41 protein-coding genes and 1 pseudogene are annotated in these 46,530 nt (G+C 64.7%); 11 read left to right on the forward strand and 31 right to left on the reverse strand.

The window, feature by feature from the left end; translation table 11 throughout:
- A pseudogene (locus ACOOGG_RS00005) lies at positions 1-555 on the forward strand (hypothetical protein); the annotation flags it as partial.
- A gap of 143 nt (positions 556-698) precedes the next feature.
- On the opposite strand, the gene ACOOGG_RS00010 reads toward ACOOGG_RS00005, so the two are convergent.
- A complete protein-coding gene (locus ACOOGG_RS00010; protein WP_420430997.1) occupies positions 699-1,628 on the reverse strand; it encodes an alpha/beta hydrolase in 930 nt (309 codons plus the stop codon).
- Between the two features lie 35 nt (positions 1,629-1,663).
- Positions 1,664-2,593: an alpha/beta hydrolase gene (locus tag ACOOGG_RS00015; protein ID WP_420430999.1), complete on the reverse strand. Its 930-nt coding sequence runs from the start codon at positions 2,591-2,593 to the stop codon at positions 1,664-1,666.
- Positions 2,594-2,733: 140 nt separating this feature from the next.
- Here ACOOGG_RS00015 and ACOOGG_RS00020 point away from each other — a divergent pair, with 140 nt between their 5' ends.
- Complete coding sequence (locus tag ACOOGG_RS00020) at positions 2,734-5,085, forward strand: CoA transferase (RefSeq protein ID WP_420431001.1); 2,352 nt, start codon at positions 2,734-2,736, stop codon at positions 5,083-5,085.
- 7 nt (positions 5,086-5,092) lie between these two features.
- Here ACOOGG_RS00020 and ACOOGG_RS00025 read toward each other — a convergent pair whose 3' ends face one another.
- The 5 genes from ACOOGG_RS00025 to ilvB form a co-directional block, all read right to left on the reverse strand.
- On the reverse strand, positions 5,093-6,616 hold the full coding sequence (locus tag ACOOGG_RS00025) for a hypothetical protein (RefSeq protein ID WP_420431003.1): 1,524 nt from the start codon (positions 6,614-6,616) through the stop codon (positions 5,093-5,095).
- Positions 6,617-6,659: 43 nt separating this feature from the next.
- The gene (locus ACOOGG_RS00030) at positions 6,660-7,973 is read right to left on the reverse strand and encodes a bifunctional o-acetylhomoserine/o-acetylserine sulfhydrylase (RefSeq protein WP_420431005.1); all 1,314 of its coding nucleotides are present in this window, start codon (positions 7,971-7,973) and stop codon (positions 6,660-6,662) included.
- 74 nt (positions 7,974-8,047) lie between these two features.
- Entirely contained in the window at positions 8,048-9,085 is a 1,038-nt protein-coding gene (gene ilvC / locus ACOOGG_RS00035; RefSeq protein WP_420431007.1) for a ketol-acid reductoisomerase, read from the reverse strand.
- Positions 9,086-9,112: 27 nt separating this feature from the next.
- Entirely contained in the window at positions 9,113-9,646 is a 534-nt protein-coding gene (gene ilvN, locus ACOOGG_RS00040) for an acetolactate synthase small subunit (protein ID WP_420431009.1), read from the reverse strand.
- The gene (ilvB, locus tag ACOOGG_RS00045; RefSeq protein WP_420431011.1) at positions 9,643-11,382 is read right to left on the reverse strand and encodes a biosynthetic-type acetolactate synthase large subunit; all 1,740 of its coding nucleotides are present in this window, start codon (positions 11,380-11,382) and stop codon (positions 9,643-9,645) included. Before ilvB ends, ilvN begins: the two co-directional genes overlap by 4 nt.
- A gap of 179 nt (positions 11,383-11,561) precedes the next feature.
- On the opposite strand from ilvB, the gene ACOOGG_RS00050 reads away from it, so the two are divergent.
- On the forward strand, positions 11,562-12,113 hold the full coding sequence (locus ACOOGG_RS00050; RefSeq protein WP_420431013.1) for a nicotinate-nicotinamide nucleotide adenylyltransferase: 552 nt from the start codon (positions 11,562-11,564) through the stop codon (positions 12,111-12,113).
- Positions 12,114-12,123: 10 nt separating this feature from the next.
- Here ACOOGG_RS00050 and ilvD read toward each other — a convergent pair whose 3' ends face one another.
- Positions 12,124-13,800, reverse strand: coding sequence for a dihydroxy-acid dehydratase (gene ilvD, locus ACOOGG_RS00055; RefSeq protein WP_420431015.1), 1,677 nt, complete (start codon positions 13,798-13,800; stop codon positions 12,124-12,126).
- 21 nt (positions 13,801-13,821) lie between these two features.
- On the opposite strand from ilvD, the gene ACOOGG_RS00060 reads away from it, so the two are divergent.
- A complete protein-coding gene (locus ACOOGG_RS00060; RefSeq protein ID WP_420431017.1) occupies positions 13,822-15,159 on the forward strand; it encodes an MATE family efflux transporter in 1,338 nt (445 codons plus the stop codon).
- Between the two features lie 6 nt (positions 15,160-15,165).
- On the opposite strand, the gene ACOOGG_RS00065 is transcribed toward ACOOGG_RS00060, so the two are convergent.
- From ACOOGG_RS00065 to gatC, 5 genes are read right to left on the reverse strand one after another with little or no spacing between them, the layout of a single operon-like run.
- The gene (locus ACOOGG_RS00065) at positions 15,166-16,323 is read right to left on the reverse strand and encodes a nitroreductase family protein (protein WP_420431019.1); all 1,158 of its coding nucleotides are present in this window, start codon (positions 16,321-16,323) and stop codon (positions 15,166-15,168) included.
- Positions 16,320-17,561, reverse strand: coding sequence for an alkyl sulfatase dimerization domain-containing protein (locus ACOOGG_RS00070; RefSeq protein WP_420431021.1), 1,242 nt, complete (start codon positions 17,559-17,561; stop codon positions 16,320-16,322). Before ACOOGG_RS00070 ends, ACOOGG_RS00065 begins: the two co-directional genes overlap by 4 nt.
- A gap of 35 nt (positions 17,562-17,596) precedes the next feature.
- Positions 17,597-19,048 (reverse strand): Asp-tRNA(Asn)/Glu-tRNA(Gln) amidotransferase subunit GatB, encoded by a 1,452-nt coding sequence (gene gatB / locus ACOOGG_RS00075; RefSeq protein ID WP_420431023.1) that lies wholly within the window; start codon positions 19,046-19,048, stop codon positions 17,597-17,599.
- Positions 19,045-20,463, reverse strand: a complete 1,419-nt coding sequence (gatA, locus tag ACOOGG_RS00080; protein ID WP_420431025.1) for an Asp-tRNA(Asn)/Glu-tRNA(Gln) amidotransferase subunit GatA — start codon at positions 20,461-20,463, stop codon at positions 19,045-19,047. The genes gatB and gatA overlap by 4 nt, the downstream gene beginning before the upstream one ends.
- Positions 20,460-20,765, reverse strand: coding sequence for an Asp-tRNA(Asn)/Glu-tRNA(Gln) amidotransferase subunit GatC (gene gatC / locus ACOOGG_RS00085; protein ID WP_420431027.1), 306 nt, complete (start codon positions 20,763-20,765; stop codon positions 20,460-20,462). The genes gatA and gatC overlap by 4 nt, the downstream gene beginning before the upstream one ends.
- Positions 20,766-20,820: 55 nt before the next feature.
- Between gatC and ACOOGG_RS00090 the strand changes: the two genes are divergently transcribed.
- Entirely contained in the window at positions 20,821-21,270 is a 450-nt protein-coding gene (locus ACOOGG_RS00090; RefSeq protein WP_420431029.1) for a hypothetical protein, read from the forward strand.
- Positions 21,271-21,274: 4 nt separating this feature from the next.
- Here ACOOGG_RS00090 and ACOOGG_RS00095 read toward each other — a convergent pair whose 3' ends face one another.
- Positions 21,275-23,164, reverse strand: a complete 1,890-nt coding sequence (locus ACOOGG_RS00095) for a protein kinase domain-containing protein (protein WP_420431031.1) — start codon at positions 23,162-23,164, stop codon at positions 21,275-21,277.
- Between the two features lie 80 nt (positions 23,165-23,244).
- Here ACOOGG_RS00095 and ACOOGG_RS00100 point away from each other — a divergent pair, with 80 nt between their 5' ends.
- Positions 23,245-23,664 carry a hypothetical protein gene (locus ACOOGG_RS00100; RefSeq protein WP_420431033.1) on the forward strand — a complete coding sequence of 140 codons (420 nt, stop codon included), beginning with the start codon at positions 23,245-23,247 and terminating at the stop codon, positions 23,662-23,664.
- Here the strand turns inward: ACOOGG_RS00100 and ACOOGG_RS00105 are convergent.
- The 17 genes from ACOOGG_RS00105 to ACOOGG_RS00185 all read right to left on the reverse strand — a co-directional run bounded on the left by ACOOGG_RS00105 (position 23,661) and on the right by ACOOGG_RS00185 (position 40,133).
- On the reverse strand, positions 23,661-24,188 hold the full coding sequence (locus ACOOGG_RS00105; protein WP_420431035.1) for a MarR family winged helix-turn-helix transcriptional regulator: 528 nt from the start codon (positions 24,186-24,188) through the stop codon (positions 23,661-23,663). The genes ACOOGG_RS00100 and ACOOGG_RS00105 overlap by 4 nt on opposite strands.
- Complete coding sequence (locus ACOOGG_RS00110; RefSeq protein ID WP_420431037.1) at positions 24,185-25,426, reverse strand: aspartate aminotransferase family protein; 1,242 nt, start codon at positions 25,424-25,426, stop codon at positions 24,185-24,187. Before ACOOGG_RS00110 ends, ACOOGG_RS00105 begins: the two co-directional genes overlap by 4 nt.
- Positions 25,423-26,214, reverse strand: coding sequence for an LLM class F420-dependent oxidoreductase (locus ACOOGG_RS00115; RefSeq protein ID WP_420431039.1), 792 nt, complete (start codon positions 26,212-26,214; stop codon positions 25,423-25,425). The genes ACOOGG_RS00110 and ACOOGG_RS00115 overlap by 4 nt, the downstream gene beginning before the upstream one ends.
- Positions 26,201-27,034 (reverse strand): ATP-binding cassette domain-containing protein, encoded by an 834-nt coding sequence (locus ACOOGG_RS00120; RefSeq protein WP_420431041.1) that lies wholly within the window; start codon positions 27,032-27,034, stop codon positions 26,201-26,203. Before ACOOGG_RS00120 ends, ACOOGG_RS00115 begins: the two co-directional genes overlap by 14 nt.
- Complete coding sequence (locus ACOOGG_RS00125) at positions 27,031-29,352, reverse strand: xanthine dehydrogenase family protein molybdopterin-binding subunit (RefSeq protein WP_420431043.1); 2,322 nt, start codon at positions 29,350-29,352, stop codon at positions 27,031-27,033. Before ACOOGG_RS00125 ends, ACOOGG_RS00120 begins: the two co-directional genes overlap by 4 nt.
- Positions 29,349-30,065, reverse strand: a complete 717-nt coding sequence (locus tag ACOOGG_RS00130; RefSeq protein ID WP_420431045.1) for a class II aldolase/adducin family protein — start codon at positions 30,063-30,065, stop codon at positions 29,349-29,351. Before ACOOGG_RS00130 ends, ACOOGG_RS00125 begins: the two co-directional genes overlap by 4 nt.
- On the reverse strand, positions 30,062-31,534 hold the full coding sequence (locus tag ACOOGG_RS00135) for an aldehyde dehydrogenase family protein (protein ID WP_420431047.1): 1,473 nt from the start codon (positions 31,532-31,534) through the stop codon (positions 30,062-30,064). Before ACOOGG_RS00135 ends, ACOOGG_RS00130 begins: the two co-directional genes overlap by 4 nt.
- On the reverse strand, positions 31,531-32,619 hold the full coding sequence (locus ACOOGG_RS00140; protein WP_420431049.1) for a zinc-binding dehydrogenase: 1,089 nt from the start codon (positions 32,617-32,619) through the stop codon (positions 31,531-31,533). The genes ACOOGG_RS00135 and ACOOGG_RS00140 overlap by 4 nt, the downstream gene beginning before the upstream one ends.
- The gene (locus tag ACOOGG_RS00145; RefSeq protein ID WP_420431051.1) at positions 32,616-33,050 is read right to left on the reverse strand and encodes a hypothetical protein; all 435 of its coding nucleotides are present in this window, start codon (positions 33,048-33,050) and stop codon (positions 32,616-32,618) included. Before ACOOGG_RS00145 ends, ACOOGG_RS00140 begins: the two co-directional genes overlap by 4 nt.
- Positions 33,047-34,666: a GMC family oxidoreductase gene (locus tag ACOOGG_RS00150; protein WP_420431053.1), complete on the reverse strand. Its 1,620-nt coding sequence runs from the start codon at positions 34,664-34,666 to the stop codon at positions 33,047-33,049. Before ACOOGG_RS00150 ends, ACOOGG_RS00145 begins: the two co-directional genes overlap by 4 nt.
- 24 nt (positions 34,667-34,690) lie before the next feature.
- On the reverse strand, positions 34,691-35,686 hold the full coding sequence (locus ACOOGG_RS00155; RefSeq protein WP_420431055.1) for a sugar ABC transporter substrate-binding protein: 996 nt from the start codon (positions 35,684-35,686) through the stop codon (positions 34,691-34,693).
- The gene (locus ACOOGG_RS00160) at positions 35,683-36,849 is read right to left on the reverse strand and encodes an ABC transporter permease (RefSeq protein ID WP_420431057.1); all 1,167 of its coding nucleotides are present in this window, start codon (positions 36,847-36,849) and stop codon (positions 35,683-35,685) included. Before ACOOGG_RS00160 ends, ACOOGG_RS00155 begins: the two co-directional genes overlap by 4 nt.
- Positions 36,846-37,598, reverse strand: coding sequence for a creatininase family protein (locus ACOOGG_RS00165; RefSeq protein ID WP_420431059.1), 753 nt, complete (start codon positions 37,596-37,598; stop codon positions 36,846-36,848). Before ACOOGG_RS00165 ends, ACOOGG_RS00160 begins: the two co-directional genes overlap by 4 nt.
- A 22-nt stretch (positions 37,599-37,620) precedes the next feature.
- Positions 37,621-38,100, reverse strand: a complete 480-nt coding sequence (locus ACOOGG_RS00170) for a dimethylsulfonioproprionate lyase family protein (RefSeq protein WP_420431061.1) — start codon at positions 38,098-38,100, stop codon at positions 37,621-37,623.
- Between the two features lie 92 nt (positions 38,101-38,192).
- Complete coding sequence (locus tag ACOOGG_RS00175; RefSeq protein WP_420431063.1) at positions 38,193-39,047, reverse strand: hypothetical protein; 855 nt, start codon at positions 39,045-39,047, stop codon at positions 38,193-38,195.
- 176 nt (positions 39,048-39,223) lie between these two features.
- A complete protein-coding gene (locus tag ACOOGG_RS00180; protein ID WP_420431065.1) occupies positions 39,224-39,400 on the reverse strand; it encodes a hypothetical protein in 177 nt (58 codons plus the stop codon).
- A gap of 193 nt (positions 39,401-39,593) precedes the next feature.
- Complete coding sequence (locus ACOOGG_RS00185; RefSeq protein ID WP_420431067.1) at positions 39,594-40,133, reverse strand: hypothetical protein; 540 nt, start codon at positions 40,131-40,133, stop codon at positions 39,594-39,596.
- Between the two features lie 512 nt (positions 40,134-40,645).
- Between ACOOGG_RS00185 and ACOOGG_RS00190 the strand changes: the two genes are divergently transcribed.
- From ACOOGG_RS00190 to ACOOGG_RS00210, 5 genes are all read left to right on the forward strand, one after another.
- Positions 40,646-41,980: a DUF222 domain-containing protein gene (locus tag ACOOGG_RS00190; RefSeq protein ID WP_420431069.1), complete on the forward strand. Its 1,335-nt coding sequence runs from the start codon at positions 40,646-40,648 to the stop codon at positions 41,978-41,980.
- 236 nt (positions 41,981-42,216) lie between these two features.
- Positions 42,217-42,501, forward strand: a complete 285-nt coding sequence (locus ACOOGG_RS00195; protein ID WP_420431071.1) for a hypothetical protein — start codon at positions 42,217-42,219, stop codon at positions 42,499-42,501.
- Between the two features lie 83 nt (positions 42,502-42,584).
- On the forward strand, positions 42,585-44,726 hold the full coding sequence (ligA, locus tag ACOOGG_RS00200) for an NAD-dependent DNA ligase LigA (protein ID WP_420431077.1): 2,142 nt from the start codon (positions 42,585-42,587) through the stop codon (positions 44,724-44,726).
- Positions 44,723-45,370, forward strand: a complete 648-nt coding sequence (locus ACOOGG_RS00205; protein ID WP_420431073.1) for an HAD family hydrolase — start codon at positions 44,723-44,725, stop codon at positions 45,368-45,370. The genes ligA and ACOOGG_RS00205 overlap by 4 nt, the downstream gene beginning before the upstream one ends.
- Before the next feature lie 170 nt (positions 45,371-45,540).
- Positions 45,541-46,365: a sugar phosphate isomerase/epimerase family protein gene (locus ACOOGG_RS00210; protein ID WP_420431075.1), complete on the forward strand. Its 825-nt coding sequence runs from the start codon at positions 45,541-45,543 to the stop codon at positions 46,363-46,365.
- Positions 46,366-46,530: the final 165 nt, after the last annotated feature.

A 46,530-nucleotide genomic window follows, 5' to 3' on the forward strand; every position in this document is an offset into this window, starting at 1 on the left:
GACGATTCCGACGAGACCGCCACCGACGATCCCTCCGACACCGGCGGCGGCGAGGGTTCCGGCGGTACTGAAACCGAAGGCGATGGTGAGGACTCCGGCGAGACCGCCACCGACGGCCCCTCCGACACCGGCGATGGTGAGGACTCCGGCGAGGCTGAACCCGAAGACGGTGGTGCGGCGGTGCGGTGTTTCGAGGTGCACCGGTTCGGGGCTGAGCCGGTGGATGTGGCCAAGTCCGCTGACGGCGAGGCTGTGTTGGCTCAGCTCAGCTGGGGCTACCACGACAGCATCGGCTGCTACCTCACCCTCGATGAGGACGCTTTGGGCGTGCTCCAAGCCGCTGCGGCGCCCGAGGCGTTCCCCGCCGGGAACGCGGAGGCGGCCCAGCAGTGCTCCGCAGTCCACAAGTTTGGCGCCCAGCCGGTGGATGTGGCCAAGTCCGCTGACCGCCAAACCGTTTTGGCCCAGGTCAGCTGGGGCTACCACGAGAGCTTCGGCTGCTACCTCGCCCTCGACCCCGCCGCCACCGCCGCACTGCGCGCCGCACACACCTAACCCCCGACAGTCCCCCTCCTGCGCGGCTCAAAGTACACCGGTGAAATCCCATATCAGTACATTGGCGACGCCCGATGGCAACTACCGGCACGCCTGCTACTGGCTGCAAGAGAAGCCCTGCCCAAATTCGACTGGGCGATCAACTACCTGAGCCGCGCCAGCTGCCGCATAAGCCAATCTTCTCGGTGGGCGGCGTAGCGCTTGGCGATTTTGGTTTGGGGGAAGAGGCCTACGCCGTGGGGGGCGCCGGGGTAGACGTGAAGTTCGGTGGGGACGCCGGCGCCGTAGAGGCGCTTGGCGTAGATGATGTCCTCGTCGCGAAATCCGTCGGCGCCGCCGACGCAGACGTAGGCCTCGGGCAGGCCGGACAGGTCCTCGGCCCGGGCGGCGGCCGCGGTATAGGGCACATTGTCGGTTCCGTAGAGATCGCCGAGATAGCACTGCCAGCCAAAGGCGTTGGTCTCTTTAGTCCAGATCACCAGATTCTCGAGCTGGCTGGAAGGGGTGATCTGGCGGTCGTCGATCATTGGGCAGTCCAAGAGCTGGAACTGCAACGGCACCTCGCCCCGATCCCGGGCCAGCAGCGCCAGCGCGGCGCACAGGCCGCCCCCGGCGCTGACCCCGGTGATGCCGATCTTTTTTGGGTCGATGCCGATGTCCGCCGCGTTGTCATAGGTCAACTTCAAACCGGCGTAGCAGTCCTCCAAGGGCCCGGGATACGCGGTTTCCGGGGCCAGGCGGTACTCGACCGATACCCCGACAATGCCGTAGTTCTGACACCACCGGTCGAATTTGGCGTCGTCCATGTCGCAGGTGCCCCGGATGTAGCCCCCGCCGTGGATGGAGTACACACAAGGCACGACCCCCTCCAGTCCCACCGGGCGGTGCACCCGCACCACCACGCCGTTGGCCTCATCCACCACATGGTCCGACCGCTCCACCGCATCGCTCAGCTCGGGAAACTGCACCGGCAGACTGGCACGAATTTCAGCCAAGAAGTCAGCGCTGAGATCCCGGGTCGGAACCAAGTGCTCAAGCCGCTCGATCTCCGGATCCAACCGAACCGTGTCCATTTCAATCGCCTGGTGGATACCGAACTAGCCGGCTCTCAGCTGATCCGCTCTAGCTGGCGGCGGAGCCAATCCTCTTGGTCGGCGGAGTACCGCTGGGCCACTTCGAGGTGGGCGAAGAGGGCCACGCCGTGGGGGGCGCCAGGGTAGACGTGGAGCTCGGTGGGGACACCGGCACCGTAGAGGCGCATGGCGTAGTCGATATCCTCGTCCCGGAAGCCGTCGGCACCGCCGACGCAGACGTAAGCCTCGGGCAGGCCGGACAAGTCCTCGGCCCGGGCGGGGGCCGCGGTGTACGGCACATCGTCGGTGCCGTAGAGATCGCCCAGATAGCACTGCCAGCCGAAAGTGTTCGAGTTCTTGTGCCAGATCAACAGGTCGTCGAGCTGGCTTGACGGGGTGATCTGGCGATCGTCGACCATCGGGCAGTCCAAGAGTTGGAACTGCAATGGCACTTCACCCCGGTCACGAGCCAAAAGCGCGAGCGCCGCGCACAGCCCACCCCCAGCGCTGACCCCGGTGATGCCGATCTTGTCGCGGTCTATGCCGATCTCTTCGGCATTGTCGTACGTCCACTTCAATCCGGCGTAACAGTCTTCCAGTGGACCTGGATACGCCGTCTCGGGCGACAAGCGGTACTCCACCGACACCCCGACGATGCCGTACTCCTGACACCACCGGTCGAACTTGGCGTCATCCATCTCGTAGCTGCCCAGGATGTAGCCCCCGCCGTGGATCGAATACACGCACGGAACTGCACCCTCCTGCCCCACCGCTCGGTGCACCCGCACCACCACGCCATTGGCCTCGTCCACCACATGGTCGGTGCGCTCGACCGCATCGCTGAGTTCGGGAAGCTCCCCCAGCCGTGACTCACGCAGCTCGGGCAAGACCTCGGCATTGACCTCGCCGATGGGCACCATGTCCTTGAGGGGTTCGATTTCCTCGTGCAGCGGCACTGTTGCCATGCCAACTCCTTCCATCAACTCGGTAAGTCCAGCGATAGGTTACGCACAACCCGCCGGGGTCCGACTACTGGCATGGGTACGCCACTATTCCGCCCAGTATTCTGCCGGGCGATGTCCTGCGCCTACAGCCTGAGTCCACGATGATCCTCAAGCACTTGCGGGTCGTCGAGGTGGGCGGTGGCATAGCGGCCTCCTACGCGGGCAAGCTGCTGGCCGACGCCGGCGCCGATGTGATCAAGATCGAGCCCCCTGGGGGCGAGCCGCTACGTCGGTGGTCGGCGTCTGGCGCGGAGTTGGGCGACAGAGACGGACCCCTGTTCCAGTTCCTCAACACTTCCAAGCGCTCAGTGATCGGTGATCCGAGCGACCCGGCAATGGCCGACCTGCTGGCCAGCGCGGACATCCTCATCGACTCCACCGACCAAGGGCTGCCTCCCGCAACCATCGACGCCGCCCGCCAGGCCAATCCATCGCTGGTGCTGGTGTCGACCTCCCCCTGGGGGCGCACCGGCCCCTACGCCCATCGGCCGGCCACAGAGTTCACCTTGCAGGCCGAGTGCGGGGGCATCGGCAAGCGGGGCAACCCCGAGCGACCTCCGGTGCATGCCGGAGGCGTCATCGGCGAATGGACCGCGGCGATCTACGCCGGTGTGGGAGCGCTGGCCGCCGCCCGAGCCGCCGGGCGCAGCGGCAGAGGCGATCACGTAGACGTGTCCGTGTTCGAGACGATGGTCATGACCATGAACACTTACGCGTGGATCAACGGTGAATTTCTCGGCGACACCAACCCGGTACGACCCGGTCGCAATGTGGAGCTGCCCTCCATCGAGCCCACCGCCGACGGCCACGTGGGATTTTGCACGGTGGCCCGCCAGCAGTTCCTTGACTTCTTGTTGATGATCGGCCGTCCCGATTGGCTGGAGGACGAGGAGATGTGCGGCTACGGCGGTCGCTGGAAGCGACGGGACGAGTTCCGGGCTGCCATGCACGCCTGGACAACCCAGCGGACGACCGCCGAGGTGATTGCCGAGGCGTCGGCCCGTCGCATCCCGGTGGCCCCCATCGGCAACGGGGCCACCGTGCCAACCCTGGAGGCGTTCTCCGGCCGGGATGTCTTCACCGAAAACCCGTCAGGCGGTTTCACCCAGCCGGCTGTCCCCTACCAACTGCATGGGGCCGACCCCCGGCCCTTCGAACCGGTCCCCGAGGCGGGACAGCACACCGGCCAGATCGAGGCCCATGTCCCCCAACCCAACCGGGGCGAGCCTGCTGCCCTGCCCCTGGCGGGAGTGCGAGTGATCGACTTCACCGCCTGGTGGGCTGGTCCCATCGCCAGCCATTCGCTGGCTCTGCTGGGCGCCGATGTGGTCAAGGTCGAGTCCATCCAGCGGGCCGACGGAATGCGCTTCGCTTCCGCCCGCCCGCCCAGCGTGGACCATTGGTGGGATTGGGGCATGGTCTTTCACGGGGCCAACACCAACAAGCGGGACGTCACCCTCGACCTCCGCTCTCCTGAGGGGGTAGCGGTGGCCGAGCGGCTGATTGCCGACGCCGATGTGGTGATCGAGAACTTCACTCCCCGGGTGATGGAGGGCTTCGGCCTCACTTGGGAGCGGCTGTCGGAACTCAATCCAAGGCTGATCATGACCCGGATGCCCGCCTTCGGCCTAGACGGCGCCTGGCGGAACAACACTGGATTCGCCCAAACCATGGAACAACTCACTGGGATGGCCGCCATCACCGGCTATCCCGACGAGGATCCCCAGATACCCCGAGGCCCGTGCGACCCACTGGCCGGCATGCACGCGGTATTCGCCACCCTCACGGCCCTCGAAGAGCGGGACCAGACCGGCAAGGGACGGCTAGTTGAAGTGACCATGGTGGCCGCGGCCCTAAATGCCGCCGCCGAACAATTGGTGGAGTACTCCGCCTTCGGCCGCCAACTCCCCCGGGAGGGCAACCGGGGACCGCGGGCCGCGCCCCAAGGCGTGTACTCCGCTGCCGGTTTCGAGCGCTGGGTGGCCGTGGCGGTGGCCGACGACCACCAGTGGGAGGCCCTATGCGGCCTGCTCGAACGCCCCGATTGGTCCGACTACGACTCCGTCGATAAGCGCCGAGCCGCCGCCGATGCCATCGATGAAGTGCTGGGCGAATGGATCGCCCCCCAAGCCGACGCTGACGCGGTGGCGCAACTGAATGCCTCCGGGATCCCGGCCAGCGTGGTGGTGCTCGGAGCCGAGATCGGCAACCACCCCCAGCTGCGGACCCGCTCGTTTATCGAGCCGATAGACCACCCGGTGTGTGGGGAAGTACCAGCCGCCAGCCTGCCATTCCGGTTCGAATCATCACCCGGCCCCTGGACCACGGCTCCGGCCCCCACCCTTGGTCAGCACAACCGCGAAGTGCTGGGCGGCGAGCTGGGCCTGACCGATGAGGAGCTGGCCGATTTGGAGGCCAAAGGCGTCATCGGCACCCGCCCCGCCGGGCTTTGACCTTCTGCTATGACGAGTCGAGGCCCAGGGTGGCTGTTTCGACAAGGTCCACCAAGTTGTCGGAGTCGCAATCCATGGTGCCCGCAGTGGGAGGATGACGGCGGATCCAGCCGCTAGGGGTGGGGCTCACCAGCATGAAGCACGGCGACGGGATTCCCTCGGCGGGGTTGGTGGAACCGTGCAGTCCGCGGCCGTCCCATTCGGTGATGGTGCGAGCCGCGTCGATCACCAGCTCTCGGGTCAGCCCCCCGCCGCTAGTGAACATCGCCCGGTTCACCGCCTCCTCGAACAAAAGCGCCGATGCCCAGCTCGACAGGCCGATCAAATCCACCTCGGCTTCCTCATCCACCTCTTCTCTCAAAAAGAGCACGTATCTCACTAGCTCGACATTTTCACCCGGTTCTTCGAAGGGAAACATTCCGATGCTCACCCAGAGATCCGACCCCAGCTCCGATACCTCAGCAGCCCAGCTTGGGGTATAACAGTCCGCGGAGCAGAGTACGAAGGTCGGGCCGTCCGAAGGCTCTTCTTCACCCGCATCTTCTTGAGGCTGCTCTTGGTCATCGCCAACGGGTACTTCCCGGCCAGCCTCAGCAGAATCACCTTCGGTTGCCGCAGAGGCGCCCTCCTCCGACTGGCCGAAATCAAACGCAGGTAGCTGAGCGAACAGGTCTGCCCGAGCCTCCAGCAGTTCCATGAGCCGACCGCTGTCGGCCGACCAGTTGATACCCAAAACGCCGGCTTCCAGCATGGCTGAGAACAGCGCGTGATAGTCCTCGTCGATCACCTCGGCAGTGGCTTGGAAGACAAAATCGAATCCCCCTTTTTCTGAGGCCTCGATTTCCCGCTGGGCCCGGTAGAAGGCCACCGGCAGGTCCAGAACAACCGTGCCCACAGCCCCCGCGGCATCCGGGAACCGCTCACTCAAGTGCTGGGCCGGGCCGGCCTGCCAAATGGTGTTGGACGTCGGATTTGAGACGAACGTCACCGGTGACGCCCGCCGGTCCGGGCTCAGAGCAGCGGCCGGAAAGTCGGGAAGGAGGCAGGACTCATCGTTCAACAGGTCTACTCCGTCGCCGTCGAACAGGGCATACGAACCCACCAAGGCGAAGATGTCGCTTTCGCAGGCTTGTTGGATGGCGTCCCGGTGGTCGAACACGTTGGCGTCGAAGAGAACCACCTCGACGTCACGGCCTCCAAGGCCCCCAGTGCTGTTCACGGCATGGGCCCAAGCCCGCATTGCCAGCCAGGCGGACTCGCTGCCACCAGATGCCGCATTGCCGGCGCTGGTGTCGGCGATCACCCCGATCCGGATCACCTCATCGCTCACCCCGGTCCGTATCGGTGCGGCGGTGGGCCCCGGTACCGTCGCGTCGAGGGCCGGAGGGGTGGGAGTGGGAGTGGCCAGGTCAGGCGACGACACCACCGGTCCTTGGAGATTGGGGGTCTTGCAGCCCGCGACAACCAAGGCCAGCGCCACCGTCAATACCAGTGGCGCAGTTACAAGCTTGAAGAAGCGGGCGAGCCGCACGCCTTTATCGTCGCACTTAGCTGATGCCGCGAGGGCTGCGGGGTCAGGCCCGGGCAGCGGCGAAGCCCTGCTCCAGGTCGGCGATGATGTCGTCCACCGTCTCGAGGCCAACCGAAAGCCTCACCAGTCCGGGGTACACGCCGGTGCTGATCTGCTCTTCTTCGGTGAGCTGCGAGTGGGTGGTGGACGCCGGGTGGATCACCAGGCTGCGCACATCGCCGATGTTGGCCACATGGCTGTGCAGGGTGAGCGCGTTCACGAACTTCTCGCCGGCGTCGCGTCCGCCCTTGATATGGAAGGCGGGCACCGAGCCGTAGCCCTTGCCGCCGGTGTAGTGGTTCATCCGATCGTGCCACGGGCTGGACGACAATCCGCCAAACTGCACCGATTCCACCTGATCGTGGCCCTCAAGGTACTCAGACACGGTTTGGGCGTTGGAGCAGTGCCGCTCCATGCGGTAGCTGAGCGTTTCCAGGCCTTGCAGGAAGTAGAAGGCGTTCTGCGGGGAAATGGCCGCACCGATGTCCCGAAGCAGCTGCACGCGGGCCTTGATGATGAAGGAGCCGTTGCCCAGCGCCGGCCAGAAAGCCAGACCGTGGTAGCTGGGGTCGGGCTCGGTGAAGTTGGGGAAGCGGCCGCTGGCACCGTAGTCAAAGGTGCCGCCGTCGATGATGACCCCGCCGATGGAATTGCCGTGACCGCCGATGAACTTGGTCATGGAGTGGACCACGATGTCGGCACCGTGTTCCAGCGGGCGGATCAGGTAGGGAGACGGAACTGTGTTGTCCACCATCAATGGGATGCCCTCGGCGTGGCCCACCGCGGCGACGCCCTCGATGTCGAGGCAGTCGTTCTTGGGGTTGCCGATGGTTTCAGCGTAGAGCACCTTGGTGTTCTCCCGGATGGCATTCTTCCAGGCGCCCAAGTCGTCGGGATCCTCGATGAACGACACCTCGATGCCCATCTTGGGCAGGGTGTAGTGCAGCAGGTTGTAGGTGCCGCCGTACAGCGACGCGGAGGACACCACGTGGTCGCCCGACTCGGCCAGGTTCAAGATGGCCAGCGTCTCCGCCGCCTGCCCTGACGCCATGGCCAGCGCTCCGGGAATGCCTATGGCCGTCTCGGTGCCGCCTTCCAGTGCAGACAGGCGGGCCTCCAGCACCATCTGGGTGGGATTCATGATCCGGGTGTAGATGTTGCCCACTTCGGCCAGCCCGAACAGCGCGGCGGCGTGTTCGGTGTCGCGGAACACATAGGAGGTGGTCTGGTAAATGGGCACGGCCCGGGCCCCGGTGGCCGGATCGGGCTCCTGCCCGGCATGGATTTGTTTGGTCTCGAAACCCCAGTTGTCGCTCACGGCTCTTCTCTCTTCCTTTCAGAGTTGCCGGGTAGATACTAACGAAACACTCACAATTGGCAGCTATCGGGGAGCTACCCCTTTCCCTGTCCGCCAGACACGTCGGCCACGCTCTGTCGGCCCTCGGAGATCCACGGCATCATGGCCCTCAGCTCAGCTCCGACCTCCTCGATGGGGTGCTTTTGGCCCTCGGCCTCCAGCCGCAAGAAGTTGGGACGGCCGCTGCGACTCTCGTTCATCCACTCGTCGGCAAACGAGCCGCTCTGGATCTCGCTCAAGATCTTCTGCATCTCAGCCCGGGTGGCATCGTTGACAATGCGGTCGCCCCGGCTCAGGTCGCCGTATTCGGCGGTGTCCGAGATGGAGTAGCGCATACCACCAATCCCCTCCTCGTACATGAGGTCGACGATCAGCTTCAGCTCGTGGAGGCACTCGAAGTAGGCCACCTCGGGCTGGTATCCCGCCCCGCACAAGGTCTCGAACGCAGCCGTGACCAACGAGGTGAGCCCGCCGCACAGCACCACCTGCTCGCCGAACAGATCGGTCTCACACTCCTCGGCGAAGGTGGTCTCGATCACTCCGGCTCGGGCCCCGCCAATGGCGTCGGCATAGGCCAAGGCCAGTTCCCGGGCGCTGCCACTGGCATCCTGCTCCACAGCGATCAAGCACGGCACGCCGCCACCCTCCACATAGGTGCGCCGCACCAGGTGTCCAGGTCCCTTGGGCGCCACCATGGCCACGTCCACCCCATCGGGCGCCGAGATCAAGTCGAACCGCACGTTGAATCCGTGGGCGAAGAACAGGGCGTCGCCCGGCTGGAGATGGGGTTCGATGTGAGCCTGGTATATATCGCCCTGCTCAGTGTCGGGCAGAAGCAGCATGATGATGTCGGCCTCAGCCGATGCTTCAGCAATGGACATCACCCGCAGGCCGGCTTCAGCGGCTTTGGCTGCCGACGAAGAGCCGTCCCGCAGCCCGACCCGCACATCGACGCCTGAGTCCTTCAAGTTCAGGGCGTGGGCATGGCCCTGAGACCCGTATCCCAGTATCGCCACCTTGCGGTCGGCGATGTGTGAGCGGTCGGCATCTTTCTCATACAGCACAGTTGCCATTGTTTGTCCTTGATTGGTTGGGGGCCGTCAGGGGGCCAGGGGGTCGGGGGCGGTCTTCACCAGTTTCGGCAACGCCACTTTGCCGGTGCGCTGCACGTCCACGATGCCATAGGGTCGCAGAAGGTCCTCGAAGTCATCCACTCGGCTGGGTGATCCGGTGAGCGACACCATGATTTCGTCATAACCCACGTTCAGCACCGTGGCCTGGAATATCCGTACCAGATCCAGAATCTGGCCCCGAATGGAGGGATCTGCCCTGACGGTGACCATCATCAACTCCCGCTCAACGCTGGCCGAGGGATTCAGCTCTCGGATGTCCACCACGTTGACCAGCTTGTCGAGTTGCTTGACCACCTGCTCCATGGGCGCCGCGTCCACTCCCACCACGATGGTGAGCCGGCTGAACCGCTCGTCATCGGTGGGCGCCACCGCCAGCGACTCGATGTTGAACCCCCGGCGGGCGAACAGCCCGGCCACACGGGCCAGCACGCCAGCCTTGTTCTCCACCCGTACCACCAGGGTGGTGGTGCCTCCCCCGTCTGCTCCTGGTGGAACGCTCATCGGGGCCGGTCCTGCTGGGAGGGGTCGACCACCACGTCGCTGTTGGACATCCCGGCCGGGACCATGGGAAACACGTTCTCGCCGGCCTCGCAGCGGAACTCGACCACCACCGGCTGGTCGTCGATCTCATTGGCCTGGGCAATGACCGGGCCGACCTCCTCAGGTGACTCCACCCGGAGGCCGACGCATCCCAGGGCCTCGGCCCACAGCTTGTAGTCAGGCACGTCGCGGGTCAGGTACACCTCGGAATAGCGCTCCTCATAGAACATCTCCTGCCATTGGCGGACCATTCCCAAATACGCGTTGTTGATCAGAGCCACCTTGATGGGGAAACCCTCAGTGGCCGCGGTGACCAGTTCTTGGGCGGTCATCTGGAAGCAGCCATCGCCGTCCACCGCCCACACCATGCGGTCGGGCCGGCCGGCCTTGGCCCCGATGGCCGCGGGTATGGCGAATCCCATGGTGCCCAGGCCGCCCGAGTTCACCCAAGTGTAGGGGTGGTTGAATTTCCAGTACTGGCTGGTCCACATCTGATGCTGGCCCACGCCTGAGGCCACGATGGTGTCTTCGGGGGTGGCGTCGCGCAGCTGTTCCAGCACGTACTGGGGCTTGAGCAGCTCATCGTCTTTCGACTGCTCATAGGTCAGCGGGAACCGCTCCTGCCATCCGCTGATGCGGGACCTCCACGGGTTCCGGTCGGGCTGGGCCTCGTTCCCGCCCAGTTCCCCCAGCGCCGTGACCAGATCTTCGATCACCAGCCGGCAGTCGCCCTGAATGGCAACGTCGGGGCGACGTACCTTGCCCAGCTCGGCGCTGTCGATGTCCACGTGGATGATCTTGGCCAGGGGGGCGAACTCGGCCACCTTCCCGGTGACCCGGTCGTCGAAGCGGGCGCCCAGAGCGATGAGCAGGTCGGACTCCTGCATGGCGGTGACCGCGGTGTAGTTGCCATGCATGCCGGGCATGCCTAAACACAGCGGATGGTCGTCGGGGAAACCGCCTCGGTTCATGAGCGTGGTGACCACGGGGATGCCGGTGAGCTCAGCCAACTCCAGCAGCGCCTCGGCGGCCCGAGCCTTCAAGATGCCTCCGCCGCTGTAGATGACCGGACGTTCGGCCTCACAGATGAGCTTGGCCGCCTGGCGGACCAGTTCGGCGTCGCCGGCCCGGTTGGGGCGATAGCCGGGCAGGTCGTGGCTGTCGGGCGTGTACCACTCCATGGCGGAACGAGGGTTGTTGGGATCGACTATGTCCTTGGGGATGTCCACCAGCACCGGGCCGGGACGGCCGGTGGTGGCGATGTGGAAGGCATCGTGGATCACCTGGGGGATGTCGGCTGCCTCGGTCACCAGGTAGTTGTGCTTGGTTACCGACATGGTTATGCCGGTGGTGTCGCACTCTTGGAAAGCGTCGGTGCCGATGGCCGCATAGGGAACCTGGCCGGTGACCACCACCATGGGAATGGAGTCCATGTAGGCATCGCACAGAGGGGTGACAATGTTGGTAGCCGCCGGACCCGAGGTGACCATGGCCACACCGGGCCGTCCAGTGGCATGGGCGAACCCCTCGGCCATGTGGCCGGCGCCCTGCTCGTGGCGCACAAGCACATGGCGGATGGACGAGTCGATCAGCGGGTCGTACACCGGCAGGATGGCCCCGCCGGGCAGCCCGAACAAGATGTCCACACCCTCGTTCTCGAGGGCCTTCATAAGGGCTTGTCCGCCGTTCATATTCATGCTTGGATCAACCTTTCGGGGTGTCACCTGAAATGGAAAGACCTCCCGGTGTGGGAGGTCGGAAGCGCTCGGTCTCCGGGTCGGCCGGGACCGTGCGCTATAGGCGTACTACGAGAATCGCTCCAGAGTGAGGATGGCGCTTCATAGGATGCCACCAGTATGAACGCTAGGGCCTGCTTGTGACAAGACGGTTAGGGGTGTATCCCGGCTCGTTCAACCCGCCCACCATCGGGCATCTGGCCATCGCTCGGGCGGCAATGGTCCAGCGAGGGCTTGACCAGGTCGATTTGGTCGTGTCGCGGGTGGCGCTGGGCAAAGAGCTGGCGGCAGTACCCGCGTTCGAAGATCGCATGTCAGTCTTGGAGGCGTCGGTGGCGGACATCGACGGGTTGGAGGTGGTAGTGACCGAGCTTCAGCTCTTGGTGGACATCGCCCAGGGTTACGACGTGGTGGTCATGGGCGCAGACAAATGGGCCCAAGTACAGGATCCGGCTTTCTATGGGAACTCGGTCGAGGCACGAGACCAGGCGGTGAAAGCCTTGTTGAGGTTGGACCTGGCCATCGCTCCCCGGCCACCATTCCAAGTGCTGTCGGGCGCGGAGCTGGACATCGAGCCCGAGATGGTCGCGGTGTCGTCCAGCGGGGCTCGCCAAGGCCGGCTGGAGTGGATGACGCCCGCAGCCCGGGCCTTCGACGACGCCACCGGTGCCTGGTCTAACCCCGCCCCCTAGGGGCGCACCGCTAGGCCTCGGTAATGGCGCCCTTTTCCGCTCCTTGGGCCAAGCGGGCGTACTTGGCCAGCACGCCTTTGGTGTAGCGGGGCTCGGGCGGCTTCCAGTCAGCCTGGCGCTCGGCGAGGGTGGTCTCGTCCACCAGCAGGTCTATGGAATGGTCCCGCACGTCTATCCGAATCCGGTCGCCCTCGGCCACCAAAGCGATGGGCCCTCCCTCGGTGGCCTCAGGAGCCACATGGCCCACGCAGAACCCATGGGTGCCGCCGGAGAACCGGCCGTCGGTGACCAACGCGGCGTCTCCCCCGCGGCCCGCTCCCTTCATTGCCCCGGTGATGGCCAGCATCTCCCGCATGCCCGGGCCGCCCTTGGGGCCCTCGTAGCGGATGACCACGATGTCGCCAGCCTCGATGCGCCCGTTCAGCACCGCGTCCATCGCCGTATCCTCGCCGTCGAACACCCGGGCCCGGCCCTCGAAATGGTCGAAGTCGATGCCGGCCACCTTCAGCACCGCCCCGTTGGGGGCCAGCGAGCCGGTTAGAACAGCGATGCCGCCGATCTCGTGGAGCGGGTCGCCGAAGCGGTGGATGACCTCACCGTCGGGGCTGGGCGGGTCGAGCAATGCCAGGTTCTCGGCCATGGTCTTGCCGGTCACGGTGATCTCATCGCCGTGCAGCAGGCCTTCGTCGAGCAGCATGTTCAACACCACCGGGACGCCGCCGATGCGGTCGATGTCGGCCATGTGATAGTTCCCGTGGGGCTTGGTGTCGGCCAGATGGGGAACCCGGGCCGCCACCTTGTTGAAGTCGTCGAGCTCCAGCTCCACTTCGGCCTCCCAGGCGATGGCCAGCAGGTGCAGCACCGCGTTGGTCGACCCGCCCAGGGCCATGGTCACCGCGATGGCGTTCTCGAACGCCGCTTTGGTCATGATGGCGCGGGGCCGGATGTTCTCCCGCAACAGGCCGATGACCGCGGTGCCGCTGGCGTAGCTGTAGTCGTCGCGGCGGCGGTCCACCGCGGCAGCCGAGGCGCTGCCCGGCAGCGACATGCCCAGTGCCTCGCCGATCGAGGCCATGGTGTTAGCGGTGAACATCCCGGCGCACGATCCCTCGGTGGGACACGCGTTGCGCTCGATAGCGTCGAGCTCCTCGTCGTCGATGTCACCCACCGCATGGGCGCCCACCGCTTCGAACACGCTCACGATGTCGAGAACCCGGCCGTTGTGCTGGCCGGGAAGTATGGATCCGCCGTATACGAACACCGACGGCAGGTTGAGACGGGCCGCGGCCATCAGCATTCCGGGCAGCGACTTGTCGCAGCCCGCGAAGCTGACGAAGGCGTCCAACCGCTCAGCGTGCATGACCGCCTCCACCGAGTCGGCAATGATCTCCCGGCTGACCAACGAGGCCCGCATTCCCTCGTGGCCCATGGAGATGCCGTCGGACACCGCGATGGTGTTGAACTCGAGGGGGAAGCCGCCCGCATCGCGAACGCCCTGTTTGGCCCGCTTGGCCAGCCGGTCCAGCGGCAGATTGCACGGGGTGACCTCGTTCCACGACGACGCCACCCCCACCTGTGGCTTGTCCCAGTCATCGTCGGTCATGCCCACCGCTCGGAGCATGGCCCTGGCCGGCGCCCGCCCAGCCCCGGAGGTGACCTCATGTGAACGTGGCTTCATATCGCTCATGGCGACAGGCTACTGACTGGCATGACGGAAATTAGAGGGCTACTGGGATTGCAAAAGTCGCCCTACGACCGGGAGATCGCCCGTCTGGCGGTTCCCGCGCTCGGCGCGCTCATCGCCGAGCCCCTCTACACCCTGGCCGACACCGCAGTGGTGGGACACCTGGGAACTCCCCACCTAGGCGGATTGGCGGTGGCGTCGCAGGTGCTGTTGGGGGCCTTGTCGCTGTTCATCTTCTTGGCCTACGGGACCACCGCCGCTGTGGGCAGGCTCATCGGCGCCGGCGACCACCGCCAAGCCGCCCAGCAGGCGGTACAGGGACTGTGGCTGGCCGCGGGGGTCGGCGCGGTGTTGGCGGCAGGTGCCTATGTGTTCGCCGATCCGCTGCTGAGAATCCTCGGGGCAGACGGCGAGGTGTTGGCCCAGGGGCGGATCTACCTGCGAATAAGCGTCTTCGGACTGCCGGGAATGCTCATCACCTTGGCCGGTGTGGGCTACCTGCGGGGCCTCCAAGACACGCTGCGACCGTTGAAGGTGGCGGTGTTCACCGCCGGGCTGAACCTGGGGCTGGAGCTAGTGCTCATCTACGGGCTGGGCTTCGGCATCGGCGCCTCGGCGCTGTCCACCGTCATCGCCCAATGGCTGGCCGCCGGGGCCTATGTGTGGTGGATCCGGCAGGCAGTGACGGTACACGGGGTGACCATGGCCCCTGACCGCTCGCTGATCGCCCGACTGGCGGTGGTGGGACTGGACCTGTTCCTGCGGACTGCGGCGCTGCGAGCCTCGTTCACCATGTCGGTGGCAGTGGCCGCCCGGCTGGGAGATGTCGACCTGGCCGCCCACGAGGTGATCTACCAGATCATGTTCCTTTTGGCTCTGATTCTGGACGCGGTGGCCATTGCCGGCCAGGCCATGATCGGCCGCCTTCTCGGCGCCGATGAGCTGGATCAAGCTCGGGCCGCGGGCCGCCGCATGATCGAATGGGGGCTGGCCTCGGGGCTTGTCGCCACTGTGGTGCTGCTGGCTGCTAGGCCGTGGCTGCCCCTGGTGTTCTCCAGCGATGAGGCGGTGCTGTCGCTGGTTGGATTCTTGATGCTGCACTTGGCCTTCTTGCAGCCGGTGAACGGGGTGGTGTTCGCCCTCGACGGCGTGCTGATCGGCGCGGGGGATATGCGTTTCCTGGCCGTGGCCATGGCCGGTGCCGCGGCAGTGTTCATCCCCCTGGCAATGTGGGTGATGGCTGCCGACGCGGGCATCGGCTGGCTGTGGGGCGCTATGTGGGCACTAATGGTCGCCCGCCTGATAGCCCTGCTCTGGCGCTTCGCCAGCTCCCGCTGGCTAGTACCCGGCGCCGTTCGATGATCCGTATTAGCCCCCAGGCCCTTCTATGTGGGCCTTGACCCCATCCACCACTCGCTGCATGTTGGTTCGGTGGACTTGGAGGCGGTTGGCGATGATGCGGTGCTCTTTTTCGGGGTTTTGGTCGATGAACATGTTGAGGCCGGAGGGGCCGGGGCCGAGGAGGAGGCGGTAGACGAGCCGGGTGCCACCGCCCATCAGGGGTTGGAGTTCGAAGCGCCATCGGGCGCCGGGATTGTCGGGGTCGGAAGTACACCAGCCGAAGGCCACTGGCTCCTCGCACATATCCACAAAACACGGCACCTCCCAGTCGCCCATCACCACGAGATAGTTGCGGCCCGTGAAGGTGGCGCCCAGTGCGGGACCGTCGAAGCCGTCGTCCCAGGTGGCGCCGGTGAATTCATCGGAGAACTGGGCCGGCAGGTCGATGTCGGTAACCGCGGCCCACACTTCGTCGAGTTCGGCAGCGATGTCGGTCTCTACCATCATGCCGGGGCCGTTGGCCATGCTCACCGGTGTTCCCGGACCCGATTCGTAGGTGCGGCCGTAGCCGTCGAAGAAGGTGATGTTTCGGGCGGGGTCGCGGTGAGCGGGGCGGAAATCGGTGCCCTTCGTCCAGGCCACCGGGAACATGGCAATTTCGGTGATCTCGTCGGGAATGCCCAACAGTTCCTTCAGCTCAGGAGCCTTGGCCAACACTGCCGTTGTCCACGCAGTGCCCAGCCCTCGGGCCCGCAGGGCAACGCAGAAACTCCACCCGCTCTGGATAACGGAGTCGAAAAGACCCGGGGCGCCGCTGCCATCGTGGCGGCCCACGATTGTGGGGATGACTATCGCCGGCACCTCGGCCAGGTGTTCCACTAGATAGGCCGACGAGGTCACCGTCTTGGCCCGGGGATGGTCGGTGCCCTCCAGGCGGTCGCGAGCCTCCAGCATGAAGCCGCCCACCACTTCACGGTAGAGACGAGCCAGTTCCTGCTTGATCTCGGGGTCGCGCACCACGATCCACCGGCGGCTGGTCTGATTGCCGCCGGTGGGGGCCTGCTCAGCGATGTCGATGCAGTCGAGGATGATCTGGTCGTCAACGGGGCGCTCCAAGTCCAGCCGCCGTCGCACCGCCCTCGTCGTGGTCAGCGCCGCATCCACCGCCGCTGTGTCAATGTTCATGTCTTGCCGGCCTCTTTGTAGATGCCGCGGGCCATGAGCGACTGCTCTTGGTCTCGGCGCTTTCGGTACACGGCAGATCGCATCTCGGCCACACCGGCCTCGTCGGGCGCGGCTTGGGCGGCCCACTCGGCCAGGTGGCAGGCCAACCGCAAATCCCCAGCCTCACTCAGCTCAACGGCTCGGGCTGCCAACGAAACCGCACCCCCGGCCAAGCGGGCGACCTCAGCAGCCACCGCCCCATCAGGCGCAGGCTTGAGGTGAGCGGGGTTGGCGTCGTACCAGCCTCCGTAGAGCCGCCAGATGTTGCGAACCACAAACTCGGGCTCGTCGTAGTTGGGCCGCAGGTAGGGCTTGGCCAGCAGGTCGTCGGGAACCCGCACTTGGTGGATGATGTCGTCGAGGCGAGCACCGGCGTTCATCATCTCCAGGGTGGCGGCCACCAGCCCCTCTAGCGCGGTAGCCACATCGTCGAGAACCGTGGCGATGCGCCCCTCTCCCTCGATGGGCAGGCCGTGAGCGGGCAGCAGCAATGCGGGACGCAACTCGATCATTCGGCGTAGGGCCGCGGCCCATTCAGCGGGGTAACGCTGCACTTTCTGGGGATTGCCAGCATTGGGGAAGAACCAGATGAATAGGTCGCCGGCGAACAGCGCCCGAGACTGGGGCACCCACACAAGAGTGTGGTCGTCGGTCTCGCCTTGGGCATGGATCAACTGCATCGATGTGCTGCCCACCTCCACATCGAGCGTGGTGGCATAGGTGGTCTGAGGGCGCACCCAGTCGCCATCGAACAGATTGGCGAAGGGGCCATCGCCGAATTGCCGGCGGTTGATCACCTGGTTGTAGCCCGATGTGAGGTCGTAACGGTCGAATCGCTGCGGTACGGCCTCATGGGCCAACACTCGGGGAGCGGGTTGTCCCTGTTCCTCGGCATCCACTACGAAAGCTCTGGCACCGCCGACATGATCCACGTGCCCGTGGGTGTACACGATGGTGTGGACCGACTGGTCCTTCCACCGGCGAAGGTGCTCCAGGGCTATGGGGGCGAACCCTGGAAGTGAGGTGTCGATTGTCACTAGCCCCTCATCGGTAGCTACCGACCAGACGTGGGAAAAAGCGCACACCACCGCAATCTGATCGGCTATTTCGTGGAATGAGCCGTCCATAGGCTGCACCGACTGCTGCCCCTGATAGATGCCCTCGTCAATGAACCGGGCCGACCGTTCCAGAAGTGACATGCCAACCTGCACCATAGTGGTCCGTCTGATTGGTACTACCCGCGGCGGGAATTGAGAAGCTGGGTGACGGCTTTGCCGTCGGCTCGGCCTTGGGTGGCTTTCATTACCTGACCGACGAAAAAGCCGGTGAGCTTGGCGTCGCCATCGCAGAAGCGGGACCACTCATCAGGGTGGTCGGCGATGAGGCCGTCCACCAGAGCATCCAGTTCCCCGGTATCCATAGCCTCGAACCCCAGTTCCTGAGCCGCCTCTTGGGGTGAGCCCCCGCCGTCGACCAACGCGGCGAGCACCTTTTTGGCCTGGGTGGCGGTCAGCTCGCCATCGTCTTCCATGTCCACCAGGTTCGCCAGCGACTCAGGAGTCAATTGTCCGGGGCCGTCGGCCAGGTTGTGGACGATGTGGGTCATCACCCGCTCGGGAGCCCCTCCCCCATCGATGGCGGCTAGAGCCATTTCGTCCATTGAGCGCTCGACAGCCAAGGCAATGTGATCGGCATCCACCGATGGGGCCACCTCGGACAGCCGAAGCCGGCGGTCTCGGGGCAGCGGAGGCAAATCCTGGCGGATCTGCTCCACCCACTCGGGACTGGGGTCAAGCGGCAGTAGATCGGGCTCGGGAAAATAGCGGTAGTCGTAGTCTTCTTCTTTGGAGCGCAGGGCGTGGGTGCGACCGTCATCCTCGTTCCAGTGCCGGGTCTGCTGTTCGATGGGCTGCCCGCTGGTCAGCAGGTCGATCTGGCGGCGGGACTCGTATTCGATGGCCCGGCCCAAGGAGCGCAGCGAGTTCACGTTCTTGATCTCGCAACGGGTGCCCAGCCGGTCGCTGCCCGCCGGCCTCACCGATACGTTGCAATCCACCCGCAGCGACCCCTCCTCCATCTTTCCGTCCGACGCCCCTACCGCCACCAGGATCGCCCGCAGCTCGCTCACGTATTGGCGGGCCTCTTCGGCCGACCGCAACTCTGGATGCCCCACAATCTCGATGAGCGGCACCCCGGCCCGGTTGTAGTCCACCAGCGAGTAGCCGGCCTCGTGGATGCGCCCACCCCCGCCGATATGAACGGTCTTGCCAGTGTCCTCTTCCAGGTGGGCCCGCTCGATGCCGATGCGCTTGCCCGAGGGCAGTTCCAGCCACCCGTCCACGTTGATCGGCTGGTCGTATTGGCTGATCTGAAAGTCCTTGGGCATATCGGGGTAGAAGTAGTTCTTCCGGGCGAACACCGACGGCCGGATTCCGCAGTTGAGGGCCAAGCCCACTCGAATGGCCAGCTCAACAGCCTTCTCGTTGAGCACAGGAAGCGAACCAGGCAGGCCGAGCGACACCGGGTCGATGTGGGTGTTGGGATCGCCTCCGAACCGGTTGGGACTGGCGCTGAACAGCTTGGTCTCGGTGGCCAGCTCGGCATGGACCTCCAACCCCACGACCGTTTCCCACTCGGTGTCAGCCGGTGCCCCCAAACCGGGTACGTCGAGTGTGGGCCCGCTCATCCCATGCTCGCTTCCAGCACCGCGGCGGCCCGGAACATCGTCGGCTCTCCCAGGGCGGGGGCCATGATCTGCACCCCTACTGGCAGGCCGTCGTCGCCCACCCCGTAGGGCACCGACATGGCGGCCTGGCCGGTGAGGTTTACCGGGACGGTGCACACGTCGCTCATGTACATGGCCATGGGGTCGGCGGTGCGCTCACCCAGGGAGAACGCAGTAGTGGGCGATGTGGGACTCAACAGCAGGTCGAACTGCTCCCACGCCGAGGCGAATTCATTGATGATGAGCGTGCGGACCTTCTGGGCCTTGCCGTAGTAAGCGTCGTAATAGCCGGCCGACAAGGCGTAAGTGCCGATCATGATGCGCCGCTTCACCTCGTCGCCAAAGCCGGCCGAACGGGTGGCGGTGTTCATGTCCGGCGTGCTGGAGGCGTCCACCCTGAGCCCATAGCGGACGCCGTCGTAGCGGGCCAGGTTGCTGGACGCCTCGGCCGGGGCGATCAAGTAGTAGGCCGACAGCCCGTAAACCGCCGCTGGCACGCTGGCCTTGGCCACCCGGGCCCCGGCTGATTCCAGGGCGTCGACCGCGGCGCGCAGGCGGGCGGCCACATCAGGGGCGATGCCGTTGCCGCTCAACTCCCCCAGCACGCCTACCCGCAGGCCATCTACTCCCTCGGCGAGCGATTCGGACACCGATGGCTGGGTTTCGCCGATGCTGGTGGAATCTTTAGGATCCGGACCGCTGATCACGTCCAATACCGCAGCCGCGTCGGTCACTGTGGAGGCAAACGGGCCGATCTGGTCCAAAGACGAGGCGAATGCCACCAGCCCGTAGCGGGACACCAATCCATAGGTGGGCTTCACACCGACCACTCCGCAGAGGGCGGCGGGCTGGCGAATCGAACCACCGGTGTCGCTTCCCAGCGCGAATGGGGCAAATCCAGCGGCAACCGCTGCCGCGCTGCCCCCCGAAGAACCCCCCGGCACGCGGCTGGGGTCGCAGGGGTTGCGGGTAGGGCCGAAGGCCGAGTTCTCCGTCGAGCTCCCCATGGCGAACTCGTCCATGTTCGTCTTGCCCACCATTACCGCACCGGCTTCGCGGAGCCGCTCCACCACGGTGGCGCTATACGGCGGCTCCCAGCCTTCCAGAATGCGGGAAGAACAGGTCGTGGCCACTCCACGGGTGCAGAGGTTGTCTTTGAGGGCCACTGGTACTCCCGCCAGCGGACCTGGGTCATTGCCTGCGGCCACTTGGGCATCGATCTCATCGGCCCGAATCCGGGCTTGCTCTGCGGTCACCAGGTTGAAGGCATGAATGTCGGCATCGCCTTGGGCGATCGCCTCCAAGTGCTCTTCTACCGCGGAGCGGGCCGACTTCTGTCCAGACCGCACGGCGGAGGCAATCTCGACAGCAGTCACGGCGTATCGCCCAGAACTGGGGGGACCCGGAACTGGCCGTCTTCGGCAAAAGGCGCCTGTGCTAGAACCTCTTCGCGATCCAACACCTCACCCGGAAAGTCCGGTCGCAGCAGGTTGGCGATGGGAAGGGCATGCATCGTTGGGGCCAGTCCCTCAAGGTCGAGAGCCTCCACCTCGGCCACATGGTCTAAGAGCTCATCCAGCTGGCCTGTGAAGCGGTCCAGTTCTTCGTCGGTCAGCTCCAAACGGGCCAAAGCAGCCACATGGGCACATTCTGCCCGGGTGATGCGTTGCTGCCCCATACCGAAATGACATCGTACCGCCCAACTTGTCGGTTTCCCGCGCTGGAGTCACTCCGTGGCCTACCTTGCCGGGATGGGGGTGCACCGGTTTCTGAGTCCGGGGTGGGTTGATGCAGCCATGGCGCTGCGCGATGAACTGGCATCAACTGCGCCTGATCCCATTCACACCGCCAGAGTCAATCTCGTGGTTACCGGCACCCCCTTCGGTAGCGGTGAGTTCCGGGCATCCATCGACACCGAGGCCGGGGGCCCGCTGCCCGTGCCCGGCGAGTTGGACGACCCCGACGCCACCGTGATCCTCGACTATGAATCGGCCCTGGCCGCATTTGTCACCGACGACCCCGACATTGTCGCTCACGGTTTTCTGACCGGCGCCCTCCGAGTGGACGGCGACTTAGCCCTCGTCCTCATCCTGTTCGGCGAGGGCATGACCGATGCACAAGCCGTATTCGCCCGCCATGCTCAGACCCGGATGCGGGCGATCACCATCCTCGGAGAGAACTGAGCCCTCAGCCGTCTTCTTGTGCTTCTTGTGGCCGGGTGATGAGGCTGACGCACGTCCGATAGTCCACAACAGCTTCGGCAGGCGGATTGCTGGCCAATACCTCGGCGTCGGGGGGACCCACTATCTCGCCCCGGCACAGGCCTGCTACCTCAAGGATGTCAGCAGCCTCCTCCACGTTGAGGGTGGCCAAGAAGGGAACCCTCACTTGCTCAGGGCCGTCGGAGACCACGACCGTGATTACCGAGTTGGCGGCTACCTCTGTTCCTGCCAGAGGCTCCACCCTCACCACGTGGCCTTCTTCAACCTGATTGTCCACCACCCGCCACTCGAGCGCCTCCAACCCGGCTTCTTCCAGCTGCTCAAGGGCTGCGCCCACCGACGTGCCCTTATCGATTTCGGGCACCAGCCGAGGTGCCGGTCCGAGAGACACCACCAAGTCCACACGGCTCCCCTGCTCGAGCTGGGGGAGCATCTCGTCTACTTCGATGACTACCCCCTGAAGCACCTCCTCGTCGAAGCGCTCGGTGATCACACCGGCCGACAGCCCCACCGCAGCTAGAGCATTCTCGGCGTCTTGAACCGCAAGTCCGACCAGGTTGCCGGGAATGGGCACCAAATCAGGGCCCAAGGAAATCCAAACCATGATCGTCTCGCCCCGCTCCAATCCAGTGCCCGGCTGGGGTGCCTGGCGCAGTATTTCGCCCGCCACGGTGCCGTCTTGGCGCAGCTCCATGCGATCTATCACCCAACCGAACTCACTCCCGATGCGAAGCAGGTCGGTGTCGGTGGCGCCGACCAGATTGGGCACCGGTTGGGTCTCGGTACCGAACCAGTTGTCCCACAGCTTGTAGCCCCCGAATCCCACGGCCCCCAGCAGCACGAGCGCTACTACCACGGCCAGCAGACTTCGAGCCGTCGAACGCCCTTCGGCCTTAGGTACAGCCTCCTCCGGTTGCATGACGGGTGCAGTCGCCGCCTCGGATTCGCCGGTATCAGGACTCTCCGGCCCCGGCTTTGTCAGGGGAAGCGGGGCCGGTCGGGACAGTGTCTCAGCCGCCGCTAACAGCCCAAGGCCTAGATCACGAGCCGTGGGACGGTCATCCCGCTCTGGTCGTCCAGCTTGCTCCAACACCCGGCCCAGGCGGTCGAATTGACCGGCGAGATCGAGTTGTCTGCTCATCTTGGCCATCTGGGTGTACTCGGGGTCGTCAGACTCGAATGGCACTCGGCCCGACAGAGCCTCGGTTAGTGCGAGGACGAGGGAATAGATGTCGCTCTTGTGGTCGGCTGTCAGTCCCTGGGCCTGCTCGGGCGAGGCGTAGCGCGCCGCGTCGACCGCTGAGAAGACCGACCTGGCCATCAGCGTTCCCTCGGTCTCGGACGAACTCAAGGCCCAAGATGTGCCTAGATCAGCCAGTCGGGCTCGACCGCGGCGTGAGAACAAGATGTTGGAGGGCCGGATGTCTCCATGGATGATGTCCTGACCGTGGATGTGCTCCAAACCGCGGGTTATGTCCAAGCCGACCATGAGGACCTGCGACGGAGACAGCAGGTGACCGGCATCCATCATCCCCTGCAAACTCCCGCCCTCCATGTAGTCGCTCACTACGTAGAGACCGAGGTCGGAGTCTCCCCAGCTATGAACGGCCACCAAGTGGGGGTGGCTTACCGAGGCCGCTTCCCCCGCAGCCTCCAGGAATCGGCTGGCAAAGCCGGCCCACCCGTCGGGCAGGAGATCCTCGGAAACCAGCTTGACCGCCACCCTCTGTGACGAGGCCAGGTCGTAGGCCATGTAGACGTCGGTGAACCGCCCCGCCCCGATGCGGGTCACGAGCCGGAAGCGCCCACCCAAGACTCGGCCGATCACCCCGGTTTCGCCGCTGCCTTGGGACACGCAACGAGGGTACTTGCTGTTTTGAGTTTTCCGCGCCACTCAGGGTGTCTCCGGCCTCGGCCAGCGGGCACACTGGATGAGTGCTGGAGTCGGTCATTCTGCGGCGGGTATTACTGGGCGCCGCGGCCCTGATGGGCACGGCAGCCATTCTGCTGGCCTTGTTGCTGGCCGACACCGACGACAACGATGTGAGCGTTACCGGCAACGCCGTGGTGGACGAGCTCATCCCCCCTCGCAACGCCGAGGTCCTCGCCCAAGAAACCGTTGGCATCGACCTGGCCATCGGCTACGACGCCCGCCTGGCCGTCAACGGAGTGGCCATCCCTCGGGAGCAGATACGACATCTGCCCAATCTCAACCGCTTCACCTTCCGACCCGATCAGGACAAGGTGATCGAGAGACTCCAAGCTGAGCAGAACTGCGTCCAGGCGACCTATTGGCGCCAAGAGGTCGGCCCCGACGACTCCGACACCATCTCCTGGTGCTTTACGGCCTCCTAGTAGTCCATACCTACTGTCGGGCCCCGTCCATCGAGGGACCGAAGGGAGGCCTCCAGCTTGCGCAAGTAGCCGGCGAACTCCTCCGACTCGCCCACCTGCAACCACTCCAACCGGTCTCGCTCCCGTTCCAGGTGCTCGGCCATTAGCCGGTCGATCAGAGTTCTACCCTCGGGGCTGAGCTGGGCCATCATGACCCTGCGGTCGTCGGGATCGGGCACCCGGAGCACCAGATTGAGCTTCTCAAGCTGGTCCAGCCGCCCGGTCATGCCTCCCGAGGTGAGCATGGTCGTGGCCGCCAAGTCGCTCGGCTTTGCCTGAAAGGGCTCGCCTATTCGCCGCAACGCGGCCAGCACATCGAACAAGCCCAGGGTGAGCCCGTGGGGGCGGAGGAACTCGGCCATGGACTGTTCGAACAAACGGTCGATGCGGGAAATCCGCCCGAATATCCCGATGGGAGAGGCATCCAGGTCGGGGCGTTCGCTGGCCCACTGCTCCAAGATCGAATCCACCCGGTCGAACGTCACGACAACTCCTCCAGCACCGCCCCAGCGGTGTCTACCACTCGGTCTACGTCGGCAGCGGTGAATGTGAACGGCGGGTAGATGCCCAAGTGGTCGGCTTGGGCTCGCACCAACACCCCGGCCGACTGTATGCGCTGCTGGGCCTCGGCCACCAAGGATGCCGGGTTGTCGCCGGCCAGTTCTACCGCGGCCAGCATCCCCTCTCCCCGTACCTCGGCCACCACTGGCAAAGAGCCCAGCGTGCCGATTCGATCCTGAAGATACCGACCGGTCAGGCGGCTCTGGTCAACCAGTCCCTCCCGCTCGATGATCTCGATCACCTTCAGCCCGGCGACACAGGCCGCGGGGTGCCCGCTATAGGTGTAGCCGTGCATCAGCTCGATAGAGCCTTCGGAGTCGACGAACACATCGTGAACTCGATTGCCGGCAATCGCCGCGCCCATGGGAACGTAGGCCGAAGTCAGTCCCTTTGCTGCGGTCATGATGTCGGGAACCACCCCATAGCGGTGGCCACCGAACCAGTGGCCGAGCCGTCCGAATCCGCAAACCACTTCGTCCAGCACCAGAAGTACATCTTTGCGGTCGCACATCGCCCTGACTTGGCACAAATAGTCCTCCGGGGGCGGATAGACGCCACCGGCGGCTTGCACGGGCTCCATGATTACGGCGGCGATGGTGCTCGGATCCCGGTAGGCCAGCTCCCGCTCCAGAGCGTCGATGTCGTGGGCCGGAACCTGGGTGCATCCTTCCAACAGCGGGCCGAACCCCGTCCGGTTCTCGGTCAGGCCGCCCACCGATATCCCACCGAAATTCATGCCGTGGTAGCCCCGGTGCAGCGACACGAATCCGGTCTTGGATCCCCGGCCGACCCGGCGCCAATACCCGCGGGCCATCTTCATAGCCGTCTCCACCGCCTCAGAGCCGGAGTTGGTGAAAAAGACGTGGTTCAGATCGCCCGGGGTGCGGTCGGCGACAGCCTCGGCCAGTTCCCGGGCCCGAGGATGGCTGTACCCGAAGAGGCAGTGGTACTCCAGTGTGCGGAGCTGCTCGGCCACCGCATCGGCGATCTCGGTTCGGCCGTGTCCCAAGATCACACAGGCCACACCCCCGGCGGTGGCGTCAAGCAGGCGGGTTCCGTCGTCGGTCACCACGTAGTTGCCGTCCCCGGCTACTACCACCGGCGGCCGGCTTCCGCCTGCCGAGGTGAACGGCATCCAAAGGGCACCAGTAGCGCCGCTCACATCCCGCTCCGAGAGTCCCGCCAGGCCAGCAGGGATTCCAGCTCGTCGATCTGGTAGTCGGGGCCAGATCGGACCAGAATGAGGTGTTCGGCCCCCGCGGCCGCATAATCGTCGTAGGTCTCATCGCTAGCGGTTTCAAACAGCGCCACCGTCCTCTCCACTTGAGACGGATCGCGCTCGGCCCGCTCGCACCAGCCGTCCAGCACTTTGTTGAGGTGGGCGACCTCGTCGGGGGTGCCCCAGCCATTCCAAGCGTCGGCCAGCCGGGCGCACACGTCCAAGGTCATCCGCTCCCCCAGCCCGCCGACCAGAATGGGCAGCGAGCCTGCCGGCCCAGGACGGAGCTGGTCCAGCCGGCGGTGGATGCGGTGGATGGCCAACTCCATCTCCCGTATTCGATCGGCATCGCCCGACATGGCATACCCATAGGAGTGGTAGTCACGCTCCAGCCAGCCCGATCCCAGGCCGAGCACCACCCGGCCCCCGGATGCGTGGTCCACAGTGCGAGCCATGTCGGCCAGCAGATCGGGGTTGCGGAAACCCGTGCAGGTGACCAGCGGGCCGATAAGGGCCGTCTTGGTGACCGAAGCCATGGCGGCCAGCGTGGTCCAGCACTCAAATGCGGTGCCCTCGGGGTCGCCGTCGATGGGAAAGAAGTGGTCGAAAGTCCAGATGCTGTCGGCACCGGCCTCATCGGCGTGCTGCCAGGCGGCCATCATGTCGTCCCAACTCACATGGTTGGGTCGAATCTGGACTCCCACCCGCGGCCCCACCTCAGGCTCCTTCATGGCCATCTGCCCCTTCATGAGACGCGGACAGGCCGGTGATAAGCGACACCAGCTTCTGGGCATCAGTGCTGCGGGCGTCTAGAAGCTCGATGAGCTGGCCTCGGCGCATGACCGCGATCCGGTCGGCGAGGCGGAACACCTGGTCGAGGTTGTGACTCACCACGACGATGGTCAACTTGCGCTCTCGCAGCGTAGTGATGAGGTCTTCCACCCGGGCCGTCTCGGCGATGCCCAGCGCTGCGGTGGGCTCGTCCATGACGATCACCTCATTGCCCCAGTTCATGGCCCGGGCGATGGCCACCCCTTGGCGCTGGCCTCCGGAGAAATGCTGGACCGGGATGCGGACCGACGGGATCTTGATGTTGAGACGCTGGATGATCTTCTCGGTTTCGCGGCGCATAGCCCGTTGGCGCAGGAATGTGAACGGGCCCCATCCCACCTTGAGCTCCCGCCCCATGAACAGGTTTTGGGCGGCATCAAGGTTGTCGGCCAGCGCCAAGTCTTGATAGACGGTTTCGATTCCAGCCAAACGGGCGTCCTCGGGGGATCGGAACCGGCGAACCTCATCGTGCAGCACGACCGTGCCCGCGTCGGGCTGCTCTGCCCCGGAGATCACCTTCAGCAAAGTGCTCTTGCCGGCCCCGTTGTCGCCCACGATGGCGGTGAGGGTGCCGGTGGGAAAGTCCAGCGATACGTCTCGGAGGGCGACCACTCCGCCGTAGCGCTTGTGGATCCCCGAAACGCTCAGCGCGATACCGGATGACTCGGGCCCTCCAGGGCGAGGGGCGTCGATGACAGATCCGGATTGGCTGGCGGTCATGTTCTCGCTCCGTGCAATTGTTCGAATAGATAGCCAGGCGAAACCGGGACTCGGTTCACCTCGACGCCCAGCCCGGCCAGGGCGTCTTCGATGGCGTTGGCCACCGCGGCTGGAGGCGAGATCGCTCCGGCTTCCCCCACGCCCTTGATGCCGAGCGGGTTGAGGGGCGACGGAGTCTCCAAGTGGGCAACGGCCAACTTGGGCACCCCGGCCGCGTCGGGCACCAGATAGTCGGCCAGACTCGGGTTCTGGGGCTGGCCCTCGGGGTCGTACACCGCCTGCTCAAACAGCGCCGCCCCGATACCTTGGGCCACTCCCCCGGCTATCTGGCCGTCCACGATCATGGGAGACAGCAGGGGCCCGCAGTCATGGGCAACCACATAGTCCAGAATCTCGACCGCGCCAGTAGACGGATCGACAGCGACCCGGGCCACATGCACGCCGGCGGCAAAGGTGACCGTGGGCGGCTCGAAGCAGACCATTTCCTCCAAGCCGGGGCGGCTGCCGTTCGCGAGCACTCCTCCTGGAGCGAAACCCGCTGCTACTTCGGCCAACTCCATTCGGCGGGTGGGGGTTCCCACCACCTCTACTGCGCCGTTGCGGATGCACAGGTCGACCGGAGCCACCTCCCATTGGCCGGCCACCGCGTCCACAATCCGGTCGTGCAGCACCGTGGCAGCCTCGTAGATGGCGCTGCCGGCCACCACCGCGCTGCGGCTGGCCAGCGTGCCCCAGCCGAATTCGACCGCCTCGGTGTCACCTCCGATCACCGTCACCCGCGCGGGATCGGCCCCGAGCGCCTGTGCGCATACATCGGCAAACACCGTCTCATGGCCCTGGCCCTGAGAGCAGGCGCCGGTAGCCACTTCCACCCAACCGGTCTCGTCTACCCGCACCCGGGCGCTCTCGAACGGGCCAACCCCCGTGCCTTCCACATAGGAAGACACTCCAACGCCCACTAGCCGGCCGGCTTGGTCCCGGGCCCCTCCTCGGAGCCCTTCGGATATCCCGCTCATGGCAATGGCCGTCTCGAAGCAACCGGAGAAATCGCCGCTGTCGTAGGTCATGGCCGTGCCGTCCCGGTAGTTGAGCCCGACGGAATAGGGCATCTCCTCAGCAGTGATGAGATTGTGGCGGCGAAGTTCTACCGGATCGATTCCCATCTCTCGGGCAGCCACGTCAAGGATGCGGTCCATGGCGAATACTGCCTCGGGCCGACCCGCACCCCGATAGGGCGAGTTCGGGGCCTTGTTGGTCACCACCGCGGTGGCCTCCACATCCAGCGCTGGCACCCGGTAGCACCCGCACAGATGGGCGAGCGTGTTGTAGGGCTGAACCACGCCGAGGGGGTTGGCCGCCCCGCTGTCCATCACGAAGCGGTCGCGCACTCCCAGTATGCGGGCGTCGCCGTCAAGGGCAATCTCGATGTCGTGGATCTGGTCGCGGGACTGAATGGCCGCTATGCCGTGCTCGCTCCGCTGCTCCACCCATTTGAGCGCCACGCCGAGTTCCAGGGCGAGAAAGGCCAAGATCATCTCTTCGGCGTAGGGAATGGCCTTTACCCCGAAACCGCCGCCCACATCAGGGGCGACCACCCGGATCCGGTGGGAGGGGTGCCCCAGGGCCTTGGACAGGGCGGTGCGCAGCGGATGGGGAATCTGCGTGCTGCTCCACACCGTGAGCAGATCGGTGCGGAGATCGTGTTGGGCCACCACCCCTCTGGGCTCCATGGGGTGACAGGCCAGCCTTCCCGAGTGCAGTCGGCGGCGGCTCACATGGGCGGCGCTGTCGAAAGCGGCGTCGATGTCGCCGAATCCGGCGGCCACGAACAGCGAGCGGTTGTCGGGCCAATGGTCGTACAGGCGGGGAGCGTCGTCGGCCAGTGCGGCAAAGGGGTCGACCACCGCCGGGCGGCTCTCCAGATCAAGACCCACCCGATCGGCGGCATCCGCCGCGTCGTGGGGGGTGTCGGCGATGACCACGGCAATGGGGTCGCCCACATGGCGCACCCGGTCTACGGCCAACAGAGGCCGCCCCTCGTGGCGCACGAACAGCCGGTCGTCTCCCAGAGATTCAAGCAATTTGTCCTGGTAGACGCCGCCGTCGGCCTCGTTGGGCGCCATGGTGTCGATCCGCCCGATCAGGTCTTGGCCGGTCCAACCGACAACGCCGGGGGGCAGTTCAACCCCGATCACATCGGCGTGGGCCACCGGGCTGCGCACGAAAGCCGCATAGCGCATCGACGCCTGCTCGATGTCGGCAACGAAGCGTCCGCTGCCTCTCAGGAGTCGGGGATCCTCGCGCCGCAATTGCCTCATCTAGCCGTCTCCATGGCCCAGTAGTCCCACTGGGTGTGGGTGTACTCCTCCAGCGTGAGGCCGTCGGTCAACAGATCGTCGGTGAGCTCGGCTCGGTCGATGGCCTCCACCGCGCCGAGGCCCTGAGCCATGATCTGCAATCGGGCTGAGCGCTCGAGGTTGACTGCGCTGACGGTGGCCTCCTCAATGGACGAGCCCACCACGGTTAGGCCGTGCCCCTTCAGCAGAATCCCCTTCCGGTCGGCCAGGGCCGCGGCCACAGCCTGGCCGCGCTCGGGGTTGTCGATCTGCACGGCGGAGTCGTACACCGGTACGCCGTCGGCAAAAAGAGTACACAGGTGCCATACCGGGGCTAGGGGGACATCGGTCATCGAGAAAGCGATGCAGTGCATGGGGTGGGCATGGATCACCGCTCCCACATCGGGTCGGGCCCGGTAGATCTCGGTGTGCATGTACCGCTCGCCGGGGGCGTCCATCGATCCCTCGACCACATCGCCGTCCAGGTCCATCACCACCACGTCGCCTGGCTCGGTCTCGGACAGGTCCTTCACGTCATCGTGGGTGTGGCCCAGCACCGCCACCCAGTCGGTTCCGGGAATCCGGGCCGAGGGGTGGCCGAAAGGCCCGATCAGCCGCTCTCGGACCAGAATCCGAGTGGAGGTGGCGATCTTGTCTCTAAGGGACGAAATGGCCTGGGCCGATTGGCTGCTCATGGTCGCGCTCCGATGTCGAGAATGTGGACGACTTTGGTCCGTGTGTAGCTGAGCAGCGACTCCATCGAACCCTCTGCTCCCAACCCGGAGTCCTTGTACCCCCCGAACGGGGTTTCCAAAAAGTGCTGGCCTCGCCCGTTGATCCACACGCATCCGGCCTGCACCCGGCGGGCGGTGTCAACCGCCCAATCCAGGTCGTTGGTGATGATGTTGGCGGTCAGCCCGTAGCGGGTGGCGTTGGCCTGGGCGATGAGGTCGTCTCTGTCCTGCCATTCCAGCACCGACAGCACCGGACCGAAGATCTCCTCGGCGGCGATGACATGGCCGGGCGTCACCTGGTCGAACAGCGTGGGCGCCAAGTAATAGCCGCCCTCAGGCACGCCCCCCGGAGTGTCTCCCCCCCGGACCAGCCGGGCGCCCTCGGACTTCCCGGCCTCCACGTAGCCCCGCACCCGGGTGAGCTGGGGCTCGGAGACCAGCGGCCCCATGGTTGTCGCCGGATCTAGAGGATCGCCCACCCTGATCTGATCGAGACGGGCGGCCACCGCGTCCACCACCTCGTCGCGCATCCCGGCCGGCACGTACATCCGCGATGTCGACCCGCACGACTGTCCTTGTGAAGACTCGAAGTTCATGCCCCCCACCGCCTGTTCGGCCACATAAGCAGGGTCGGCATCGGGCGCCACCAATAAGGGGTTCTTGCCTCCCAGTTCCACGGTCACGTGCTTGACGTGGCCCGACGCCGCGGCCGCCTCCATGACCCGCAGCCCGGTGGTTCCCCGTCCGGTGAAGCCGATCCGGCCGATGCCCGGATGGGCCACCAGAGCCTCGCCAGTGGTGGCCCCGTCGCCGGTCAAAACGGTGAGCACACCGGGGGGCAGGATCTCCCTCGCCAGATAGGCCACTTCCAGGGGGGATATGGGAGTTTGGTCGGGGGCTTTCACGATGACGGTGTTGCCCGCGGCCAAAGGGGCAGCCGCATGGAACAGGGTGAACATCAGCGGGTGATTGAACGGCAGGATGCGGGCCACCACGCCGCAGGGCTCCCGCAAGGTCAGATGGAGGCCGTTGGCCGAAGCCGGGAGGGTCTTGCCGTGGAGCTCCCGGGCGATGCCGGCGAAGTAGTCCAGGGCATCGGCCCCGTAGGCCACGTCGTTTCGCATGGCTGCCAGAGGGTTGCCGCTGTCTTGGGCGTCGATCCGGGCCAGCCGCTCGGATTGGCCACGTACCGCATCGGCCAGATCGCGCAGAAGCCGGCCTCGTTCAGCCGCCGACAGACCAGCCCACCCCGGCTGGGCATCGGTGGCTGCCCGCACGGCTTGGTCGACCACCTCGGCATCGGCCAGGGGAACTTCAGCCACCGTCTCTCCGGTGCCCGGGGCCTTGGCCGTCATCTTGGCGCTCGTGGCGACCTCTTGGTCGCCCACCACCAGCGGGTATCGGTCGCGGACGGCGGCTTGTGGTGTCATGGGACGATCACCGGTTTCATCTCGGCCCCGGCCCGCATCGAGGCCAGGGCATCGTCTACTTGTTCGAGCGAATAGCTCTTCGAGCACACCACCGACTCCAGATCCAGCGCGTCGCCATGGCGGTCCAAGAATTGGAGGGCGTCGTGGAAGTGGGAGATGTCGGCCGAAAGGGAGGTTCGCACGGTGAGCTGGCGGACCTTCATGGCTGTGGTCGGCACCGGGACTGATTGTCCGTGGGCCTGGCCGATCACCATGAGCGCGCCACCGGCCCGTACCATCTCCATTCCCTCGGTAAAGGCGTCAGGAGGCCCAGCGCACTCGAACACCACGTCGGCGCCGCGGCCGCCGGTCAGGTTGCGGACTGCCTCGATTCGCTCCTCGGGTTCAGTGTGGTCGATGTCGATGCGAGTAGTGAGATCCCACTTCTCGGTGGCCGCTAGCCGGGAGGCGGGCGCGCCAATGAGCACCACTTGGTGGGCCCCGCTGTGCAGGGCCGCCGCCGCGCACAGAACGCCCACCGGGCCGGCACCGAGCACGGCCACGGTGTCGCTGAAGCGGACCCGGGGCAGGCGGTCTAGGGCGTGCATCACCGTGCGAAGGGCGCAGGTGGCCGCCGACGCCAGCGGACTGGACACGCTGTCGGGCACCCGCAGCACCCGTGAATCGGGCGACACGTGGAGGTGCTCCGAGAATGTGCCGTTTACTGCCCCCTCCTCGTACGGCCCCCACCCGTAGCCCATGGTGTTCTCGCAAAGGGTCGGCTGCTTGGCCACTGCGCAGTAGTAGCACCGCCCGCACCAATTGTGGGCCCACACGATGCGGTCGCCTGGTCGCAGCGGCTGGCCCAAAGCGTCGCGTTCCAAACCCGCTCCCAGCTCTAGAACCGTTCCGGTGCCCTCGTGGCCCATCACCAGCGGCAGGCGGGCCAACTGCTCGAACACGCCGTCGGAGATGTGGACGTCGGTTCCGCAAACGGTGGCCGCGTCGATCTTCACCAGGGCGCCCCCCGGTAGAACCGGACCCAGCTCGATGGCCTCGACTGTCGGACCGCGGGCGTAGTCGGCGAGCACCACTGCCTGGGTCATGCCGGAGCCTCACGCCAAATCGGTCCCCGTTCGACCACCGGATCCAGCAGTCCATCGGCCACCCATTCGGTGTAGGCGAATGGATCGTAGGTTTTGGCCACTTGGCCCGGATAGCCGATGCGGTCGCGCACCACCGGGCAGAGGTAGTAGCAGGCGGCAACCGCGGTAGTCAGGGCGACGTAGGCCTCCTCGTCCTCTTGGAGATATGCAGCCAAGCGATCGATGGTGAATGATGCCGAATCGAGCGCGGCGACCGCTCGGACCAGGGGCTCGCGAAGATCGCCGCGCCATCCCAGCACCTCGTCGAGATAGGAGCCCACTGCGCCCACCTCGGAGGCCGAGGGCATCCCGTGGGCCGCGGGCAGCATGATGTCGGCCAGCTGTTCCAACCGGCCAAGGTCGATAGCGGTGCTGCTGTCGGCGGTCGTCATGCCGGGACCTTCTGCTCGCTTCGGTTTTGAACCAGCAAATCGGCGGTTCGCAGCGCCAAGGCGGTAATGGTGCAGGTGGGGTTGACCCCCGAGCTGGTCACGAACACGCTGGCATCGGCGACATACAGGTTGGCCACATCATGGGCCTGCTGGCGGGAGTTGACCACAGAAGTCGCCGGATCGTCCCCCATGCGGGCGGTGCCCATGAGGTGCCACCCCGATTGGGGGATCATGCTGGCCACCGCGGTCTCCTGGCAGCCCGATGCTTTGAGCGATTCGGCAGCCCGCTCTTCTTGGAAGGCCATCAGCCGCCGCGAGTGGTCAGAGATCCGATAGCTCACCCTAGGCGCGGGAATGCCGTGGCTGTCGGTGCGATCCGGGTCGAGTTCCACCCGGTTGCGCCCCTCGGGGAGGTCCTCTCCGAAGATGGCCCAGCTCGCCCCTCGCCCAAATGTCCTTCCCATGAGCTCGTGGTGATCGGGTCCCCACACTTCGTTGCCGGCCCGCATTGGCAAGATGTGGTTGAGGGGGCCGCCCACAGGTGAGAGCGCCCACTTAGCCCCCCTAGCGAACCCTCGGTCGGCGTCGGTTTCGTAGAACTGGTAGCTGGTGATGCTGGCCCCGAAATGGCCCTGCCAGCCCTCCACCTGATCGTCCCACCAGCCGGTGACCACCGAGAACGGGTGCATCATCAAGCGCCGCCCGACAAGGCCGCTGGAGTTGGCCAACCCGTCGGGGCAGAAGCGGTCGTCGGCCGACAGCAGCAACAGCCGCGCCGTGCCCACGGCATTGGCCGCCAGGATTACCACGTCGGCCTCCTGGTGGTGCTCTACTCCGGCGTGGTCCAGCCATACGGCCCCGGTGGCCAAGCCCCGGGGCCCGATTGTGACCTGGCTGACCCGAGCCCCGGTGATGAGCCGGGCCCCGGCGGCGGTTGCCTTCGGCCAGTGGGTCAGATCGGTGGAGGCCTTGGCCCCCTCGGCGCATCCCGAGGTACACACGCCCCGCTGCACGCATGGCCGCCGCCCGTCGTAGGGGGCCGACAAGATGGCATTGGGCTCGGGCCACCAATGCCACCCCAGCCGGTTGTGGCCATCGGCCACCCGCTTCCCAGCCACGCCCAGGGGCAGAGGCGGAAGCGGATAGTCGTCATGGGGAGGATAGGCCGGATCACCAGCGAGGCCGGATACGCCGATCTGGCGGTCGATGGCGTCGTAGTAGGGCACCAGATCGCGATAGGCGATGGGCCAGTCGTCGGCCACCCCGTCCAGGGTTCGCACCCGCAGATCCGATGGGAGCATCCGCGGCCACGTCCCGGCATAGATGATCATGCTGCCCCCCACCGCGTTGTACATGAGGGGCTCTATGTCGGAGTCGTCTTGGACAACCGGATAGTCCTCCGGCCGATTCCGAACGTTGGGACTCATGGCCCAGTCCCTGCGGATGGCCAGCTCCCAGTCGGGTCGGGTGCCCGGGAACGCAGACCTATCGGGCCAATCGCCCTGCTCGAGGCAGACCACGTCGAAGCCGTGCTCGGCGAGGTGGCGCGCCGCCACCCCGCCGGACGCACCGGCACCGATGATGAGGACGTCGGCCCGATAGGTCATGTTCGCCATCGAAAATCCGGAGGGGAAGAACCCCTATCGGAGATCGGCGTTGGTCGTGCCTTCAATGGTGTCGGCATCCACCACGATGGTGGGCGCCTGGATGAAGTAGCCCTGGCCGGTGCTGCCGGTGGTGAGGTATTGGTGAGCGACCTCAGCGGTCTGCCAGCCCCACTGATAGCCCCGCAAGGCGATGGTCATATCCACGCCGGTTCCGGCCCGGATCTGATCGAATACCGCCGGCTCGCCGTCGGTGCCGCTGAGGAGGATGTCGGCATGATCGATGCCCGCCTCTTCCACTGCGGTGGCGGCGCCCAGGGCCAAAGCGTCGCTGTCAGCCCAGATTCCGTCGAGGTCGGGATTGGCGGTCAACGCATCCTGAGCCAATCGGAGGCCCTCTTCAGCAGTGAAGCTGTTGGCGCTCTGGTTGAACACCACCTCGATGCCCGGGTTGGCTTCCATGGTGTGCTCGAAGCCCTCGCGGCGCTTCTCCACGTACTCGCTGGCACCCGGGCCGCCGATACGGGCTATCTTGCCCGATCCGCCGAGCTGTTCGACCATCCACTCGCTCTGCTTGGTGCCCTCAACGCCCCAATCGGTACCGATGAAGCCGATCTCCGGGGCGGCCTCCTGCACGCTGTCGCCAGTGGAGAGCATGGGAATGCCAGCGGCCGCTGCCGCCTCATATGCGGGAATGAGCGCTTGGCGGTCGCCGGGCGAGGCGATGATGAGGTCGACCCCTTGGGTCACGAAGTCCTCGATTTGAGCCACTTGGTCTTCGATCACGTAGGCGGCGTCGGCCGCGACGAAGTTCCAGCAGTTGCCGGCACCGAAGTCTCTCAGCCCAGCCTCAAGGTCGCGGAAGTACAAGATGAAGGTCGCCAAATTGGCGTACCTCACCTCATAGGTCTCCGAGCATCCTCCTTCACCGGATGTGGTGTCGTCGTCATCGTCGTTGCCGCAGGCCGATGCCACCAGCCCAAAGGCCAGCAGCAGCGCCAGGAGCTTGAACAACAGGTTTCTGGTTTTCATTTGTCCCCTCCGGGTTTTTGTGGTTGCTCCGCCGCCGAATCGGCCGTATTGCCGGCCGGCTCAGCGCCATGGAGTTCTTGGTCGCCCGATCGGGCCGATTGCTCGGCCAGTTCGATGGCGCGGCGTTCTTCGTCGAGCTCGTGGTCCACTTCCACTTCGATGGCGGTGTCCTCGCTCCGGTTGGCCCACCGTTCCAGGTACCTGCGCAAGAACTGCGATGTCATGGCCAATACGAACACGACCCCCAGCCATACGTCCTGCATGTTGGACGACACATTGAGCAGGTTGAGGCTGTTGCGGATCACCCCGATAAGCAGCACGCCGGCCAGGGTGCGGGGAATCGACCCCCGGCCTCCGAACAGGTTGGTGCCGCCCAGTACCACGGCGGCCACCGCGTACAGCTCGGTAAGCACGGCGGCATTGGGCTGGCCCACATTCACCCGCCCTAGCAGTGTGAAACCCCCGACGGCAACGGCGAGTCCCCCCAGCACGAAGACGGTGACCCGCACCCGGGTGACGTTGATGCCGGCTCGGCGGGCTGCCTCGGCGTTGCCGCCCACGGCGTAGATCCGCAATCCGAACCGGGAATAGCGCAGGATTATGTGGTAGACGACGCCGAGACCCAGCGCCACCCATATGGGCATTCTCAGCCCGATGAACTCTCCGCTCCACCACGCCTTCCAGCCGCCGGGGAGGTTGCCCACGGTATTGCCCGCGGTTATCTCCCGGGCCAAGCCCCGGGCCATGATCAACAGTCCCAGGGTGGTGATGAACGAGGGGACTTTGAGGACCGCGGTGATCAGCCCGTTGAATAGCCCGGTGGCTATGCCCACCCCCGCTCCGGCCAACAAGCCCAGCACGATGCTGTTGTTGCGGACCATGGTCTCGGCCGCCACTACCCCGATCAGGGCCAAGACCGACCCCTGGGACAGATCCAGCTCGGCGGTGATGATCACTAGGGTCATACCGAAAGCCGCGCAGGCCAAGAACGAAGTTTGCAGCAAGATGTTCTGGAGATTTCCGGTGGTTAGGAATACGTCGGACTTGACGGTCATGACTGCGCCCAGGATGACCACCACGAAAATGGCGAACCCCGCCTCCACCACTCGGGGAATGGCAACCCGGAACTTGTCCCAGCTCATGGCGACCGAGGGCTCGGTCACGGCGCCACCCGCTGCTTCGACCGGCTGCGATGGTCTTCGATGCCCTCTGCTACCAGGCCGACCAATGCGTCGAGGTAGAGCACGCCAGCGTCAGCGGTGGCCCCACGGGGGTCGCCGATGACTCCGACTGGGGATAGCGCCGCCATGCCCTCAGAGCGAAGCTTGGCGCTGGCCGCGGCTGCCGGCCCTACGTGACCGGCGACTGCTGAGGCCATATCCACCCGGTCAGGGGCGATGGCCAGCATGATGCTGGTTTCGAAGTGTCCGCCATGGGTTCCGACCACTTCTCGATCCATATTGAGCCGGGCCTCGGCTACCCGATGTACGGCGTCCCGCTGAGCGGGCCAGTCGTCAAACGACACCACTCGGGCACGGTCGTCGGCGTCGAGCCCAGTAAGGGCCTCCGCCATTGCCCCGACGTTTCCGGCATGGCCGGTCACCAGATAGACACCGCGGAATCCGTGGCCCAGCAGGGTTTGGGTCACCTCAACCAGGACGCTGCTGAGGGTTTTGTCGCTCAAGCTGGCTGTGCCCGGAAATGCCAAGTGATGGCTGGAGGAGCCAACGGGAATGCAGGGCGACACCATGCACTCCCCTGTTCTTCGAGCCGCCCGGTCGGCTACTGCCTCGGCGATGAGAGCGTCAGTGTCCAGGGGAAGATGCGGACCGTGCTGCTCTAGGGCGCCCAAGGGGACCATCACGTCCAATGGGCCTTGGTCGAGCCGCTCGCTCAGAGCCGTCCAGCTCATCTCTCCCAGTCGCACTGGTCCCTCAGAGGTCGGTGAGGGCCGCGTCGAGGTAGGAGGGTTTCTGCGGGCGGCCCACGCCAATCACAACCTGCACCAAGGCCTCTTCATCAGTGTGGTTTCGCAGGCCGTGCATGATCCCGGCGGGGTTGTAGATCATCTCCCGCTCATTCAAGACGGTGTCGAGGATCCGGCCGTCATCGTCTTCCCACCATGCGGTCAATTCCCCCTTCACCACAAAGAACACTTCCTCCACTTCGTGGGCGTGCGACGGGGCTTCGCCTCCTGGGGGCATCATCATCACCGACAGGGTGAAGTTGTTGGCGGTGATGGTTCCGGGCTCGTAGTGCTTTCCAGTGATGCTCGCCCCCACCATCCGCACATGAGCTCGCCGGTATTTCTCCTTGAGGTCCCCCTGAGCGGCAAACGGCTCCCAGTCCAGCTCCTTGCTCCCATACCGCTGGATGTGCTCGTTGAACTCGGCTTCAGTGAACTGACTCGCCATCTGGTCCCTCCCCCAAGGTATTTCAGTGCTCGATATCTTAGGGCCAAAGTTTCCTCGGCGCTCAGAGCCCTCTATTTGACTCGGGGGTGCGGCTAGATGAGCTGGCGGTGGCGGGCGAGTTCGATCATATGGCCGGGACGGGATGGAGCCAGTAAAATTGCGCTGGCCTGGGCTTCTTCGGCTCGGTCCTTCCCACGAGCCGGCGGGGCCAGGGTGATCGGCTGGTTTGTTGCCAGCTCCAAGATCAGACCAGAGGCCCCTTGGCTCAGATCCAAGGCGTCGGATCCCTGCGGGGCCGCGCCGACATCGGCCACTGCTCGGCGGCGCACCAGCACGGGATCTTGCACCGCCAGGTGGTCATGGAGCACAACCCCGGCGGGAACAAACACCAGCCACCGGCGGGTGAGCGAATAGAGGGAGCGGGCTCCAAGTACGGCCAACGCTCCGCCCGCGACAGTGACGAGCCCGCCCAACACCCATTGCTCAGCCGCCAGCAGGAGCGGTCCGCTGACTGTGCCGCCGACCGCGACCAACGCCGCTGCCGGCAGCGGCCCAGCCAGCAGCACCGCCGGCGGTCGAAGCAACAAGCGGACTTCGTTGCCATAGGAGATGCCGTTGACGAAGACCTGGCCGACCGGTGCGCTCAGGCAGACCGCGGCCACCGCTCCGGTAATGGCCGCTGTAAGCGCAACCTCGCTCCAGTCAGCGCCGCCCATGCCCGCCCACACCAGGGCTGCTACTGCGGACGGCATAGCGAGCCGAACAACTACCAGGGTTGCCGGGTGGATCAGCAAAGAGCCCACCAGCACTGCCGCCCATAGCACCCACAGCCCCACCGACGCGGTAGACCGCCAGGCCGCTGAGGTCTCATGCAACCCATCGGCCAGCACCGGCCCAGCGGTGAACGGCAGCGCCGCCCACCAGACTCGCGCGACCCAGGCCCACACTCGATCCCCCCAAAGACCCTTCACCCACCCCACTACAGCACTTCCTCTGTCCCGCCCCAAACCGGCCTTGGCTCGGTCTCCACGTGCGAAGCGCGAAGGCTAAGTGCTGTCGAGGACAGGTTCGAAGGCGGCACCGTTAGAGAGTCGGTAGGTGTTGAATCCCCGGCGGTCCAGCGTCAGGATTTCATGTAGGCAAGCCTCTCCGCCAACAACACCAGGGTGGCGTCGGCGAAGTCCATCGGCGTGTCGGCGTAGCGCTGCCACTGGTGTCGGTATACTGGTGCTCCCGGCCATACCAGGGCTGCTACTGCGGAGTGCTTCCCGTAAGCGGCGCATTCGACTCTGAGGGTCATGCCCAAGATTGTACGGATGCCAGTGACAACTCCCCGGGCGTTGCCCCTCCCGCGGGCATCTAGATTTACTTTAGTAAGACTAGATGCCCGCTTCATTTAAATTTTAATAGTGTATTCTTTGTGTATACAGGTCACCACCCCCTCACTTGCTTGAAAGCAAGGAGGGAGTAGCAACCTGTTGATGCATGGCAAATTATCCAGATTGACCAGCATCATGAGATGAATCATAGCACACACCCCAGGGGTCTAATACATGATCTCCTATGAGACAATAGTCATTTCTTGCAGGGTTCTGACAATAGTTATAATAACCTAATACAAAACCCTGAGGACATTCACCATCATGTGAATAGCCCTGACAGTAACCCAAGAAATCTAATGCCATACCATCTGGACATTCGCCCCAGATTGCTGGATCATAGCACTGACTCCAAGCATCTGATACTGTATCATCCGCACAAGAAATGTACCTGTCTACATCTTGACACACATTCCACTGAGTAAATGTAAAACCCTCAGGGCAAACACTCGACATAAAAAAGTCTTCAGGAAGCGGGAAACAGTAGTTGTCAATGTACATACTATACACTCCCAGCCAATCCAATGGACAACGGCCATTACTAGGCATAGGTATGACATCAGCACTACTGTCAGACTCTTCTTCAGGCGGAGGTGGAGGAGGTGGCTTTTCAACAACCTCTTCATCCTCTGGAGCTTCTGAAGTGTCATCCACTGGGTCGGGGCACCCGCTGGGGACTAGTTGGGTGTCTATGTTGTGGTTGCAGCGGTAGGTGTTGAGCAGGTTTTCTTGGGCTGCGATCAGGTTGTCTCTGGCGTCTTTGTCGGCTTTGGTGGGGTTTGGGGGCGGCGGTCCTGGTTCTCCCGCTGGCTGTGCTGGGGCGCCGTTAGCGCAGCCTCCCGGCACCGCGGCGACGTCCACAGCGAACATGCACCGGTACGCATTCAGCAGCGCTTCTTGGTCGGCGATCAGGCGGTCGCGTGTCTCGATCTCCGCAGTGAGCGGAACCGTTGTCGCCGCTGCTGGGGCTGATGCGATTAGACCGGCTGCGGCCATGCACACTGCCGCTAAGGCTGCGGCCAGGCTGCGTTTTGTCGTCATACGCGATTCCTCGGGCGGGGGTAGCTTCTGGGGGTGTAGATGCCCGGAGTTTAGGCGGTTCGCCTGACGCCCGGCTCCGCGAGGCCGCTAGGCCTAACTGTCACTGGTGTCGGTAGACTGGTGGCATGGATTTAGGTGGTTTCACCAGGGGAAACACCCAGCTCAACAGTAGTGGGCCTTCGGGCCGTGCAAGCCGCTGCGTGGAGGTGGGTCTGCCTGAGCCCTCCGGTTTGGAGTCGGGTGATCTGGTGAAGTTGATCCTCCAGACTGATAGCGCTCGGCGGCAACTAGACGGCTATCTGGCTTCATTGTTGGGCCGCTTGGGGGAGCTCGAAGGCCAGGATGCCGTTGAGGAGCTGTGCCGCCAGTTCGGCCTCGGCCGCTACCGAGCCCGCCAGCAGGCCAAGGCCGCGAACGCTCTCAGCGCCCTGCCCGCCACGCTGAACGCGGCCAAAAAGGGATGGATCTCCATGGACCATGCCCGGGCGATGGGCGAGTCGCACCAACGGGCCCCGCTGACAACCGAGCAGGAACTAGCGCTGATCACCTCGGCGATCACCGAGGAGCTCGACGAGTTCAAAAGGACCGTGGCCCGCAGCGAGGACCAGCGCCAGGCCGACCACGGGTTGACTCGCCACCAACGCCAGCACCAGCGCCGCAGCGCCAAGGTGTTCGACGGCGACGACGAAATGGTCATTCTGCACGCCGAGTTCGACCGCATCGCCGGAGAGCGCGTCAAAACCGCTCTGAACGACCTGAGCGACCGCATGTTCCGCCAAGACGCCAAAGCCGGAAGCGACCGCACCCACCAGCAGCGCAACGCCGACGCCTTGGCGGCGCTGATCACCCAACAGCCAACCCGCCCCGAATCGCCCGCAAACAGCAATGTCGAAGACGATGGCTCAGACCATGAGATCGCGCCGCAGGCCACCACGCTGATAGTCACCGTCGACTACGACACCTTGAGCGGCCAGCTGAAGAATGCCGGACTCATCGACGGCACCCCCATCGACGTCGACGAGCTCCGCCACATCGCCTGCAATGCAGGAATCGTGCCCGCCATATTCGCCGCCGACGGCCAACCCCTCTACATGGGAAGAAAACAACGATCTGCTACAGCTACCCAGAAACTCGCCCTCTACGCTCGCGACAAGCGCTGCATCGGCTGCGGCATGCGAGCCAGCGCTTGCGACGCCCACCACATCATCTGGTGGGACCGCGACGGCACAACCGACATGCCCAACCTCGTGCTGTTGTGCCCCAAGTGCCACAAGAAAGTCCACAAACACGGGTACGTGGTCGTCCAAGATCCCAACGGGCAATACAACGTCAAACTGCCGTCCATGGCAAGAGCCCGAAGTCCAGTCAAAGCACTCGAAGCCAATTGCAACGACCGATGTCAGCCTTTGCGGGCAAAGTCGCTCTCACATGACGGGAAGACCGCCCATGTGTCAAGATAACTTGAGAACGTGGATCCCGTAATCCTGGAAAGCGCCCGAAAGCACGGGATCTCTGACCAACGTATGCTGCACGCCTACCACAACCCGATCCGAGTCTTTAGAGACGATGACCTGGTCGTCCTCATTGGGGGCGACCAGGCCGCTCGGTTGCTTGAAATCGGAGTAACAGTGGGTGACGGCATCGAAGTCATTGTCCACGCTATGCCAGCGAGACCAAGATTCCTGGAGTGAGTACCATGCCCAGATCCATTCAAGACATCCTTGAGCACGCAGACGAACTCGCCCAACGGTTCGAAGACTACGAACCATCGGAAGGCGATGAGGTGCCTTTGGAGGAGTACTTGCTGAAGAGGGCGGTGATGGCCCGAGCTCGCTGCGAAGGCCAGATCGTGGAAGCCGTTGCTGCGGCCCGGTCAAGGGGAATCACCTGGAACCAGATCGGGGAGTTGTTGGGCACCTCACCTCAGGCTGCCCAGCAGCGATACGGCATGCTCATTGAGCAGACCCAAGCGAACCCCTGATATGCGAGCCGAAAGCAGACAAGAAGCCAGCGTCCATCCAGCGGGCTTTCTCGCCGCCCGCTAGCAGTACTATCCGGCAAGTGATGACCGGCGCGGAGGAACGCATCTCGGAGTTGATCGACCTCATCGGCCACCACGATCAGCGGTATCACCTCCATGATGATCCTGAGATTCCTGACGCCGACTATGACTCGCTCAAACGCGAGCTGCTGGAGCTTGAGACAACTCACCCGGAGCTAGCTCGACCCGACTCCCCCACCCAATCAATTGGAGCCGACCCCTCGACTCTGTTCGCACCGGTGGAGCACCGAGTGCCGATGATGTCGCTGGACAACGCCTTTGACTGTGGCGAGCTGAATGCCTGGGCTGACCGGGCCCAGCGCCGTTTGACTGTTGTAAGGGCTCGCAGGGCTGCTGAAGGGTCGAGCAACCAGGAGATGCTGCTTCTAGCTGGAGAGGAAGGAGGGAATGAAGACGGGGGCACAGCCGAGACGAAAACGCCTTCTGTTGAGCTAGGCAATCTCGTGTGCGAACTCAAGTTCGACGGGCTCGCGGTGTCGCTGCGCTACGAGAACGGCAGGCTGGTGCAGGCTGCTACTCGGGGAAACGGGCGGGTGGGTGAGGACATCACCGCCAACATTCGGACTATCAAGTCTGTGCCCCATCGGCTTCGAGCGAGTGCGCCGGCAGTGCTGGAGGCGCGGGGGGAGGTCTACATGCCCCTAGCCGCCTTCGAGACCCTAAACGCCCAGCAAGAAGCCGATGGCAAGCTCCGCTACGCCAACCCCCGCAACACCGCGGCCGGCTCGCTGCGCCAGAAGGATCCGGGGATCACTGCCACCCGCGGGCTTTCGATGTGGTGCTATTCGGTTGGCGAAATCCAGGGAGGTCCCCCTCTAGGTACCCACAGCGCCACCCTGGAGTACCTAGGCAGCCTCGGCTTGCCGGTCAATCCAGAGACGACCTCGGTGGACTCTATTGACGCAGCCTGGCAGTTTGTCGAGCGCTGCGAGGCCAAGCGCCACGATCTGCCCTACGAAATCGATGGCGCCGTCATCAAGGTCGACCGCCTCGATTTCCAGCAGGAACTCGGATCCACTAGCCGTGCGCCCCGCTGGGCCATCGCCTACAAGCTCCCGCCTGAAGAGAGAACCACCAAACTCTTAGACATACATGTGTCCATAGGCAGCAAGGGCAAGGCCACTCCGTTCGCGGTGCTGGAGCCGGTGTTCGTAGGGGGCTCTACCGTGGAGATGGCCACTCTCCATAACGAGGATCAGGTGCGGGCAAAGGATGTGCGGCCTGGCGATACCGTGGTGGTCCGCAAGGCTGGCGACGTAATCCCAGAAGTTGTGGGCTCCGTTAAGGCCGACCGCCCCGCTGATCTCCCAGAGTGGGTATTTCCCTCGATCTGCCCCTGCCTCGAGGAGAAGCCGCTAACCCGAGGAGACAGCGACGCGGCCCACTACTGCCGTTTCCCCCAGTGCCCCGAACAACTCCGTGGCTGGATCGAGCATTTCGCCGCCCGCAACGCAATGGACATCGAGCACTTGGGCGAGCAACGGGTAGGCCTGTTCATCGACCTGGGCTTTATCGCCGACGTAAGCGACATCTACGCCTTGGACTATGACCGCATCCGTGAGCTTGAGGGCTTCGGCGAACTCTCAGTGGCCAACCTTGCCACCGCTATCGAGTTCTCCAAACAGCAGCCCCTGGCCCGGCTATTGGTGGGGCTCAACATCCGCCATCTGGGTGACACCACCAGTGAGTTGCTGGCCGACGCGTTCGGGCATTTGGGCCGGATTATGGCAGCTTCCGAAGAGGAGTTGGCCGAAGTAGATGGCATCGGGCCGATCATGGCCGAGAGCGTGTACGAGTTCTTCCAGTCAGAGGCAAACCAGGACATCGTGGAGAAGCTACGGGCTGCTGGACTCAATTTCTCCCAGGGCACCGGGCAGGCCGAGACCGAAGCGCAACCCCAAACCTTGGACGGCATGACCATCGTCGTAACCGGCGGCCTAGAGGGCTTCACCCGTGACGGGGTGGGTGCGGCTATCAAAGCCCGGGGCGGCAAGTCGCCGGGCAGCGTTTCGTCCAAGACCACGGCGCTGGTCGTAGGCGAGAACCCCGGCGCCTCCAAGTTGGACAAGGCTGAGAAGCTGGGCGTCCCAGTTCTCAATGAGGCACAGTTCCAAGAGTTCATTGAGACCGGAGAATTGCCATGATTGAAGCAGTGTTTTGGGATTTTGGCGGGGTGTTCACTGGGTCACCGTTTCATCTCGACGACTATGCCCGGTCGCTGGGCACCACCAACGGCCGGCTGTTGGAGCACGTGTTCGGGCGGTACGAGGCCGACGGCGACCATCCTTGGCACCGGCTGGAGCGGGGTGAGGGGACCCTGGCTGAGGCGTTGGAAGCCGCAGACAAGTCTTGCCGGGCTGACGGCATCGAGGGGTTCACCTCCGAGGGGTTCTTCAAGGCCATGTCGGGCACCAGCAGCGAAGAGCGGCGCGATATGGCCGTGGCCAAGGTCCGCGAGCTGGGTGAGGCGGGTATAAGACAGGCCATTATCACCAACAACGCCAAAGAGTTCGGGGAGATGTGGCGCCAGCTCATCCCGGTGGACGAACTATTCGAAGCAGTGATCGACTCCAGCGCAGTGGGCATGCGAAAGCCCGACCCAAGGATCTACCAACTTGCCCTTGAGCGCATGGACGTGTCCCGCGCTGAATCGAGCGTCTTTCTGGACGATTTCGCGCCCAATGTGGACGCCGCCCGAGACCTCGGGATGCACGGTGTTCTGGTAGGCGACGACATCGCCCTCGCCTTGGCCGAACTCGACCGTATATTGGCTGATTCTACGGCTTGACCCACCGGCAATATGCCATAAGACTGTCGGGTCGGAGGGGCGTCAGAAGGGGACACGCGGGCGCGCACATGAATCTGCTTAGTCGAACCGCTACCGCGCCCATTAGCTGGGGCGTGTGTGAGATGCCCGGATGGGGATACCAACTACCCGCCGAGGCTGTGCTCGCGCAGATGCGCGAGGCGGGATTCACCCATACCGAGCTGGGGTCGCTCGGCTATCTGCCCACTGAGCCCGCCGAGCTGCGAGCCGCACTCGACCGCCACAGCCTTTCGCTCCTCGGGGGTTTCGTGCCCCTGGTACTACACGATCCTTCCAAAGCCGAGGACACGCTTGCCTCTGCCGATGATGCAGCGGGCTTGATCGCTGGTGGCGGCGGACGATTCTTCGTTACCTGTGCAGTCAGCCATCTCGATGACTGGCGCCAAACCCCACTGTCCGACCACCAATGGCCCATCATGGCCGATACGCTCGCCGAAGTAGACCTGATAGCCGCCAGCCATGGACTCACCCAGTCGCTCCACCCCCACTTCGGCTGCGTGGTGGAGACCGCCGCAGAAATCGAGCAAATCCTGGACATCAGCGACACGCCGCTGGTCCTCGACACCGCGCACCTCCTCCTCGGCGGCGGGGACGTTTTGGACATGGCCAAGCGCTACTTGGATCGCATCGCACTCGTACACATCAAAGACGTTGATCTGGGCATCGCAGCCCAGGTCACGGCGGGAGATCTGTCGCTCATGCAGGGCGTGCAGCGCGGTTTGTTCCCGCCACTAGGTCGGGGAGGGTTGCCGATCGCCGAGATCGTCGACCTCCTTGAAAAGTCAGGACGCGACCTCTGGTACGTCCTGGAGCAGGATGCAGCGATAGCAGAGGGTGATCCCTCTGCCATAGCTCGGCTGAGGTTCGACGCCTGCCAGAGCATTGATTTCCTGCGAAATCTGGAACCCGTGTCTGCGGGTGCCGGAACCTCACAAACCAAACAACACCTACCTTGAGAGGGGTAACCCAACAATGAGAAAGCTATGGAAGCTGTTTGCATTGCTGTTTGCGTTGACACTCGTGGCCGCGGCATGCGGCAACGACGACGACACCAGCGAGCCCGCACCCAGCGAGCCTACGGAAGCAGCGGCGGCAGCCACTGAAGCACCCACCGAGGTCGT

It is taken from the genome of Candidatus Poriferisocius sp. (assembly GCF_965214065.1).
Classification (GTDB): domain Bacteria; phylum Actinomycetota; class Acidimicrobiia; order Acidimicrobiales; family Bin134; genus Poriferisocius.

Bases quoted from the DNA above. Each gene is read 5' to 3' on its own strand.
- ACOOGG_RS00015 (WP_420430999.1), bottom strand. From the start codon at position 2,593: ATGGCAACAGTGCCGCTGCACGAGGAAATCGAACCCCTCAAGGACATG.
- ACOOGG_RS00180 (WP_420431065.1), bottom strand. From the start codon at position 39,400: ATGACCCTCAGAGTCGAATGCGCCGCTTACGGGAAGCACTCCGCAGTA.
- ACOOGG_RS00190 (WP_420431069.1), top strand. From the start codon at position 40,646: ATGGATTTAGGTGGTTTCACCAGGGGAAACACCCAGCTCAACAGTAGT.
- ACOOGG_RS00125 (WP_420431043.1), bottom strand. From the start codon at position 29,352: ATGAGGCAATTGCGGCGCGAGGATCCCCGACTCCTGAGAGGCAGCGGA.
- ACOOGG_RS00210 (WP_420431075.1), top strand. From the start codon at position 45,541: ATGCGCGAGGCGGGATTCACCCATACCGAGCTGGGGTCGCTCGGCTAT.
- ACOOGG_RS00060 (WP_420431017.1), top strand. From the start codon at position 13,822: ATGACGGAAATTAGAGGGCTACTGGGATTGCAAAAGTCGCCCTACGAC.
- ACOOGG_RS00010 (WP_420430997.1), bottom strand. From the start codon at position 1,628: ATGGACACGGTTCGGTTGGATCCGGAGATCGAGCGGCTTGAGCACTTG.
- ilvC (WP_420431007.1), bottom strand. From the start codon at position 9,085: ATGGCAACTGTGCTGTATGAGAAAGATGCCGACCGCTCACACATCGCC.
- ilvN (WP_420431009.1), bottom strand. From the start codon at position 9,646: ATGAGCGTTCCACCAGGAGCAGACGGGGGAGGCACCACCACCCTGGTG.
- ACOOGG_RS00205 (WP_420431073.1), top strand. From the start codon at position 44,723: ATGATTGAAGCAGTGTTTTGGGATTTTGGCGGGGTGTTCACTGGGTCA.
- ACOOGG_RS00170 (WP_420431061.1), bottom strand. From the start codon at position 38,100: ATGGCGAGTCAGTTCACTGAAGCCGAGTTCAACGAGCACATCCAGCGG.
- gatC (WP_420431027.1), bottom strand. From the start codon at position 20,765: ATGGGGCAGCAACGCATCACCCGGGCAGAATGTGCCCATGTGGCTGCT.
- ACOOGG_RS00120 (WP_420431041.1), bottom strand. From the start codon at position 27,034: ATGACCGCCAGCCAATCCGGATCTGTCATCGACGCCCCTCGCCCTGGA.
- ACOOGG_RS00070 (WP_420431021.1), bottom strand. From the start codon at position 17,561: ATGTCACTTCTGGAACGGTCGGCCCGGTTCATTGACGAGGGCATCTAT.
- ACOOGG_RS00155 (WP_420431055.1), bottom strand. From the start codon at position 35,686: ATGAAAACCAGAAACCTGTTGTTCAAGCTCCTGGCGCTGCTGCTGGCC.
- ACOOGG_RS00130 (WP_420431045.1), bottom strand. From the start codon at position 30,065: ATGAGCAGCCAATCGGCCCAGGCCATTTCGTCCCTTAGAGACAAGATC.
- ACOOGG_RS00145 (WP_420431051.1), bottom strand. From the start codon at position 33,050: ATGACGACCGCCGACAGCAGCACCGCTATCGACCTTGGCCGGTTGGAA.
- ACOOGG_RS00135 (WP_420431047.1), bottom strand. From the start codon at position 31,534: ATGACACCACAAGCCGCCGTCCGCGACCGATACCCGCTGGTGGTGGGC.
- ilvB (WP_420431011.1), bottom strand. From the start codon at position 11,382: ATGAATATGAACGGCGGACAAGCCCTTATGAAGGCCCTCGAGAACGAG.
- gatB (WP_420431023.1), bottom strand. From the start codon at position 19,048: ATGAGCGGGCCCACACTCGACGTACCCGGTTTGGGGGCACCGGCTGAC.
- ACOOGG_RS00065 (WP_420431019.1), bottom strand. From the start codon at position 16,323: ATGAACATTGACACAGCGGCGGTGGATGCGGCGCTGACCACGACGAGG.
- ACOOGG_RS00165 (WP_420431059.1), bottom strand. From the start codon at position 37,598: ATGAGCTGGACGGCTCTGAGCGAGCGGCTCGACCAAGGCCCATTGGAC.
- ACOOGG_RS00150 (WP_420431053.1), bottom strand. From the start codon at position 34,666: ATGGCGAACATGACCTATCGGGCCGACGTCCTCATCATCGGTGCCGGT.
- ACOOGG_RS00115 (WP_420431039.1), bottom strand. From the start codon at position 26,214: ATGAAGGAGCCTGAGGTGGGGCCGCGGGTGGGAGTCCAGATTCGACCC.
- ilvD (WP_420431015.1), bottom strand. From the start codon at position 13,800: ATGAGCGATATGAAGCCACGTTCACATGAGGTCACCTCCGGGGCTGGG.
- ACOOGG_RS00195 (WP_420431071.1), top strand. From the start codon at position 42,217: ATGCCCAGATCCATTCAAGACATCCTTGAGCACGCAGACGAACTCGCC.
- ACOOGG_RS00020 (WP_420431001.1), top strand. From the start codon at position 2,734: ATGATCCTCAAGCACTTGCGGGTCGTCGAGGTGGGCGGTGGCATAGCG.
- ligA (WP_420431077.1), top strand. From the start codon at position 42,585: ATGACCGGCGCGGAGGAACGCATCTCGGAGTTGATCGACCTCATCGGC.
- ACOOGG_RS00140 (WP_420431049.1), bottom strand. From the start codon at position 32,619: ATGACCCAGGCAGTGGTGCTCGCCGACTACGCCCGCGGTCCGACAGTC.